This is a genomic window from Bradyrhizobium sp. (assembly GCF_030646015.1).
Taxonomy (GTDB): Bacteria; Pseudomonadota; Alphaproteobacteria; order Rhizobiales; family Xanthobacteraceae; genus Bradyrhizobium.
Window position 1 is genome coordinate 1 of record NZ_JAUSLT010000065.1, and the last position, 55,832, is coordinate 55,832.

Sequence of the window (55,832 nt, forward strand, 5' to 3'; positions counted from 1 at the left end):
CGATCGGCCACGATCTCGTAGCTGATCTTCTGGCCTTCACGCAGCGTGCCAAGGCCGGCGCGCTCTACGGCGCTGATGTGCACGAACACGTCGTTGCCACCGTCATCCGGTTGAATGAAGCCGAAGCCCTTGGTCGCGTTAAACCACTTCACGGTTCCCATGCTCACGGGGGTAGTCCCTTCTCAAGATAGATATAGTAGAAGCCCACTTGCGGCGGGCTGGTGAGATCGAATTTTTGGAAGGGTCGTCAGCGTCTAAACCGGCTGTACCGGTGGATAGCTAATGTCGTCCGGCCGAAAATCGATAAGGTTATATTATTGCAAAATAGCCCCCAAAACAATCCTGACGTGCACGATTTTTTGATCGCGTCCGGGATCGCTGTTGGAGGCCATTGCCCACTTAACCGCCATGGTTTTGCCACGCGGTCTGGGTGATTTTAGCGGCGGCGGAATTGACCGCGCGGTGGTGCACCGCGAGGCGCTCCGCCACCCGGACGCTCGTCCTTGTGGCGGAAGATCAGCCGGCCTTTTTCCAGATCGTAAGGCGACATCTCGATTGTCACCCGATCGCCCGCCAGCGTCTTGATCCGGTTCTTCTTCATCTTGCCGGCGGTGTAGGCGACGATCTCGTGTCCTGCGTCGAGCTGCACGCGATAGCGTGCATCGGGGAGGATTTCGGTGACCAGTCCTTCGAACTGGATCAGCTCTTCTTTAGCCATGGTTGTCTCCAGATCGATCGACGATCAGCGCGGTCGTTGGGTGCGGTTGGGTCTTGTATTCGGACGGCTTTCGCGATGCAAAAACGCAACCCCTTGCATCCCTTCGGCCTTGCCGCTGGCCTGCGCCGACGGACGGGACGGCTCCTGCCGGCTGGTCTCGTGGCGGTTGGTTTGTGGCGCGCCACCATTACCACCGGGACGGCGGTTACGGCGAGGGCCTTTCGAGCCGGGGGCGGCGGCTTCGTTGCCCCTGCCGGTATGCCCGCGCGGTCCGGACCGTGCCCCGCGATGCTGCGCCGGCGGCGGTGCGGCTTCGCGATGGCCGGGGGTGCGGTGATCTTCTCGCGGAAGAGCGATGCGGATCAGCTTTTCGATGTCGCGCAGATAGCCCATTTCCTCGGCGCCCGCGATCAGCGAGATCGCAACGCCCTCGGCGCCGGCGCGCGCGGTGCGGCCGATGCGGTGGACGTAGGTCTCGGGAATGTTGGGCAGATCGAAGTTCACCACATGGCTGATGCCGTCGACGTCGATGCCGCGGGCGGCAATGTCGGTGGCGACCAGGGTGCGGATCTCGCCGGTGCGGAACGCCGCCAGCACCCGCTCGCGGTGGTTCTGCGACTTGTTGCCGTGAATGGCGTCGGCGGTGATGCCGGCGCGGGCCAGGCTCTTCACCACCTTGTCGGCGCCATGCTTGGTGCGGGTAAAGACCAGCGCGCGGTTGACCGTCTCGCTCTTCAGGAGGTTGGCCAGGAAGGTCGGCTTGTTGGAGTGGTCGACCTGGATGATGCGCTGGGTGATGCGTTCGACGGTCGAGGCCACCGGCGTCACGGCGACCCGTGCCGGATCGCGCAGCATCGCTTCGGCGAGCTCGGCGATGTCTTTCGGCATGGTGGCCGAGAAGAACAGCGTCTGCCGCTTGATCGGCAGTTTGGCGACGACCTTCCGGATGTCGTTGATGAACCCCATGTCCAGCATGCGGTCGGCTTCGTCGAGCACGAGGAACTCGACCTGATTGAGCTTCAGGCCGTTGCTCTGCACGAGGTCGAGCAGGCGGCCGGGCGTCGCCACCAGGACTTCGACGCCCGGCATGATCGAACGGACCTGACGGCCCATCGGGACGCCGCCGATCGCCAGCGCCGAGGTGAGGCGGATGTGGCGGCCATAGGCATTGAAGCTGTCGAGGATCTGTCCGGACAGTTCACGGGTGGGCGAGAGCACCAGTACGCGGCAGGTCTTGGGCTGCGGCTTGATGCGGTTCTCCAGAATGCGGTGCAGGATCGGCAGCGCGAAGGCCGCGGTCTTGCCGGTGCCGGTCTGGGCGATGCCGACGACGTCACGGCCGGTAATTGCGATGGGGATGGTTTGAACCTGGATGGGCGTGGGCGTCAGATAGTTCTCTTCCACGAGCGCACGCGAGATGGGATCGGCGAGGCCGAAATCCTGAAAGGAGGTCAAAAGGTGGGTACTTTCCATTATAAAAGGCAGGCGCCCGGCGGTTTCAGCCAGGAGCGCGCGAGGGTGTCAGAGACACCCGCGTGTTTGGGGCGTCGGTTTTGGTTAGCTGAAGGGGCAAGCCAGAAACCGTTGGACGGGCTCAGAACACGCGGCTCGCAGTGACCCGGTGATTCCCTGGGTCGTGATAGTCATATGGAACACGAACGCGGCGCTTTCAAGGTGAATCGCGTGAAGATCCCTGCACGCGGTTAAGGGGCGGGCGAAAGCCCCCCGTTTGCGGACGGATTGAGGGCATTTCGCGCGCTGCAGCGCAGAAATAATCCTGCCGGAAATTTAGCCAAAAGAGCAAGATTGCTCACAAATTAAACAGTATGCCACTCAAGCATACAGTTTTTCAGCCTAAAAATAAGGCAGAAGTTTCGGCTATTTCGCGGCAGGTGCTGAAATTCATCAACGATGCCATTTGGTTAGCCAGATTGACGCAGGTGGCACAGTTCTTGCGATTCCGTTAATGCAGGCGGCCGTGGGGCCGTTTCGCAGCGTTTTAACGTCTGCGTCAGGGAGATGACACCTCATGCTTACTCAATTGACTCACGATATAGCGACGCCACTGAGCCGCCGCCGCTGGCTGGCGGCGACCGCCGGCCTGGTTCTGGGCCTGGCCGCGTTCACCAACGCAAGGGCGGCGGACGACACCATCAAGGTTGGCGTCCTGCATTCGCTGTCCGGCACCATGGCCATCAGCGAAACCACGCTGAAGGATACGGTCCTCTTCCTGATCGACGAGCAGAACAAGAAGGGCGGCGTTCTCGGCAAGAAGCTCGAGGCCGTGGTCGTGGACCCCGCGTCGAACTGGCCGCTGTTCGCCGAAAAGGCCCGCGAGCTCATCACCAAGAACAAGGTTTCGGTGGTGTTCGGCTGCTGGACCTCGGTGTCGCGCAAGTCCGTGCTGCCGGTGTTCAAGGAACTGAATTCGATCCTGTTCTATCCGGTGCAATACGAGGGCGAGGAGAGCGAGCGCAACGTGTTCTACACGGGTGCCGCGCCGAACCAGCAGGCGATCCCCGCGGTCGACTATTTGATGAAGGACGAGAAGGTGAAGCGCTGGGTGCTGGCCGGCACCGACTACGTCTATCCGCGCACCACCAACAAGATCCTCGAAGCCTACTTGAAGTCGAAGGGCGTCAAGCAGGAAGACATCATGATCAACTACACGCCGTTCGGTCATTCCGACTGGCAGACCATCGTGGCCGACATCAAGAAGTTCGGCTCCACCGGCAAGAAGACCGCGGTGGTCTCGACCATCAACGGCGACGCCAACGTTCCGTTCTACAAGGAACTGGGCAACCAGGGCATCAAGGCCACCGACATTCCGGTCGTCGCCTTCTCGGTCGGCGAGGAAGAACTCGCCGGCATCGACACCAAGCCGCTGCTCGGCCATCTCGCCGCCTGGAACTACTTCCAGTCGATCAAGGACCCGGCCAACGAGAAGTTCATCAAGGCCTGGCAGGCCTACACCAAGAACCCGAAGCGCGTGACCAACGATCCGATGGAAGCTCACGTCATCGGCTTCGACATGTGGGTCAAGGCAGTCGAGAAGGTGAAGTCGGTCGACGCCGACAAGGTGATCGACGCGCTGCCCGGCATCGAAGCCAAGAACCTGACCGGCGGCACCTCCAAGATGCTGCCGAACCATCACATCACCAAGCCGGTGTTCATTGGCGAAATCAAAGCCAATGGCCAGTTCGACGTGGTGTGGAAGACCCCGGGCCTGGTGGCCGGCGATGCATGGTCGAAGGAGCTCGACGGCTCCAAGGACCTGATCGGCGACTGGGTTGGCAAGAAGTGCGGCAACTACAACACCAAGACCAACAAGTGCGGCGGTCAGGGTTCCTGATCTGCTGTTGATACCAAGAGACCAAGCGACTGGAGAAGGCGGCGCCAATGCCGCCTTCTCCTTAACTCCTGCCGGGGTCGTCCAGTGTTTACCAACGTGCTTGACCGTTTTCGTGCGCTTGTCCTCTCGCTTCTGTTGATCGCCGCCGTCGCATCGCCAGCGCTCGCGGGTCCGTTCGAGGATGCGGTCGGCAAGTTCGCCAACGATGAATTTTCCGACACCGACGAAGCGATCGGCGCGGTTGCCACGTCAGGCAATCCGCTGGCCTTTGCCATTATCAGCGCGCTGCAGGACGGCCGGCTGATGGCCGATCCCGACAGCAAGAAGGTTTATGTCACCCAGCCCGACGGCAAGATCATCGATGCCGCGACCGGTGCTGCGGTGGAAAAGCTGCCTGACAGCGCCGCCGCCGTGCGCCTCAACAACCGCCTGCGCCGTACCGTGGAGGCCGCGCTGGGCGGACTGACGCTGCTGTCGCCCGATCCCGCCAAGCGGATCCAGGCCGCGCAGTCGGTATTCAAGACGCACGACGAAGCCATGCTGCCGCTGGTCGACGAGGCCCTGAAGAAGGAGACCGTCAACGCGGCCAGACTGGCATTCACCGAGGCGCGGGCGGCCATCCTGCTGTTCAAGCCCGACGCCACGGATGGCGAGAAGCTCGAGGCCATCGCCACCATCAAGGCGCGAGGGGATCAGGAGGCGATGGCGCTGCTGACCGGACTGACCGGCGACCAGCCGGCCGCGATTGCGAGCGCCGCGGCGAACGCCAAGGCGGCCATCCAGCGCAGCCTCGCGCTGTGGTCGATGGTGCAGAACGCCTGGTACGGGCTGTCGCTCGGCTCGGTGCTGCTGCTCGCGGCCATCGGTCTCGCCATCACCTTCGGCGTGATGGGCGTCATCAACATGGCGCATGGCGAGATGGTCATGATCGGGGCCTATGTCACCTTCGTGGTGCAGGAAACCATCCGCACCAGCTTCCCGCATTTGTTCGACTATTCGCTATTGATGGCGGTGCCGCTGGCCTTCATCGTCGCAGGCGCGATCGGCATCCTGATCGAGCGCAGCATCATTCGCTTTCTCTACGGCCGTCCGCTGGAGACCCTGCTGGCGACCTGGGGCCTGTCGCTGGTACTGCAGCAGGCAGTGCGCACCATGTTCGGTCCCACCAACCGCGAGGTCGGCAATCCCTCCTGGATGAGCGGCGCGTTCGAGCTCGGCCAGGTCACCATCACCTACAACCGGCTCTGGATCCTCTGCTTCACCCTGGCGGTGTTCGCCATCCTGCTTGCCATGCTGCGCTATACCGCGCTCGGGCTGGAGATGCGCGCGGTCACGCAAAACCGCCGGATGGCGGCATCGATGGGGATCGCGACCTCGCGCGTCGATGCGCTGACCTTCGGCCTCGGCTCCGGCATCGCCGGGATTGCCGGCGTGGCGCTGTCGCAGATCGACAATGTCAGCCCCAACCTCGGCCAGAGCTATATCATCGACTCCTTCATGGTGGTGGTGTTCGGCGGCGTCGGCAATCTCTGGGGAACGCTGGTCGGCGCCTTCACGCTCGGCATCGCCAACAAGTTCCTGGAGCCGATGGCCGGCGCCGTGCTCGGCAAGATCGCCATCCTGGTGCTGATCATCCTGTTCATCCAGAAACGGCCACGCGGCCTGTTCGCGCTCAAGGGCCGGGCGGTGGAAGCATGATGCCGCACGTGCTCACGCGTTCGCTGGATCGCAGCGCGACCATCTTCCTCGCGGTGGTGGCGGCGGCCGGCATCCTGATCCCGCTGTCCAACCTGCTGCTGCCGGCAGGCTCGATGTTCCAGGTGCCGACCTATCTGGTGGCGCTGTTCGGCAAATATGTCTGCTACGCCATCCTGGCGCTGTCGATCGACCTGATCTGGGGCTATTGCGGCATCCTCTCGCTCGGCCACGGCGCGTTCTTCGCGCTCGGCGGCTATGCGATGGGCATGTACCTGATGCGCCAGATCGGCAGCCGCGGCGTCTACGGCAATCCGATCCTGCCGGATTTCATGGTGTTCCTGAACTACCCGGAGCTGCCCTGGTACTGGTACGGGTTCGATATGTTCTGGTTTGCGGCGGTGATGGTGCTGCTGGTGCCGGGCCTATTGGCCTTCTGCTTCGGCTGGCTGGCGTTTCGCTCCCGCGTCACCGGCGTCTATCTCTCGATCATTACGCAAGCGATGACCTACGCGCTGTTGCTGGCGTTCTTCCGCAACGATTTTGGTTTTGGCGGCAACAACGGCCTGACCGATTTCAAGGACATTCTGGGGTTTAACGTCCAGGCGGACGGCACGCGCGCGGCCTTGTTCCTGCTGAGCTGTCTGGCGCTGATCATTGCCTTCCTGATCTGCCGCGCGGTGGTGACGTCAAAACTCGGCAAGGTGCTGATCGCGGTGCGCGACGCCGAATCCCGCACCCGGTTTCTCGGTTACCGCGTCGAATCCTACAAGCTGTTCGTGTTCACGCTGTCGGCCTGCATGGCCGGCGTGGCCGGCGCGCTCTATGTGCCGCAGGTCGGCATCATCAATCCCGGCGAGTTCGCGCCGGGCAATTCGATCGAGGCGGTGATCTGGGTCGCGGTCGGCGGTCGCGGCACGCTGATCGGGGCAGCCCTCGGCGCCGTCGTGGTCAACTACGCCAAGACCGTATTCACCTCGGGTCCGCTGGCGCCGTACTGGCTGTTCATGCTGGGCGCGCTGTTCATCCTGGTGACGCTGCTGCTGCCGAAGGGCATCATCGGCACCTTCAACGCCTGGTGGGAGCCGTGGAAGGCGCAGCGCATCTCGACCAATGCCGAGAGTGCCGCGCTCGAAGACGGCGTCAGCGTCAGCAAACCGAACCCGGCGGAGTGAGCGCATGAACGCCAAGGAGACCCGTACCACCTCGGCGCTGCTCTATCTTGACGGCGTGCACGTCTCGTTCGACGGCTTTCACGCCATCAACAATCTGTCGCTGACGCTCGAGCCCGGCGAGATGCGCGCCATCATCGGCCCCAACGGCGCCGGCAAGACCACGATGATGGACATCATCACCGGCAAGACCAAGCCGGACGAGGGCGAGGTGCTGTTCGACGGCATCACCGATCTGACCCGGCTCGACGAGACCCGGATCGCCGAACTCGGCATCGGCCGCAAATTCCAGAAGCCGACGGTATTCGAGAGCCAGACCATCCAGGACAATCTCCTGCTCGCGCTCAATGTCGATCACAGCGTCAGGGGCACGCTGTTCTGGCGCGAGACCAGGGACGAATCCGAGCGTATCGAGCGCGTGCTGGAGACCATTCGCCTGAAGGATGCGCGCCACAAGCTGGCCGGCAGCCTGTCGCACGGCCAGAAGCAGTGGCTGGAGATCGGCATGCTGCTGGCGCAGGATCCGAAGCTGCTGCTGGTCGACGAGCCCGTCGCCGGGATGACCGACGTCGAAACCCACCAGACCGCCGAGCTGTTGAAGGAAATCAACAAGGACAAGACCATCATGGTAGTCGAGCACGACATGACCTTTGTGCGCGAACTCGGCGTCAAGGTGACCTGTCTGCACGAAGGCACCGTGCTGGCCGAGGGGACCATCGATCAGGTCTCGTCGAACGAACGCGTGATCGAAGTGTATTTGGGAAGATAGGCGAATGGCGAGTAGCGAGTAGAGGCAAGGTGCACAAACGATGACGATCCCAACCATTCGCTATTCGCCATTCGCCATTCGCGCGACCGGAGGTCGCACATGCTAAACGTCGACAACATCAGCCTCTATTACGGTGCTGCTCAGGCGTTGCGCGGCGTCTCGATCACGGCCGAGCCCGGCAAGGTGACCTGCGTGCTGGGCCGCAACGGCGTCGGCAAGACCTCGCTGCTGCGCGCCATGGTCGGCCAGTATCCGATCGCCTCCGGCTCCATCACCTTCGACGGCGCCGATATTTCCGCACTCAAGCCCTATGAACGGGCGCGCAAGGGCATCGGCTTCGTGCCGCAGGGCCGCGAGATCTTTCCGCTGCTGACGGTGGAGGAAAACCTCAAGACCGGCTTCGGGCCGCTGAAGCGCGATGACCGCAGCATTCCCGACGACGTGTTCTCGCTGTTTCCGGTGTTGAATTCGATGCTCGGCCGCCGTGGCGGCGATCTGTCCGGTGGCCAGCAGCAGCAGCTGGCGATCGGCCGGGCGCTGGTGATGCGGCCGAAACTGCTGCTGCTCGACGAGCCGACCGAAGGCATCCAGCCCTCGATCATCAAGGACATCGGCCGCGCCATCTCCTATCTGCGCAGCCTCGGCACCATGGCGATCGTGCTGGTCGAACAATATCTCGACTTTGCCTGCGAGCTCGGCGACAATTTCGCTGTGATGGACCGTGGCGCCGTGAAATATGCCTGCGACCGCAGCGCGATGGATCCCGCCGAGATCAGCCGCCAGATGGCGCTGTAAGCCGGCCGCGCGACAATTTTGAGGGGCCGATGCGGACCGAACCCACCAGTGCTGCCTCGGCAATCTTCGCGGCCAACCGGGCGCAGGGCTCGGTGACGTTCGACGTGCACCAGGTCGAAGGCGTCACCCGCCGCCGCCAGCTGCATGAATCAGGCTCCTTGCGCGTCCGCTTTCCGTCCCCCGAGGCGGAGGGCCTCTCGGCCATGTTCGTCAATACCGCCGGCGGCATTGCCGGCGGCGATCGCTTCGATATCGACATCGCGGTCGGCGAGGGCTCCAGCCTGGCGGTGGCCACGGCGGCGGCGGAAAAAGTCTACCGGGCGCAGGGGCCGGCCGCGGAAGTCAACATCACCCTGAAGGCCGCCACCGGCGCGCATTTGAGCTGGCTGCCGCAGGAAACCATCCTGTTCGACCGCGCACGGGTTTTTCGGCGGATCGATATCGACCTCGCCGAAGGCGCCTCGCTGCTGCTCTGCGAAATTGTCGTGTTCGGCCGCGCCGCGATGGGCGAGCGTATGCTGCATGGCGAATTCGTCGACCGCTGGCGGCTGCGCCGGGCGGGTAAGCTGGTGTTCGCCGAAACCGTGCGGCTCGACGGTGACATCGGCGCCATCATGACAAAACCCGCGGTCGCCAATGGCGGCGTCGCCATCGGCACCGCGCTGATCGTGCCGGGCGACGAAGCGCTGGTGGAGCGGATACGTGAGCTGACGAATTCGCTCAGTGGCGAGGTCGGCATCTCCAGCTGGAATGGATTTGCAATGGCCCGCTTCTGTGCCCAAGATGCGGCAAGGCTGCGCGCCGACATGATGGCGGTGCTTGGCCGCGCCTCGGCTGTGGCATTGCCGCGCATGTGGCTCAACTAGATCGTTCAATTGAATAGAGTGTTCGCATGAATCTCTCCCCCCGCGAAAAGGACAAGCTGCTGATCTCGATGGCGGCGATGGTGGCGCGGCGCCGGCTGGAGCGCGGCGTCAAGCTCAACCATCCCGAGGCCATCGCCATCATCTCCGATTTCATCGTCGAGGGCGCCCGCGACGGCCGCACCGTCGCCGAACTGATGAAGGCGGGCGCTGAGGTCATCACCCGCGCCCAGTGCATGGACGGCATCGCCGAGATGATCCACGACATCCAGGTCGAAGCAACCTTTCCCGACGGGACCAAACTCGTCACCGTGCATGAGCCGATACGATAGGAATGCCCACATGATCCCCGGCGAACTCTTCATCCAGGACGGCGAGATCGAGCTCAATGCCGGCCGCAAGACGGTAACGCTGACGGTGGCCAATAGCGGCGACCGTCCGATCCAGGTCGGCTCGCACTATCATTTCTTCGAAACCAACCCGGCGCTGAAGTTCGAGCGCAAGAAAGCTCGCGGCATGCGCCTCGACATCGCCGCCGGCACCGCCGTCCGCTTCGAGCCCGGCCAGACCCGCGACGTGCAGCTGGTGGCGCTGGCCGGCAAGCGCGTGGTCTACGGCTTTCGTGGCGAGATACAGGGCAAGCTGTGAATAAACGACACACCTTTCGTCGTCATCCCCGGATAAGCGCAATTACGCTTACTCGGGAGGTGCGCGCCCTCGGCGGCGCATTTGCGCCGCTGACTTGCGCGCCTCGAAGGATGAGCAGCGCACACCATCGGTCATCCTTCGAGGCTCGCCCAAGTGGGCTCGCACCTCAGGATGACGGCCCCGAAATTGGAGCACGAACATGTCCGTCAAGATAAAGCGTTCCGTCTATGCCGACATGTTCGGGCCCACCACCGGCGACCGGGTGCGGCTGGCCGATACCGATCTCATCATCGAGGTGGAGAAAGATTTCACCGTCTACGGCGAGGAGGTGAAATTCGGCGGCGGCAAGGTGATCCGCGACGGTATGGGGCAGTCCCAGGTCACCAATCGACAGGGCGCGGCCGATACCGTCATCACCAATGCGCTGATCGTCGACCACTGGGGCATCGTCAAAGCCGACGTCGCCATCAAGGAAGGGTATATCAGCGCCATCGGCAAGGCGGGCAATCCCGATATCCAGCCCGGCGTCACCATCGTGATCGGTCCCGGCACCGACGTGATCGCGGGCGAGGGCAAGATCCTCACCGCCGGCGGGTTCGACAGCCACATCCATTTCATCTGCCCGCAGCAGATCGAACATGCGCTGATGTCCGGCGTCACCTCGATGCTCGGCGGCGGCACCGGCCCGTCGCACGGCACCTTTGCCACCACCTGCACGCCCGGGCCCTGGCACATGGCGCGCATGATCCAGTCGTTCGATGCCTTCCCGGTCAATCTCGGCATATCGGGCAAGGGCAACGCCTCGCGGCCCGCCGCCCTGGTCGAAATGATCAAGGCAGGCGCCTGTGCGCTGAAGCTGCACGAGGACTGGGGCACTACGCCTGCGGCGATCGATAATTGTCTTTCCGTCGCCGACGATTACGACATCCAGGTCATGATCCATTCCGACACACTGAATGAATCGGGCTTTGTGGAGGACACGGTAAAGGCGTTCACGGGCCGCACCATCCACGCCTTCCACACCGAAGGCGCCGGCGGCGGCCACGCGCCCGACATCATCAAGATTGCCGGCCTGAAGAACGTGCTGCCATCCTCGACCACTCCGACCCGGCCGTTCACCCGCAACACCATCGACGAGCATCTGGACATGCTGATGGTGTGCCACCATCTCGATCCCTCGATCGCCGAGGATCTCGCCTTCGCCGAAAGCCGCATCCGCAAGGAAACCATCGCTGCGGAAGACATCTTGCACGATCTCGGCGCGCTCTCGATGATGTCGTCGGATTCGCAGGCCATGGGCCGGCTCGGTGAAGTCATCATCCGGACCTGGCAGACCGCCGACAAGATGAAGAAGCAGCGCGGCTCGCTGCCGCAGGACAAGGGCAACAACGACAACTTCAGGGTCAAGCGCTACATCGCCAAATACACCATCAATCCCGCGATCGCGCATGGCGTGTCAAAGCTGATCGGCTCGGTGGAAAAGGGCAAACTCGCCGACCTCGTGCTGTGGTCGCCGGCCTTCTTCGGCGTCAAGCCGGACTGCATCATCAAGGGCGGCTCGATCGTGGCGGCGCCAATGGGCGATCCCAACGCGTCGATTCCGACGCCGCAGCCGGTGCATTACCAGCCGATGTTTGCCGCCTACGGCAAGTCGCTGACGGCGTCCTCGGTGGTGTTCACCTCGAAGGCCGCGATCACGGGCGGTTTGGCGAAAAAGCTCGGCATCGAGAAGAAACTCTATGCGGTCCAGAATACCCGCGGCGGCATCTCCAAGAAGAGCATGATCCATAATTCCGCCACGCCGAAAATCGAGGTCGATCCGGAAACCTATGAGGTGCGCGCCGACGGCGAATTGCTGACCTGCGCGCCGGCCGAGGTGCTGCCCATGGCGCAGCGCTACTTCATGTTCTAAAGCGCGCGCAGCAAAAGTGGGCACCGGTTTTGCGTTCGAGCGCGCTTCTGGGCTAAGGTCCCGCCCGGCTCAAAAAGCCCCAAACAAGAAGCCCGGGAGGATCTCGTGATCTACGTCGTCGCCACGCTGACCATCAAGCCTGAAACGCGCGCCGAATTCATCGCCGCCGCCACCGCCTGCATCGCGGGTACCCGCAAGGAGCCCGGCAATATCGCCTATGATTTGCATGAGAGCGTCACCGATCCCGCCAAGATGGTGTTCGTCGAGCAGTGGGAAAACGCCGAAGCGCTGGTGCCGCATCGAGGCATGGAGCACATGAAGACCTTCGGCCGTGTCGCTGTGAAATGCATGGCGGCCCCGCCGAAGATCGAAATCATCACGCCCGCCGACGTCACCGTGCGCTGAAAACAACAATAAGGACAAGGCACATGATTTACGTGATTGCCACCACGCAGGTGAAGCCGGAGGGCCGCGAAGCCTTCATCAAGGGTCACAAGGAATGCATTGCCGAGACGCGGAAGGAAAAAGGCTGCGTCTCCTATGAAGGCCACACCAGCATTCACGATCCCAATCTCTACGTCGTGGTCGAGCGCTGGGAGACCCGCGACGATCTCAACGCGCATGGCAAGGCGCCGCACATGAAGGTCTGGCGCGAATATGCAGCACCCTATCGGGCTTCGCCGACGGTGATCGAGATCATCAGCGACGGCAAGGTCGAGAAGTTCTGATCATGATCCGCGCCACCCGAGTCCAGGGCCAGCATCACTGGAAGGAAGCACCGGCCGATACCGTCGTGCTGGATTTCGACGACCGGCACCGGCGACGGATGGTAATGACCGGCACGCGCGGGCTCGAATTCCTGCTCGATCTCGAAAACGCGGTGGCGTTGCGCGGCGGCGACGCGCTGGTGCTGGAGGATGGCCGGCTGGTCGAGGTGGTGGCCGCACCGGAGCCGCTGATCGAGATTCGCTGCAACGATCCGCTCCATCTGGTGCGGGTCGGCTGGCATCTCGGCAACCGCCATCTGCCGACGCAGATCATGGCGAAGGGCCTGCGGATCCGGCGCGACCACGTCATCGAGGCGATGGTGAAGGGGCTCGGTGCGCGCGTGATCGAGATCGAGGCGCCGTTCGACCCCGAGGGCGGCGCCTATGCCGCCGGCCACGCCCAAGCGGCGGAGCCCGATCCGCACGCCCATGCGGCGCACGATCATGCATCGCATGATCATGGCCATCACGGTGATCACGTTCACGACGAGCATTGCGATCACGACCATCACCACGGTCATTCCCATGCTCATGACCACAAATAGGTCGCCGCCCCCGGACCATCCCGGCGGCATGACGCAGGCCGAGGGCGCGGCGCTGTACCGGCTGATGACCTGGCTGTCGCCGGCGTTCCCGGTCGGCGCGTTCTCCTATTCCAGCGGCATCGAATGGGCGGTGGAAGCCGGCGATATTACCGATGCGGCTTCCCTGAGCGACTGGCTCGCTTCGATGTTGCTCGACGGCTCCGGCTTTTGCGACGGCGTATTTGTGGCGCAGGCACACCGCGCCGCCGCCTCGCATGACGAGGCGCTGCTGCGCGAGGTCGCCGAGCTCGCGGCCGCCTTCGTGCCGTCGCGCGAGCGCCAGCTGGAAACCTCGTCGCAGGGTCGCGCCTTCATCGAGATCGCGCGCTCGGCCTGGAATTGCGACGGGCTCGACCAACTGGTTGCGCAATGCGACGGCGTCATCGTCTATCCCGTCGCGGTCGGCCTGGTCAGCGCCGCGCATGAGATTCCGCTCGCCTCCACCATGCATGCCTTCTTCCACGCCGTGACCTCGAACTGGATTTCCGCCGGCGCGCGGCTGATCCCGCTCGGGCAAACCGACAGCCAGCGCGTGCTGGCGCAGCTCGAACCCGTCGTGGTCGCCACCGCCGGGCGGGCGCTGCAGGCCACACTCGACGATCTCGGCAGCGCCACTTTTCGCGCCGATCTCGCCGGCATGCGGCACGAAACGCAATACACCAGGTTGTTCAGGTCATGAGGGGTGCAGCCATGCGCGCAATCAGAACGACGGTCCTGATCCTCGCAGCATGGATCGCGCTGGCGGCGCCGGGATTTGCCGCCGGCAGCCTCGGCCTCGATGAGGTACTGGCGGCGGTGGCGAAGGCTCCGGAGCTGGTGGCCGAAATCCGGGCCGAGCTGGACAGGAACAAGCTCAAGCCGGGCGATGTGACCTGTATTGGCGCCCGCCACGGCAATCACTGGAAATATCTCGGCGGCGGCCGGGCGGCGCCTTACGAATGCGAGATCGGCAGACGCACGCTGGAGATCGAGGCCGACCGGATCTATTTCGACGCGCGCGGCAAATCGCTCGGCGATCTCGAAAAGGCCGACCCGAAGCGCGCCAGGACCTTCCGGGAAAGCAATTTCAAATGGACGTGGACCGACGCGGGCGGAAAAAAGGAAGAGAAATAGCATGAGCAGTCATTCGCACGGCCCGCTTCGCATCGGCATCGGCGGCCCCGTCGGCTCCGGCAAGACCGCGCTGATGGATCTGCTCTGCAAGGCGATGCGCGAGCGCTACGACATCGCCGCGATCACCAACGACATCTACACCAAATGGGACGCCGAATTCCTGGTGCGCTCGGGGTCGCTGAGTCAGGACCGTATCGCAGGCGTCGAGACCGGCGGTTGCCCGCATACCGCGATCCGCGAGGATGCCTCGATGAACCTGGCCGCCGTCGCCGACATGCGGGCGAAATTTCCCGGCCTCGACCTGGTGCTGATCGAATCCGGCGGAGACAATCTCGCCGCCACCTTCTCGCCGGAACTCGCCGACCTCACGATCTATGTCATCGATGTCGCCGCCGGCGACAAGATCCCCTCCAAGGGCGGCCCCGGCATCACGCGGTCGGACCTGCTGGTGATCAACAAGATCGATCTCGCGCCCTATGTCGGCGCGTCGCTGGAGAAGATGGACACCGATGCGCGGCGGATGCGCGGCGAGCGTCCCTTCGTCATGACCAACCTGAAGAAGAGCGAAGGCCTCGATCGCATCATCGGCTTCATCGAGGCCAAAGGCGGGCTGCGGCCGTCGGCGCCGGCCAAGGCAAGCTGAAGGCATTCGTACTCACCTCTCCCCGCTTGCGGGTAGAGGTGCTCCAGGACAAGGGGAAAAAAAACCTCCAACCTCGCCGGAACAAACCCGCGCCACCGCGATTAGCACTCTCTGGCCCCGACGGAAAACACTGTCGGCGAGCCATGTTTGGTCCCGCGTCACCAACCGCAGTTGCGTACCGATGATCGCTCCTTCATTATATGAGTCGGCTGGCTTTCATCCTGCTTCGGTTTCTCGCCGCACCGGCGGACGTCAAATGCTTGATCTATTTTTTTCGCCAACGCCTCATCGTTGAGTAAGCGAGTGGTCCGGCTTGGTTTCATCATCGGTTTTATCGCACTGATCGGGGTCCTGTTCTCCGGGCTTGCGGCTTATCGCGTCCACGATCAGGAGCTGATGCTGGAGGGGATCGCGATGGCGCGCGCGATCGACGTTCATGCCAGCCTGGTGCAGGACCGGCTGACCGAGCGTGAGCTGCTCGCCCGCGTCGCATCCGGCCTGTTCCGCGCGCCCGGCGTGATCAAGGCCAACATGCTGCAGCCGCTGCGCTCCTCGATCTATGCCTTCAAGACCGATTTCGTGGTCGCCAGCTGGATCGCGCGGCTGCAGCCAAATGAGTTGCCGGCGGCGCGCGCCGAGCTCGCCGGCGCCGGATTCTCCAATCCGGCGATTCGCGGGTTCGATGACAAGCCTCTGGATCCGGGGGCGCTCGACAAGCCGATCGACCTGGTGATGGACGTCGAGCCGCGCAGCGCGGAGACCAGGATTTTCCCCGGCCGCACCCTCGACCAGCATCCGGTGCTGGGGCCGACGCTGGCGCGGGCGATGGCCGAGGGCAAGCCGGTGGCATCCGATCCGATGCCGCTGCTGCGCCCGAACGGGCCGGTCGGTCTCGTGCTGGCGGCGCCCGTGCTGCAGGAGGGCGACGCCGCGCCCGCGGGCTTCGTGACGTTTTCCTATGAGCTGGCGCCGCTGATGCTGGCGAACGACGATCTGTCGCTGTTCTCGGTGGTGCTGAAGGATCCGCGCAACGCCGACCAGGAATTGATCGCGCTCAACCGGGACAACATCGCCTCGCGGCTGGTCGGACCGGAATCGGCAGCACCCTCGATGGTCAGGAAGATCGGCTTCGGCGGCCGCGACTGGTCGCTGGCCTATTACGCCAAGTCCAATGCGGTGATGCGCGCGCAGCAGACTGCCGCCATCGTCGCCGCGATCGGTCTGGCGCTGACCGGCATCATCTGCGGGCTGTTCGGCTATGTCGCCTACAACAATCTGCGGCTCAGCCGCGAGATCCAGGTGCGGACCGGCTTCGAGCGCCGGCTGACCGCCGTGATCGACGAACTGAATCACCGCGTGAAGAACATTCTGGCGGTGATCCAGTCGATCGTGACGCGGACGCTGCGCCATGGCGCCGACATCGACGTCGCCCGCGAACTGCTGATCGGCCGCATCCACGCCATGTCGAACGTGGTCTCGCTGCTGTCCGAAAGCCAGTGGCAGGGCGTCAAACTGAAGGGGCTGTTCGAGGCGCGCGCGATCCCCCATGCCGAGCGCATCGCGGTCTCGGGTCCCGATATCGCGGTGAGCGCGCGCGCAGCCCAGAGCCTGTCGCTGTTGTTCTTCGAACTGGCGTCGCATTCCGACGAGGGGCTGTCGCTGGTCGGCAAGCATCCCCACATCGTCGCGCATTGGGAAGTGACCGGCGAAGAGCCCGAGGCCATCTTCCATTTTCGCTGGGAGGAGTTCAACACCAGCGAGGCGACCCGCCGCGCCGACAGCGATTTCGGTCTGATCCTGCTCGACCGCGTTGCGCCGGAGGCGCTGGGCGGCGCCTCCAAGCGGTTCTTCACCGATGTCAGCTACGTCTACGAACTCACCGCGCCGATGGAGACCGTCGTCGACATGACCGAGCGCGACCGCACCGAACAATTGCGCACTAGGCCGGGACGACGAATCGTGGGTTGATTCCGGCCACGACAAACAAAAAAGGCGGCCCACCGGGCCGCCTTTCCGCTTCGTATTTGACCGCACTAACCTCCGCTGCCGCCGATCACGGCGCGGACGGTGTTGTCGGGGCCGAAATCGTCGGCGCCGTCGACATAGAGCAATGCGCTCAGTTTCGAGCGCGCGCGGTTGACGCGGCTCTTGATGGTGCCGACCGCGCAGCCGCAGATGGCGGCGGCGTCTTCATAGGAGAAGCCGGAGGCGCCGACCAGGATCAGCGCTTCGCGCTGGTCCTGCGGCAACTTGTCGAGTGCCACGCGGAATTCCTCGAATTCCAGATGCGCGCTTTGCGCCGGCTGGGTTTTCAGGGTCTTGGCATAGTTGCCGTCGGCGTCCTCCACCTCCCGCCGCCGCTTGCGATAGTCGGAGCGGAACAGGTTGCGCAGGATCGTGAACAGCCAGGCCGGCAGGTTCGAGCCGGGCTGGAACGAGTCGATATTGGCGAGCGCGCGCAGCAGCGTCTCCTGCACGAGATCGTCGGCACGATCACCATTGCCGCTGAGCGAGATCGCAAACGCGCGCAAGGATGGGACCGACGCAAGAATGTCGTCGCGAAGTGAGTCTGTGAGAGGCATTAGTCCCTCCCGTCATTGTTTTTGGCAGGATCACCGGTGGGTCCAGGCGCATCGAGCTTCTTGATCAGCTCGGCAAAGCGGTCCGGCACGCCCTGCCGCACCACGTCGTCATACATGGCCCTGAGCTGGTGCCCGATTCTCGATTGAATCTCGGTGTTGAGCCGGCCCGGCTTTCCGGGAGCGGCCACCTTGCTGGCTTGAGACTTTACATCTTTCATGACCTGTTCCACGCTTCCCCGAGAGTTAAGTCCCTGTAGTTTCAAGAATTATCCTTGATTCCGAGGCCTTTTCTGTCGTTCTAACGGGGCTAATTCCAACTGCGCCGGAAAGTTCCCGGCAATAGGGGAACTTTTTGCAGGCTGGGACGTAGTCCTTCACATTCTGGGGGAACCGGGTCACCCCCTGTCGGGATGCTTTGGCCCAGAGCAGGATATATGGAGTGGGGATGTCGCGATCACAGCTTGTTGCTGAACATTTACCGTTATTGCGGCGCTATGCCCGTGCGCTGACGGGAAATCAGGCCTCCGGCGACGCCTATGTCGGGGCCATGCTGGAAGCCCTGCTGCAGGACCCGGCCTTGCTCGACGAGCAGCACGGCCCGCGCGCCGGCCTGTTCCGGCTGTTCACGAAAATCTGGAATTCGGTTTCGCTCAACGACGATTCCGATGTCGCGACCTTGCCGATGCCGTCGGAGCGGCGGCTGTCGAACATCACGCCGCTGCCGCGGCAGGCGTTCCTGCTGCTGTCGCTGGAAGGTTTTTCCGAGGAGGAAGTGGCCTGGATTCTCGGCATCGATGTCGCCGAAACCCGCAAGCTGGCCGATACCGCCGGCCGCGAAATGGCCGCCGAAATCGCCACCGACGTGCTGATCATCGAGGACGAGACCTTCATCGCGATGGATCTCGAGAGCCTCGTCAAGAATCTCGGTCACAACGTGATCGGCGTCGCCCGCACCCATGCCGACGCCATCGCGCTGGCCAAGAACCGCAAGCCGGGCCTGATCCTCGCCGACATCCAGCTCGCCGACGGCTCCTCCGGCCTCGACGCCGTCAACGAACTGCTGAAAGTGTTCGAGGTGCCGGTGGTGTTCATCACCGCTTATCCCGAACGCTTCCTGACCGGCGAACGCCCCGAGCCGGCGTTCCTGATCTCAAAGCCGTTCCAGCCCGCGATGGTCTCCGCGGTCGCGAGCCAGGCGCTGTTCTTCCAGCGCAACTCGCGCAACCGGGCGCCGCGGGTGGCGTGAGCTGAGCGGGAAGCTATCGGTTGAAATGAATTCGGCGCGCTGCAAGGCGCGCCGATTTTTTTGTGGGGCAGGCGGCCGAGGCGTCCACAGCCGTCATTGCGAGGAGCACTTGCGACGAAGCGATCCAGTTTTGTTTGCGGTGCGCGATGGATTGCTTCGCTTTGCTCGCAATGACGGCTTGAACTACGACTTCCGCTCGCCACTACTCCTCCGAATTCAACCGCCCCAGCGGCGACGTCAGTTCGCACACCACGCCGCCCGGCCGGTAGAACGTCCGCACCTCGCCGCCGAAATCATTCGGCAGCATTTTTTCGATCAGGCGTGAACCAAAGCCTTTTTTCGCGGGCTCGGTCACCGCGGGGCCGCCGCTCTCGGTCCAGCTGAAGCTGAAGGTTTCGGCGCCGTCGGCCGGTTGATCGGACCACGCCACCGCGACGCTGCCGCGGCCTGACAGCGCGCCGTATTTGGTGGCGTTGGTGGCGAGTTCGTGGATCGCCACCGCAAGCGCCAGCGCCTGCCTGGCGGTCAGATGCAGATCGGGGCCGCCGGTGCTGATCTGGCGTTGGCTGGTTCGATGCGCCGCCAGCGCGCCTTCGACGACGTCGCGGATCGGTGCGCTGGCCCAGCTCGATTGCGTCAGCAGGTCATGGGCGCGGCTGAGGGTCATCAGACGCGCCGCGAACGCTTCGCGGGCGTTGGCGACGCTGTCGCCCTGCATGGTCTGGTTGGCGATGGCGCCAACCATCGCCAGCGTGTTCTTGATGCGATGCTGCAGTTCGAGCGCCAGCACCGCCTGGCGTTCGATCGCCTCCTTCAATTCAGCGACCGCGCGCCATTCCTCGGTGATGTCGCGGGAGATCGACAGCAGATGCGACGGCTTGCCGTCGGCGCCCATGATGGGGGAGACCTGCACATCCCAATGCCGCGGGTTACCCTTGGCGGTATTGGCCGGGCCCTTGAAGCGTCCGATGCCGCCGGCCTTGGCCGTTTCTACCGCGCGCCTGGCTTCCGCGTTGCCGTCTCCGGCCCAGAACTCCGGCCATGGACAACCCTTCAGCGGCCCGAAGTCGTCGACTTCCATCACCCGCTTGCCGCCTTCGCTCATGAATTGCAGGCGGCCGTCGAGATCCAGGATCTTGATGCAGTCGCCACACCCGGCCAGCACGCTGCGCAACACGTCTTCATTGTCGGCCAGGCCCTCAGCGGCGGCTGTCAATTCGCGGCGCAGGGGAGAAATTGTCGGCGGTATGGGGGCCGAAGGCATTGAACCGTTCCGTACTCGATAGGGACCACAGCTGGCCGACGAAACCGGGTTCCGGCATCACAACAGCGCTTTGCGATCCGGCCAACGGGATTGCCGCGACGTCAGGGATCGATGTCATCAAGGCAAAAAGCAGGGCGCGACTGGCATCACCACAGTCGCGCCCTACGTCGCCGGTCAATGGGGCAGGGGGGAAGACCGGCTGTCTGGATGACGCGCAGCCCCCCGAACTCGTTCCCGCCGTCTGAATTTTTTTCGCACACGGTTAAGTGATGGCCGGTTCCCAGAACTCCGCGGGTTCCCTCGCGTTGTGGCTGTGATCGCCAATGGGGCGAGGGATCGAGCAACATGGCACAGCTCTCAAAAGCAATTTTCGGTGCAATCGGCGTTTCGCTGATGCTCGGCGCCGTTCAGTTCGCGTCCGGCCACGATCTTGCTCGCAGTGAGCAGGCTTTCAACGACACCCCGGCGACCATCATCAATCGTTCGGCCAAGACCGATCGCGCCGCCGGCCCCGCCGGATCGGCCGCGCAGACGCAGACCATCTCGCTGCGGCCGGAGAGCCTTGCCGATACTTCGGTTCTGGTCCGGGTGCCGGTCGCCAGGAAGCCCGAGACCGACGCCCGCAGTGGTCCCGTTGCGCCCTCGCTGTTCAAGTCCGGCGACCGCCGCAAGGCCACGGTGGCCTGCGAGCCCATGGTCAGCGTGCTGACCGAAGTGGCGAAGCAGCTGCAACCTGGCCGCTGCGTGACCTGAGTAGTTCGCAGCTTGAGTAAACCGTAGCCCGGATGGAGCTCTTGCGAAATCCGGGACCAGGCTCGCGTTCTTTCCCGGATTGCGCCATCGGGCGACGCTCCGCGCCGACCCGTTGGCTCCATCCGGGCTACGGGAGCCGAACTCCGCCCCCTCAGTCCTCGTCGTCGTGCTTCTTGCCGCCGCCGATGCCCTTCAGCTTGGCGAACACCGCATCGACGTTGAGGTCGTCGCGCTGCTTCTCGCTCGGCTCGAATTCCGGCTCCTTGCGGGTGGTCTCCGAGGCCGGCAGCAGGGTGGCGCCGCCATAGGCGGTATCGATCGGCTTTTCCTTGGCCGCGCGCTGCACCTCGAAATCGAGTTCGATCTGCGAGCACAGGCCGAGCGTCACCGGGTCCATCGGGGTCAAGGTCGAGGCATTCCAGTGGGTGCGGTCGCGCACGCTGGCGATCGTGGTCTTGGTGGTGCCGACCAGACGCATGATCTGGGCGTCCTTCAATTCGGGGTGGTTGCGCACCAGCCACAGGATCGCGCTCGGCCGTTCGTGGCGGCGCGACACCGGGGTATAGCGCGGGCCCTTCTTCTTGGCCTGCGGCGGCAGCGTCACCTTGCTCTCGCCGAGCTTGAGCCGGTAATTCGGGTCTTTCTCGCCCTTTTCGATCTCGTCGCGGCTCAATTGGCCGGTCGAAATCGGGTCCATGCCCTTGATGCCCTGGGCGGCGTCGCCATCGGCGATGGCGCGGACCTCAAGCGGGTGCATCTTGGTGAAATCGGCCACCTGGTCGAAGGTCAGCGCGGTATTGTCAACCAGCCATACGGCAGTCGCTTTTGGCATCAGCGGTGCATTGCTCATGGCAAATCTCCTTAGCGCTTCGCCCACCTTTTTTGGAGGCGAAGCCAGTGGTCATCAGCGATGACGGGAATTACGCCCTATATAAGCCGTCTGGGGCTAACCGCGCAATGGTTTGCTGACCGGCCTTGACAGCGCCCAAAAGCCGTCCCAAGTCCTTTAATGAATTGTCCTTATACGAATTGACCGTTCCCTGCCCGGCGGCGAGGGGTTAGCCGGTCCGAGATTTGCCCCCATGCAGGCCAAACCACCCCTTAAAATCGTGCTTTGTTCGCCCCGCGGCTTCTGCGCCGGCGTGGTGCGGGCAATCGACACCGTGGAACGGGCGCTGACCATCTATGGCGCCCCGGTCTATGTCCGCCACGAGATCGTCCATAACCGCTATGTGGTCGACAGCCTCAGGACCAAGGGCGCGATTTTCGTCGAGGAACTGGCCGAAATCCCCGACAATACCAACGCGCCGGTGGTGTTTTCGGCCCACGGGGTGCCCAAATCGGTGCCCGCGGACGCCCGCGCCCGCAATTTCTTCTCGCTGGACGCCACCTGCCCCCTGGTCACCAAGGTGCACCGGGAGGCCGCCATCCATTTCAAGCGCGGTCGCGAAATCCTGCTGATCGGACATTCCCACCACCCCGAGGTGGTCGGCACGCTCGGCCAGCTGCCGGTCGGCGCGGTGACGCTGATCGAGACCGCGGAAGACGCCAAGACCTTCACGCCGAAGGATCCCAACAATCTCGCCTTCGTGACGCAGACGACGCTGTCGATCGACGACACCGCCGAGATCGTCGCACTGCTGAAGGAACGGTTTCCGAACATCTCCGGCCCGCACAAGGAAGACATCTGCTACGCCACTACCAACCGCCAGCTCGCGGTCAAGAAGGTGGCGCCGGTGGTCGATGCCTTGATCGTGGTCGGCGCGCCGAATTCGTCGAATTCGCAGCGGCTGCGTGAAGTCGCCGAGCGCGAGGGCTGCCCGGTCTCGGTGCTGGCGCAGCGCGCCAGCGACATCGACTGGAAAATGTTCGAGGGCATCAAGAGCCTCGGCATCACCGCGGGCGCTTCCGCGCCGGAAGTGATCGTCGAGGAGATCATGGGCGCCTTCGCCGAGCGCTACGAACTGCATGTGGAGACGGTCTCGGCCGCGGAGGAGAACGAGTTCTTCCCGCTGCCGCGTTCGCTGCGGCCCGACGCGGCGTAGGCCACCATGGCGGTTTACACCGACGTCGCCGCCGACGAGCTTGCGGAATTCCTCGGGGCTTACGACATCGGCGAACTGCTGTCCTACAAGGGCATCGCCGAGGGCGTCGAGAATTCCAATTTCCTGCTGCACACCAGCGCCGGCTCTTTCATCCTGACGCTGTACGAGAAGCGGGTCGCCAGGAGCGAGCTGCCGTTCTTTCTCGGTCTGATGACGCATCTGGCCTCGCGCGGCATTATCTGCCCGCAGCCGCTGAAGAACCGGCGCGGCGAAGCGCTCAGCGAGCTCGCCGGCCGGCCCGCCGTCATCATCAACTTTCTCGAAGGTATCTGGCCGCGCAAGCCCAACGCCGCGCACTGCGCCGGCGTCGGCCAGGCGCTGGCGAAAATGCATCTGGCGGGCCGTGATTTTCCGATGACGCGCCCCAACGCGCTGTCGGTTTCGGGCTGGCGTCCGCTGTTCGAACAGGCCGCCGCGCGCGCCGACGAGTTGCAGCACGGCTTGCGTGACTTCATCGGCGCCGAGCTCGCTTATCTCGAAAGCGGCGTCTGGCCCACGAATCTGCCGCAAGGCGTGATCCACGCCGACCTGTTTCCGGACAACGTGTTCTTTCTCGGTGAGCGGGTATCCGGCCTGATCGATTTCACCTTCGCCTGCAACGACATGCTGGCCTACGACGTCGCGATCTGCCTCAATGCCTGGTGTTTCGAGAGCGATTGTTCGTTCAACGTCACCAAGGCGCGCGCCTTCCTCAACGCCTATGGCCGCGAGCGCGAATTGAGCGAAGCCGAACGGAACGCGCTGCCGCTGCTGGCGCGGGGCGCCACGTTGCGCTTCCTGCTGACCCGGTTGGTCGATTTTCTCAACGTGCCGCCGGGCGCCATGGTGAAGCCGAAGGATCCGCTGGAATATGTCCGCAAGCTGCGCTTCCAGCAGAGCGTCGCCGGCATCCGCGACTACGGCGTCGAAACCCCGGGACTGCCGGCGTGAGCTCACGGCCCGCGGTCACCATCCACACCGACGGCGCCTGCTCGGGCAATCCGGGCCCGGGCGGCTGGGGCGCGATCCTGAAATTCGGCGAGATCGAGAAGGAATTGAAGGGCGGCGAGGCGCACACCACCAACAACCGCATGGAATTGATGGCGGCGATCTCGGCGCTGGAAACCCTGAAGAAGCCCTGCACCGTCGATCTCTATACCGACAGCCAGTATGTCCGTCAGGGCATCACCGGCTGGATTCATGGCTGGAAGCGGAACGGCTGGCGCACCTCGGACAAGAAGCCGGTCAAGAATGTCGACCTCTGGCAGCGACTCGACGCCTCGCTGCACCAGCACCAGGTGCGCTGGCACTGGGTCAAGGGCCACGCCGGCCACGACGCCAACGAGCGTGCCGACCAGCTCGCCCGCGAGGGCGTGGCGATGGGGCGGTTGAAGACGTAGGCATGAGACTGGCGCCGCTCTTCCCTCTCCCCTTGTGGGAGAGGGTGTCTCGAATGCGCTTGCGAATTCGAGACGGGTGAGGGGTCTGTCTCCGCGGATAGAGAAGACCCCTCATCCGCCTTCGCTTCGCGAAGGCACCTTCTCCCACAAGGGGAGAAGGAAAGAAAAATCAGAGTCTACAGCTGCCCGAGCAGCGTGTCGCCGCCGGAGACCTCGACCTTGCCCGGGGCCGGCTCGAGATTGATCTTCTTCACCACGCCGTCTTCCACCAGCATCGAGTAGCGCTTGGAGCGGATGCCGAGGCCGTTGCCGGAAGCGTCGAGCTCCATGCCGATCGCCTTGGTGAAATCGGCGTTGCCGTCGGCGAGGAAGGTCGCCTCGTCGCGCTGGTCGGTGTCGCGCTTCCAGGCGCCCATGACGAAGGCATCGTTGACCGAGACGATCGCGATGGTGTTCACGCCCTTGTCCTTGATGGCGTAGGCGTTGAGGAAAATGCTGGGCAGGTGCATCTTGTGGCAGGTGCCGGTATAGGCGCCGGGCACCGCGAACAGCGCGACCTTCTTGCCCTTGAAGATGTCATCGGTGGTCTTGACCTGCGGCCCTTCCGCCGTCATCACGCGAAACTTTGCTTCCGGCAGCTTGTCGCCAACATTGATGGTCATCGTCAATTCTCCTTGAATGTGCGGATGTTTCTTAGACCGGGCGGGTGAGGCGCACAATATTCAGCGCCACGGAAACAGCAATGGTCCGGTGTCTTCACTGTTCTGTCATCAGCCGGAAAACCCGCCGGCGTCAAGAAAGGCCTGCTCCTCCGGTGTCGTCGCGCGCCCCAGGATGCGATTGCGATGCGGGAAGCGCCCGAACCGGGCGACGATGCCGGCGTGGTCTTCGGCGAATTTCAGATTTTCGGTGTTGCCGGCGTTGCGGAACAGTTCGACGCAACGCAACTGGTCGGGCAAATGCTCCGAATGCATGAACGGCATGTAGAGAAACTCCAGCAATGCCGCGTCGACGCGCCTGTCGGCGCCGCGCGCGATGGCACGGCTCGCCACCGCGAGGGCCAGCGCATCGCTCGAATAGGTTCTGATATCGTCGCGGAACATGTTGCGCGGGAATTGGTCGAGCACGATGGTCAGCGCCAGCGCGCCGTCATCGGTGGCTTCCCAGCATGACAGCTGGCCGGTCGTTGCCTGCTGCCACAGCGCCAGATAGCGGTGGCGCACCTCGGCATCGAACGCATCGTCGCGCCGGTACCACCGCTCGCCGCCGGCCTCGCGCCAGAACGCGAGGATGTCCGCAGGCCCGACGTCGCGAGCGCCGGACATCCCGGGCGCTCGCGCCGTCGTTCGCTCAGGCCGCCGCGGCCTTCTTCTTCTCGTCGCGCAGTTCGCGGCGCAGGATTTTCCCGACGTTGGTCTTGGGCAGGTCGGCCCGGAATTCGACGTGCTTGGGAATCTTGTAGTTGGTCAGTTGCTCGTGACAGAACTTGATGAGGTCCTCCGCGGTGAGGTTCGGATCCTTCTTCACCACGAACGCCTTGACCGCCTCGCTCGATTTGGCGTCCTCGACGCCGATCACGGCGCATTCCAGCACGCCGGGATGCATCGCGATCACCTCTTCGACCTCGTTGGGATAGACGTTGAAGCCGGAGACCAGGATCATGTCCTTCTTGCGGTCGACGATCTTGGTGTAGCCGCGCTCGTCCATCACGCCGATGTCGCCGGTGCGGAAGAAGCCGTCGGCGGTCATCACATTGGCGGTTTCCTCCGGCCGCTTCCAGTAGCCGGCCATCACCTGCGGGCCCTTGGCGCAGATTTCACCTGGCGTGCCGAGCGGCACCTCGTTGCCGTCGTCGTCGCGGATCGAGATATAGGTCGACGGCACGGGAATGCCGATCGAACCGGAGAACTTGTCGGTGTCTGCGGGGTTGCAGGTCAGCGTCGGCGAGGTTTCCGACAGGCCATAGCCTTCCGACAGCGCGCAGCCGGTGACCTTCAGCCATTTCTCGGCGACCGCCTTCTGCGTCGCCATGCCGCCGCCGAACGAGGTTTTCAGCTTGGAGAAGTCGACCTTGTCGAAACCGGGCGAGTTCAGCAGCCCGTTGTAAAGCGTGTTGACCGCCGGGAAGCTGTTGACCTTGTATTTCATCAACTCCTTGATGAAGCCCGGCATGTCGCGCGGGTTCGGGATCAACAGGTTGACGCCGCCGGCGCGCACGCCGAGCAGGAAGCACGCCGTCAGCGCGAAGATGTGGTAGAGCGGCAGCGCGCAGACGATGAACAGTTCGTCGACATGCGGCGGCTTCTTCAGGGCGGGCTGCAGCCAGGCGTCGTTCTGCAATACGTTGGCCAGGATGTTGCGGTGAAGCAGCGTCGCGCCCTTGGAAACGCCTGTGGTGCCGCCGGTATATTGCAGGAAGGCGACATCATCGAGCGTCAGCGTCGGCTTGTTCAGCTTCATGCCGCGGCCGGCCGCGACCGCATCGTTGAAGGCGATGGCGCCCGGGATCGACCAGGCCGGCACCATCTTCTTGACGCGCCGCACCACCAGATTGACGATCACGCCCTTGAAGCCAAGCAGGTCGCCCATGCTGCCGACGATGACATGCTTGACCGCGGTCTTCGCGATCACCTGCTGCACCGTGGTGGCGAAGTTCTCCAGCACGATGATCGCCTCGGCGCCGGAATCCTTGAGCTGGTGCTCGAGTTCGCGCGGGGTATAGAGCGGATTGACGTTCACCACCGCGTAGCCGGCGCGCAGCACGGCTGCGGTTGCAACAGGATATTGCAGCACGTTCGGCATCATCAGCGCGACGCGGGCGCCCTTCGCCAGGCCCTTGCTCTGCAGATAGGCGCCGAGCGCCTGCGACATCTCGTCGAGTTCGCGATAGCTGATCGACTTGTCCATGCAGATGAAGGCTCTGCGGTCGGCGAACTTCTTGAAGCTCTCCTCCAGCAACTCGACCAGCGAGGTGTACTGGGTAACGTCGATATCGGCGGGCACGCCAGCCGGATATTGCTTGAGCCAGATCCGCTCCATGGTACTTCCCCTCTGATTGTTACCCGTTTTCTGGCCGGGACGCCTTGTTTGGGGCAGTATTGAGCAATGCGGCCGTCAATGGCAAGCGGCTGCGCGCTATCGACGCATTGTCGGTTAAGAATGGCCGGTCCGGCGGGCCGAGGGCACCCCTAACCGCGCGGCGCGGCCGTGGTCTTGGGGTCCGCGGGCTTGGCGGCAGAAGGCTTGCCGTCAGAAGGCTTGGCTTCGCTGCTCTTGGGCTTCGCGGCGGGCTTTGCAGCGGGCTTCTCTGCAGGCTTCTCGGTGGTCCTCTCGGCGGTCTTGGGCTTGGCCGGCCTGGCGGCTGCGGCCACGGGTTTTTCCGCAGTCTTGTTTTCCGCAGCCTTGGGGGCGGCTTCCGGCTTGGCGTGGGCCTGCCTGACGGTGGCCGGTTTGGCGCCGGGTTTTGCTTCGGATTTTGCTTCGGATTGGGCTTCCTTGCCCGCCCGTTTGGCATCGGCCTTCGGCTCCGCCGCGGCGTCAGGCTTCCTGGCCGCGACCCGCGACTTCTTTCCGCGCGGCTTCGTCGCCTGCTTTTGCTCGTCCACGGCCACCGCGGCAATCAGGGCGGCGCCGGTCTTCTTGGGGCCGGTGTAGACGACCACCGGTTCCGATGGCGCAGGCGCCGCCGCCATCAGTTCAGACGGCTTCGCCATCGGAGCCTGCAGCCCGGCGGTGAAGAAGGCGATCGGGGATTCGCCGCTGCTCGCACTGCCGTTGCTGGCGACGGTGTCGGCGTCCTCGTCAGTGGCCGGACGCTTGCGCTTGCCGTTGCAGATTTCGTCGCGCAGGTTCGGCGGCGAGGCGTCGATGGGCGCCAGATTGTCGACGGTGCCGAGTGAAGGTCGCAGCCAGGTCAACGTATTGTCGGCAAAGCCGCGGTCGAGCAGTTGCGCGGCCTTTACCGCGCGCGCCTGGCCCGACGATGAGCCGAGCACCACGGCGATCAGACGCCTGCCATTGCGCGTCGCCGAGGCCACCAGGTTGTAACCGGAAGCGCAGATGAAACCGGTCTTGAAGCCGTCCGCGCCCGGGTAGCGCCCGATCAGCTTGTTGAAATTCTGCGTGACCCGCCGGCCGTACCGGATCGAGGGGGTATGCATGAAATATTCGTATTCCGGCAGATCGCGAATGATCGCGCGCGCCAACATGGCGAGGTCGCGCGCCGAGGTGATCTGGCCCTCGGCGGGCAGGCCGTTCGGATTGACGTAGCTCGTCTGTGTCATGCCGAGCCGGAGCGCGGTCTGGTTCATCTGGGCCGAGAAACCATCGACCGAACCGGCGACGCCCTCGGCGAGCACCACGGCCATGTCGTTGGCCGATTTCACCATCATCATGTGCAGGGCGTTTTCGACGGTGACCTGGGTACCCGGCTTGAAGCCCATTTTGGAGGGCGACTGCGAGGCGGCGACCGGCGACACCGTCAGTGTGCCGTCGAGCGCCAACCGGCCTTCCTTGACCGCCTTCAGCGTGACATAGGCCGTCATCATCTTGGTGACGGATGCGGGATACCAGGGATAGGTGGCGTTCTCCGCCTGCAGCACCTTGCCGGTATCGGCTTCAACCACCAGCAGCGCTTCCGCATGCACGATGCGCGGCGCTGCGACGGCCAGCACCGCGCCGGCGACAATGAAGCTCAACGATATCTTGCGAAGCGAAGGGAAAGGAAAATGCACTATCCGATTCCGGTCCTTTGAGATCCGCCTGAGAACAGGAGGTCCTGGGGTGTGACGTGCGGGTTTCAAGCGTGTCCGGCAGGTGCAAATCTATACCGGTCTGCCGGTCCGGAACAGAGCTTGTGGGATTAAATCGTGGACGAAATAGGTCAAATACTGGCGATACTTAAATCTTGACAGCCGTGCTGTCGGGCTCTGGCGTCTGGATGCTGGCCCGGGCATTTTCCTGGACCATGAACTGGGCCCTTGCCAGTTCCGCAAAGCGGCCGCCTTGCGCCACCAGTTCATCGAAAGTTCCGCTTTCGATCACGCGGCCATTGTCGAACATCAGGATCCGCGTGGCGTGGCGGATGGTGGAGAGCCGGTGCGCGATCACGAAGGTGGTGCGGCCCTTCATCACCTCGTCGAGCGCGGCGTTGAGCTTGGCTTCGGTGACGGCATCGAGCGCGCTGGTGGCTTCGTCGAGGATCAGGATCGGCGGATCCTTCAAGAGGGCACGGGCAATCGACAGCCGCTGCCGCTCGCCGCCGGACAGCATGCGCCCGCGCTCGCCTGCATTGGTCTGAAATCCCTGTTCGCCGCGCTCGATGAATTCCAACGCCTGGGCGCGGTCTGCCGCGATCCGCAGTTCCTCGTCCGTCGCGTCCGGCTTGCCGACCCGCAGATTGTCGGCGATCGAACGGTTGAACAGCAGCGCTTCCTGGAACACCACGCCGATATTCCGCCGCAGCGCCGTCAACGTCAGGCCGCGGACGTCCATGCCGTCGACCCTGATGAAGCCCGACTGCGGATCGAACGCGCGATGCAGCAGTGCGATCGCGGTGGATTTGCCGGCGCCGGTGGGGCCGACCAGCGCGATGGTCTGGCCGGGCAGTGCAGTGAAGGAAAGGTCCTCGACCGCGGGCCGCTTGCCGTCATAGGAAAACGACACGTCCTTGAATTCGACCATGCCCGACAGCCGGCCGGGATCGATCGCGTCGGGCCGGTCGCGCACCGCCGGCACCGCATCCAGCACGTTGAAGAATTCCTGCAGGCGCGGCGCCTCCATGAACACGTTGTTGACGAAGGAAACCACCTGTTCGAGCTTCTGGATCAGCATGGTGGCGAAACTCACGAACATCACGATCTCGCCGACCGTGGTCAGGCCCTGTTCGTGCAGCGCGATGCCGACCGTGAAGATCGCCAGCACCGTGATGGTGGTCGACGCCCGCGTGATGACGGTGACCAGCGCCCACCACGACAGCACCGGCATCTGCACCGCCAGCAGCTTGTCGGCGACGAAACGCAGGCCCTGCACCTCGGCCTGGATCCGCACGAAGCTCTGCACCAGCGCGACATTGCCGAGCGCGTCGGAGGCGCGCGCGGACAGGTCGCTGTAATGCGCCTCGACCTCGCTTTGCATGCCGTAGGTCTTGCGCACCACCAGCGTGGTCAGCACCGTGAATACCACGCAAAGGATGAACAGCAGGACCGCCAGCCGCCAGTTGATGTAGAGCGCCAGCGGCAGCAGCACCACCAGCGACAGGATCGCGGCGAAATGCTCGCGGAAAAATCCGAGCCACAGCCGCCACAGCGAGTCGGTGCCGTTCAGCATCACCTTCATGAGCCGGCCGGAATGGGTGCCGGTGTGGAAGGTCAGCGGCAGCTGCATGATGTGCTCGAAATAGTTCGTCAGCACCGCCTGGCGCTGGCGATGCGCCAGCTTGTCGGCGTGCAGCGCGACCGCGGCACTGCAGAGAATCGTGAACAGGCCGAACGCCGCCCACGCCGCCAGCAGCGGCCAGGCCGAGGACGACGCCAGCGGTCCGCCGATTGGCTTGCCCGAGAGCACGTCGATGATGCGGCCGAACAGCACCGGTTCGGCGAATTGCGCGCCGGCCAGCAGCAGATTGGCGCCGGCCAGGATCCAGCCCAGCCGTGCCTCCTTGCCGAGCAACTCGAGAACGCGGGTATAGAGGCGAACCATGGACATGCGGGCGGGACTCGAAGGGATCGGCGGGGCGGACGGTGGTCAGAGCCGTATTCTAATCAGGGGATCGCCACGGAGATACAGCTTTCGCTGCTTTCTTCCTCAATTGATTGATCAATTGATCATGCGGCCGCCGAGCTCAGGCAGGAAGGAATCGTCGAAGATATCGGCTGCGGCCGGCCGTTTCTGGAATTTGAAGTCCTCGGCGATCTGGTCGACCGAGCGCTCGAACCTGACGAGGTCGATGCCGCCGATGCCGTTGCGCCTGACTTCACCGGTGAGGACGTTTTCGCGAATGACGGCGTGCAGGCGTTCCAGCTCGAGATCGCGCGATCCGCCGTCCATCCGGCTCACCACCTCCTCGGCGGCGCGCGTCGGGTCCTTGATGGCGAGATGGGTGCCGGCCATCACCGCGCGCAGAAAACCCTTCACCGCCTCGGGCCTGGCAGCGGCGAATGCCGGGTTGACGATCAGCGCGAAGCCGTAGGCCTCGCAGCCATAATCGGCGTAGCGCAGCACGGCAAGGTCGTCCGCCGGGACACCGCGGTCCCTCAGATTGACGCCCGAAAGGTAGGAAAACCCGGTCACGGCATCGACCTGACCCGCCGACAGCATCGGTTCGCGCACGGCGGCGCTGATCCTGCTCAGCTTGACGCTGGCGGCCTTGATGCCGTTCTGCCGCGCCAGCGCCGGCCATAGCCGGATCGCCAGGTCGCCCTCGGCGACGCCGATCGTCTTGCCGTCGATGTCGGAGAGCGCCTGAATGCCGCGGCTCTTGCGGGCGATGATGGCGTAGGGCGCCTTGTTGAACAGCACGAACACCGCCTTGATCGGCCGCGCGCCAGGCTTGTCGCGAAACCGGATCAGTTCGTTGATGTCGACCAGCGCCAGGTCGCTGGTCCCCGCGGCGACGCGGGCGATGCCATCCTGCGATCCGCTGGCGATATTGGTGTTGACCGCCAGCCCCTCCGAGCTGAACAACCCCTTGTTCGCCGCCAGCACGAACGGGGCGGCGCTGGCATCGATCGGACGATCGAGCGAAAACTGGATCGCGACCGGCGACCGGGTTTCCCCCGCTGCGCCGCATTGCCCCAAGCCGGCACCCAAGCCCAACCCAAGACCCAGCAGGCCCAGCAGCGAAGTCAGGAAGCCGCGAACGACAGTGGACGAATTTGAATGCATTGCGATTACTTCAGGCGGGCCGGACGTCAGCTGCGGCGCCGGCTATGTTTGTTTCATGGCGCAGGGAGCGCCGGAGGGGGTCAAACTGTCGCATCGAACCTGAACGGCCGATGAGTGCCACGATTTCGACACGGATCGTTCAGCCTGCGTTCGGATTGGGGAACCTAACCTGCGTCCAGGGGTTAGCCATACGAGGCGAGGCCTGCCAGGCCAGGGCGCCCATGGAGGACATTGAGATGTTCGCGCGCAAGATTTTGCTTTCACCGTTCGCCCGCGCCGCCGCAGTGGCGACAGTCGCTGCGTTGGCGTTGACAGTTTTCGAGCCGTCAACGGCCCGCGCCGGAACCGCTGCGGCAGGCCCGGGCCTGTCGACGGCTGCGGTCAGCGACGCCACCGATTTCAGCGCCCGTCGCCGACACTATCGTCGTGGCGGTGGCGCCGCGGCAGCGGCTGCTTTCGCCGGGATCGTGGGCACCGGTATCGCCATCGCGGCGACACAGAACCGCCGGCACTATTACTATGACCGAGGGCCGGGCTATTACGGTGGCGGCCCGGTTTATTACGGCGGTGGACAGCCTTACTATCGCAGCCAGCCCTACTACGGCGGCGGCCAATACCGAGGCGGCTACCCCAGCAACCATTACGGCCGCGGCGGCGCCTTCGACACCCTGACGCCCCATCACCGCGAGTACTAACGCCCCATAGCGATACGGCCTGCCCAGACGACCACGGAGGACATTGAGATGTTCGCGCGCAAGACTTTACTCTCATCGATCGGCCGCGCCGCCGTCATGGCGACAGTCGCCGCGGTGGCGCTGACCACGTTGGAGCCGACGACGGCCCGCGCCGGATCTGCGCCTGCAGGCCAAGGCCCGTCCCAAGGCCTTTCCCAAGGCCTGTCGACGGCCGCCGCGACCAGCGACGCCACTGACTTCAGCGCCCGTCGCCGGCATTATCGCGGCGGCGGTGGTGCCGCCGCGGCGGCCGCTTTCGCCGGTATTGTCGGCACCGGTATCGCCATCGCCGCGGCCCAGAACCGCCGGGACTACTACTATGGCGGTGGCCCGGTCTATTACGGCGGCGGCGAGCCGTATTATGGCGGCCAGCCCTACTACGGCGGCGGCGGTTACTATGGCGGCGGCTACTACGGCTCCAAGGCGAGCGTGCCCCACTTCAACGGTCACCCGCTGGCCGGCTGGTAACCAGCGCTATCCGAGAGAATTGATCCGCCGGCACCTTAACGATGCCGGCGGATTTTTCGTGCGCGGATGCGGCCGGGAACCGGCCGTTAACACGCTTTGCATCGGTTTCGACTAGGTTCGGGGGATGGGTGATTCGCTCGAACGGCTTTATCTGGCTGTCCTCGCGGCCAAGGATCTCGATCCGGCCACGTCGCGAACCGCGCGGCTGTTTCAGCGTGGCCCGGCCAAGATGGCCAAGAAGCTGGCGGAAGAAGCCATCGAGGTCGTGATCGATGCCGTCAACGGCAATTCCGATGCGGTGGTCCGCGAGAGCGCCGATCTGCTCTATAATCTCACCGTTTTGTGGGCATCGGCCGGCGTGCGCCCCGAGGACGTCTGGCGTGAGATGGAACGGCGCGAGCATCTGCAGGGCATCGCCGAGAAACTGCCGAAATCATCGTCCAAAATGCCCAAGACAACTGCAACGACAACTGCAACGAGCGCCGCGCCTGCGGCCAGTCGGCGACGAATTGTCGCGCTTGAAGGCCGCAGCCTGCGAAAGCGGCACTAAACCTCCCGAATTTCTCCCATTTCCCGGCATGGACAAATTGGCTCTGGGATGGTTCATCGCGCCATGCTGAGACGAATTTACGATTGGTGCATCGACTCCGCCCACAAGCCATATTCGGTCTGGATCATGGGCGCGGTGTCGTTCGCGGAAAGCTCGTTCTTTCCGGTGCCGCCGGATGTGATGCTGATCCCGATGTCGCTGGCGCGGCCGGAGCGCGCCTGGTTCTATGCCATGGTCTGCACCGTGACCTCGGTGCTGGGCGGCATCGTCGGCTATGGCATCGGCGCGCTGCTCTATGATTCGCTCGGGCAATGGCTGATCCAGATTTACGGTCTCAGTGGCAAGGTCGAGGCCTTCCGTGCCTCCTATGCCGAATGGGGTGCCCTGATCATCATCGGCAAGGGCCTGACGCCGATCCCCTACAAGCTGGTGACGATCACCTCGGGCTTTGCCGGTTACAACATCTGGCTGTTCGTGCTGTGCTCGATCATCGCCCGCGGCGGCCGCTTCTTCGTGGTCGCCATCCTGCTCAACCGCTACGGCGAATGGATCCGGGCCCAGATCGAGAAGCGCCTGGGGATGTGGGTGGCGATCGGCGCCATCGTGCTGGTGCTCGGCTTTGTCGTCGCACTCAAGTTGATCTGATACCTCGTCGCGAAATGCTTTGCCGGTCCGCCGCTTCGGGCTACGCTTCAGGCATGCTTGATTCAACCGGCAACTTCCCAGCGCGGTTCAGGACGCGGGTAGCGACCGCCGGCGCGGTGTTCTCGATATGCGTGCTGGCCACATCAGCGGCGTGGCCGCAGGCGGCGCCGTCGCTCGGCATCCAGTCGCCGGCCCAGCAGTCGATTCCGGACCGGCCGCAGCCGGCGCCGCAGCAGAACGAGCCCGCACCGCCATCGCCGCCGGAGAATCCGGGCCTGATCAACGAACTCGGCAAGCTCTGGGACAAATCCAAATCGATGCTGCCCACCATCAAGAGCCCGCAGGAGGCCATCGAAGACCTGAATGCGCGCACCAAGGATGCCGGCGAGGGCCTGTCGCGCCTGACCAAACCTTCCCTGATGGTGACCGGGCGCATGGCCTGTCCGGTTTCAAGCAATGGCGCGCCGGACTGCAAGGCCGCCGCCGATAAGCTCTGCCAGAGCAAGGGCCACACCGAAGGCAAGAGCCTCGATACCGATGCTGCGGAAAAATGCTCGGCCAAGGTGTATCTGCCGGGCCGAAAGCGCGAGCCGGGCGACTGCCGGACCGAAAATTACGTCACCCGCGCGCTGTGCCAGTAACGTCAAACGCAGCGTCAAAACGCAATACTTGACACTGGAAAGATTGCCTTGTTGGTAGAGCGTCTGGCAGCCCCGGGCTGCCGCCTGGCCCGTTACGAATAACCAGAAGGATTTTTCGAATGTCCATGCCTGCTCTGTTCAAGGGCCGTCTGTCGATTCCGGTGATCGGTGCGCCGCTGTTCATCATTTCGGTGCCCGATCTCGTGATCGCGCAGTGCAAGGCGGGGATCGTCGGATCGTTCCCTGCGTTGAACGCCCGCCCGCCGGCTTTGCTCGACGAGTGGCTGGTCCGGATCAAGGAAGAACTGGCCGCGCATGACAAGGCGCATCCCGAGCGGCTGTCGGCGCCGTTCGCGGTGAACCAGATCGTGCATAAATCCAACAACCGGCTCGATCAGGATCTGGCGCTCTGCGAGAAGCACAAGGTGCCGATGATCATCACCTCGCTCGGCGCCCGCGAAGAGCTCAATCAGGCCGCGCATCGCTGGGGCGGCATCGTGTTTCACGACGTGATCAACCAGAAGTTCGCGCACAAGGCGGTCGAGAAGGGCGCCGATGGCCTGATCCTGGTAGCCGCCGGCGCCGGTGGCCATGCCGGCGAGATCTCGCCATTGGCCTTCGTGGCGGAGACGCGGCAGTGGTTCGATGGACCGATCGCGCTGTCGGGGGCGATCGCCAATGGCCGCGCCATCCGCGCGGCACGGATTCTCGGCGCCGATTTTGCCTATATCGGCTCGGCGTTCATTGCCACCACCGAGGCCAATGCGGTGGAGGCCTACAAGCGGATGGTGACGACGTCTTCGGCCGAAGATATCGTCTATTCCAACCTGTTCACCGGCGTGCACGGCAATTACCTGAAGCCGTCGATCGTCGCGGCCGGCATGGATCCGGACAATCTTCCGGAATCCGATGCCTCGAAAATGAGTTTCGGCACCGACGCCGCGGGCGAGCGCGCCAAGCCGAAAGCCTGGAAGGAAATCTGGGGCTCGGGCCAGGGCGTCGGCAGCGTGGCCAAGATCCTGCCCGCCGCCGAACTGATCGCGCGGTTCAAGAAGGAATACGACGAGGCAATCGATCCGCCGCTGTGATGAATAGCACCGGCGCCGGTCGTGTCGCCCTCTCCCCTTGTGGGAGAGGGCATCGCCGGCGCCCGCAACGAACGCGCTCGGGTGAGGGGTTGCCTCAACGAGCAGACTGTTCGTGGATAGAGACCCCTCATCCGGCGCTTCGCGCCACCTTCTCCCACAAGGGGAGAAGGAAGTAAGAAAGCGCTCGACAGGATCACCAGAGATGGACGCCATTTTTCGCGTGGACGGCAATCGTGTCCTCACCCATCCGAACGCCGCCGGCCCCTGGGATCCCGGCATGCAGCACGGTTCCGCGCCGTCTGGGCTGGTGGTGTGGGCGGCCGAGGCGATTGCGACGCCGGTGCCGATGCAAATCGCGCGCGTCACCATCGACCTGATGCGCCCGGTGCTGGTGGCGCCGCTGACGCTGGAGACCGAAGTCCTGCGCGCGGGCCGCAAGATCCAGCTCTGCGCGGTCCGGCTGCTCGCCGACGGCGTCGTCGTGGTCGGCGCCACCGTGCTGAAGATCAAGACGCAAGGCTTGACCTTGCCGGCAGATGTCGTGGATCTGCCGGTCGAGCTTCCGGGGCCGGATCAATCGCGCGTGGAGCCGGCGGACTTCTCCTCGAGTCCCTTTGTGTCGGGCATGTCGCTGCGCGCCGCCCGCGGCCGCTTCGGCGCGCCCGGTCCCGGCGCGATCTGGTATCGCGCCGACCGGCCGCTGGTCGAAGGCTCGCCAATATCGCAGGCGATGCGCGCGGTGGTGGCGGCGGATTTCTGCAACGGCACTTCCGCCGCGCTGGATTTCCGCGAATGGACTTTTATCAATGCCGACCTCACCGTCAGTTTTGCGCGGCAGCCGGTCGGTGAGTGGATCCTGCTCGACGCGGAGACCTCGATCGGTCCCGATGGCGCTGGCCTTGCGATGGCGCGGCTTGCAGATAGCAGAGGTTATTTCGGCCGCGCCGTGCAGAGTCTCGTGATCGAGAAGCGCGGATAGACGAAAGAAGGCACGCTGCGCCGCGTCCGGGAAACGAGAGTTTTTACCCCACCATCCGGTCCCGTCCGACCCAGAACCCCGCCTTCAGCACCTTCTTGTCGACCTTGCCGACGCCGGTCATCGGCAATTCCGTGACGAACTTGATGTGCTTGGGCGCATGTGCCGCGCCCTTGCGGGCCTTCACCAGCGCGATCAGCTCCTCCGCGTTCGGCTTGGCTCCTTCGCGCGCGACCACGACCGCGGTGACGGCCTCGCCCCATTTGTCGTCGGGCACGCCGACCACGGCGACCATCGCGACGTCGGCATGCTGCGACAGCACGTCCTCGACCTCGCGCGGGAAAATATTGAAGCCGCCGGAGACGATCATGTCCTTCTTGCGGTCGAGGATGAACAGATAGCCGCGCTCGTCGGCGCGGGCGATGTCGCCGGTATGCAGCCAGCCGTTCTTCAGGGTTTCGGCGGTTTGTTCCGGCCGCTTCCAGTATTCGGCCATCACATGCGGGGCGCGCACGCAAATCTCGCCGGCTTCGCCGGTGGCGACTTCCCTGTCATTGTCGTCGAGCACCTTGACGTCACAGGCGGCGATCGGGAAGCCGCAGGATGTGAACAGTTCAGGCGTCTTCGGGTCGTGATCCCGCTTGCGCAGCACCGACACCGGATAGCATTCGGTCTGGCCATAGAGCTGCGAGAACACCGGGCCGATCCGCTCGATGCCCTCGACCAGCCGGCTCGGCGACATCGCCGAGGCGCCGTAGAGCAATAGCTCCAGCGAGGAAAGATCGGTCTTGTCGAGCGCGGGGTGATCCAGCAGCACGTAGATCATGGTCGGCACCAGCAGGGTAAAATTGATCCGCTCGCGTGCGATGGTTTTGAAAACCGCCTCGGGATCAAAGCCCTTGAGCAAATGCACGGTGCCGCCGCGCATCAGCGTCGGCAGCACCTTGGTGCCGGCGACGTGGCTGATCGGCGCCACCGTGAGATAGCTCGGCGTATCGGGGATTTCGAAATCGGCCAGGATGGCATTGGCAAAACCGCTATATTCGCGATGGGTGCGCAGCGCGCCTTTCGACTTGCCGGTGGTGCCGCCGGTGTAATTGAGCGTCGCGATGTCGTCGGGCCCGGCAAGATTACGCGGGCTGGCAGTGCCGGCCGCCTCGACCGCCGCCAGCAAGTCGACGCCGTAACCCGCGGGGCCGAGCGTGAACACGGTCTTCAGGTTCGATGCCCTGGCAGCGAGTTGGCCGCCGCGATCCCGGAACGTATCGGCGTCGACCACCAGCACCTGGGTTTCGGAATCCTCGATCTGGAACAGCTGATCGTCGAGCGACCCCAGCGGATGCAGCGAGGTGACCGACAGCCGCGCCAGTTGCGCGGCGACGCCGCTGCACCAGCTGTCGGCGCGGTTGGCCGATAACAAGGCGACCCGCGCGCCGGGTTGCAGCCCGAGCTGCATGAACACCTTCTGGAGGCGGCCGATCAGGTCGCTGGCGCCGGCATAGCTGAGCGATCCGCCGGGCCAGGAGAACGCCGTGCGCCGGGGATAGCGCGCCAGCGCCCGCAGCGTCTGCGCGCAGGCGGTCGGAAAGGCATGGAGCGGATCGGACATGTTTCCTCCGGCAATTGTCACTGGCTTTGTCTTGGGCGTTCCGTCGTGCCAGTGTTGGGAAAACGCTAGCATCAGTGCGGAAGCGGGGACAATGACTTTGGAGAAAACCGATCTTCTCGCGCGCTTTCAGGGCCGTCTCAGTCTGCCGCTGATCGCGGCGCCGATGTTTCTGGTCTCCGGTGTCGAGCTGGTGGCGGCGGCCTGCCGCAATGGCGTGATCGGATCGTTTCCCACGGTGAACTGCCGCAGCCCCGAACAGCTCGATGGTTGGCTCGGCGACATCGAGGACCGGCTGCGCCGTCATTCCGATGAAACCGGAAAACCCGCAGCACCGATCTGTCCGAACCTGATCGTGCATCGTTCCAACGCGCGGCTTGAAGCTGATCTGCAAGTGCTGCTGCGACACCGGCCCGAACTCGTCATCACCTCGGTCGGTTCACCTGAGCCGGTGCTGGCGCCGCTGCATGATGCGGGCGCGCTTGTGTTCGCCGATGTCGCCAGCATCCGCCATGCCGAGCGCGCGGTGGCATCAGGCGCCGACGGGCTGGTGTTGTTGACGGCCGGGGCGGGCGGCCAGACCGGCTGGCTCAATCCCTTCGTGTTCGTCCGTGCCGTGCGCGCCTTTTTCGACGGGCCGATCGTGCTGGCCGGCGGCATCGGCGACGGCCATGCGCTGCGCGCCGCGCGGGCGCTCGGCTGCGACCTCGCTTATATGGGCACCAGGTTCATCGCCACCGCCGAGAGCATGGCCGACCCCAGGTACAAGGCGATGCTGGTCGCCAGCAGCGCCGACGACATCTTGCTGACCACGGCCTTCACCGGCCTGCAGACCAACATGCTGCGGCCGTCGATTGTCGCCGCCGGCCTCGATCCTGAAGACCTGCCGCAGCGCGGCGCGATCGACATCGGCAAGGATATCGACATCGGCGCCCGCGACCCTTCTACGCCAGAGGCTTCGACGGGCCCTGAGAGCCAGCCCGCCGAAGCTTTAGCGAAGGCGGGAAGCCGCCCGGCGCGCTGGCGCGATATCTGGAGCGCGGGGCATTCGACCTCGGGGGTCACTGCGGTGCTGTCGGTTGACGACCTCGTGGCCCAGACGCTGGCCGAGTACCGCGCCGCTGCAGCGCGATAGAACGGGTCACCGCATAGCGCCCCTGCGACAAAGCGCTTTCAAGCCGCCGGCCACACCGTATAGAACACCGGCCACAGGTTTCTCGCCCCGAAGGACAGCCCATGCCAGCCTACCGCTCCAGGACCACCACCCACGGCCGCAACATGGCGGGCGCCCGCGGCCTGTGGCGCGCCACCGGCATGAAGAACGAGGACTTCGGCAAGCCGATCATCGCCGTGGTCAATTCGTTCACCCAGTTCGTGCCGGGCCATGTCCATCTCAAGGACCTCGGCCAGCTGGTGGCGCGCGAGATCGAAAAGGCCGGCGGCGTCGCCAAGGAATTCAACACCATCGCGGTCGATGACGGCATCGCGATGGGCCATGACGGCATGCTCTACAGCCTGCCGTCGCGCGAAATCATTGCCGACAGCGTCGAATACATGGTCAACGCGCATTGCGCCGACGCCATGGTCTGCATCTCCAACTGCGACAAGATCACGCCGGGCATGCTGATGGCGGCGCTGCGCATCAACATCCCGACCGTGTTCGTGTCGGGCGGGCCGATGGAATCCGGCAAGGTCAGCATCAAGGGCAAGATCCGGTCGGTCGACCTGATCGACGCCATGGTCGCGGCTGCCGACGAGTCGGTCAGCGACGCCGATGTCGAGACCATCGAGCGCTCCGCCTGTCCGACCTGCGGCTCGTGCTCGGGCATGTTCACCGCCAACTCGATGAACTGCCTGACCGAGGCGCTGGGCCTGGCGCTGCCCGGCAACGGCTCGGTGCTGGCGACCCATGCCGATCGCAAGGGGCTGTTCGTCGAAGCCGGCCACCTGATCGTCGATCTGGCGCGCCGCTATTACGAGCAGGACGACGAGAGCGCGCTGCCGCGCAAGATCGCCAGCTTCAAGGCGTTCGAGAACGCCATGACGCTGGATATCGCGATGGGCGGCTCGACCAACACCGTGCTGCATCTGCTGGCCGCCGCCTATGAAGGCGAGATCCCCTTCACCATGCAGGATATCGACCGGCTGTCGCGCCGGGTGCCGGTGCTGTGCAAGGTGGCGCCCTCGGTGCCCGACGTGCATCTCGAGGACGTGCATCGCGCCGGCGGCGTGATGGCGATCCTCGGCGAACTCGACCGCGCCAACCTGATCCATCGCGAACTGCCGATGGTGCACGCCAGGTCGCTGGAGGACGCCCTGAACCGCTGGGACATCAAGCGGACCAAGAGCGAGAGCGTGCGAAAATTCTTCATGGCGGCGCCGGGCAACGTGCCGACCCAGGTGGCCTTCAGCCAGGAACGCCGCTTCGAGGAACTCGATACCGACCGCGCGACGGGCTGCGTCCGCGACCTCGCGCATGCCTATTCGAAGGACGGCGGCCTCGCCGTGCTCTCGGGCAATCTGGCGCTCGACGGCTGCATCGTGAAGACCGCCGGGGTCGACGAGAGCATCCTGAAATTCGAGGGGCCGGCGCGGATTTTCGAAAGCCAGGACGCCGCGGTCGAGGGTATTCTCGGCGGCAAGATCAAGCCCGGCGACGTCGTCGTGGTGCGTTACGAAGGCCCGCGCGGCGGTCCGGGCATGCAGGAGATGCTGTACCCGACCAGCTACCTCAAATCGAAGGGGCTCGGCAAAGTCTGCGCGCTGGTCACCGACGGCCGCTTCTCCGGCGGCTCCTCGGGACTTTCGATCGGGCATCTTTCGCCGGAAGCCGCTGAAGGCGGCCTGATCGGCCTCGTGGAGGACGGCGACCGCATCCGCATCGACATTCCCGCCCGCTCGATCAGCCTCGTGGTGGACGACGCGGTGCTGGCGCAGCGCCGCGCGGCGATGCTGGGCCGCGGGGCCGAGGCATGGAAGCCGGCGAAGAAGCGCCCCCGCAAGATCACGATGGCGCTGAAGGCCTATGCCGCGCTGACCACCAGCGCCGCCCGCGGCGCGGTGCGCGTGGTGCCGGATTAGCGTCTTCCTCACCTCGCCCCGCTTGCGGGGAGAGGTCGACGCGCGAAGCGCGGCGGGTGAGGGGGACTCTCGACAGACTGAACTTGTGGAGAGTCCCCCTCACCCCGACCCTCTCCCCGCAAGCGGGCGAGGGAGAAGTGGTCCGTCGCTTCCATCTCAACCCATCACGCTCGCGCACCGTGACACTACGGATTCACCCCGCCTTAACGCGCCGTTAACCGTCTCGCTCCAAGAATCGGTTCCAGGCCCTTTCCGTCGCCAAGCGCGCCGGGACGGCCAGAGCCGCCGTTCAAGGGGATGCGATATGGATCTCGAGACGCTGTTTGCCAAAACCCCGGCCACCATCGACGAGATCAGGGCCCGGGTGGCCTATGCGCTCGAACGGCACCCTTTGTGCCGCAGCGTGCAATTCGACATCGTCTCGATGCCCCGCACCCCCAAGGGCAACTGGACCATCAGCCTGAAATCGGTGGCGCCGGACGCGCTGTGGGAGGCCTCCGATATCGTTGCCGATATCCAGGAAGCCTACGAACTGGCGGTTGCGGCCTGAAATTAACCATTTTGGCAGCGATTCTGCCCGAATTGGGCCCTGCCGCAGGGGCGGCATGGTTAGGCCTTAATTAATTCCCAGTTATCGTGAAAGTGATCAGGGTCGCCTTAAGGAAACGGAGAGCTGCTTGACGCGGGTAACGACGATCATCGCGCTGACCTGTTTCCTCGTGTTCGGTGCCACCGCTGCCAGCATTCTCGGCCGCGACAGCGTCCCGGGCGCCCGGCTGGAAATGGCCGCCGCGTCGCTTTCCCAAAGCCCTGTCTCCAACAAGGCGGCCAAGCAGGACAAGCTGACGGTTGCCGCCACCTTCGCGCTGGCCTCGTTCGGACCGCCGCAGGACGCCACCCTGAGCGAACCGCTGCGCCAGGCCTTTGCCGCCGCAGGCCCCGCCGATCTGGTGCCGCCGCCGGTCGCCGCCCCGCAGGCGCCGCAGAAGCCGAAGGTCGTCGCCAAGCCGCAGCCGCCGGTTCAAAAGCCCTACGCGCTGCTCAGCGACGCGCAGATCGCCGGCATCAAGGAGCGCCTCCAGCTTTCTTCCTCACAGCAATCCTACTGGCCGGCGGTGGAAACCGCGTTGCGCGGCATCGCCCGCAAGATCCACGCGAGCCGCAAGTCCGATCCCGGCGCCCTGATCGATCCCGATGCCGAGGAAGTCCAGCAGCTGAAGTCGGCGGCGATGCCGCTGTTGTTCCAGCTGCGCGAAGACCAGAAGCGCGAAGTGCGCACGCTCGCCCGCATCATCGGCCTGGAAAAAGTCGCCTCGATGATTTGAGGGTGGCGCTACGGTCGCTGCTCGAGGTCGACGCCCCGCTCCCTCATGGTGAGGAGCGCGTCGGGTAGCGCCCTTGCGCTGCCTGACGCGCGTCTCGAACCATCTGGCAGGTCGCCTGCTGCCATCCTTCGAGACGCCGCGCGACGCGCGCGCGGCTCCTCAGGATGAGGTCGTCATTTGCAGCACCTCGGTCCGTTCCCCGCCTCACCCGCCGCGCGATTCCACCACCTTGCGGCAGGAATCCGAAAGCTTGGTCTTGTTCTCCTTCAGGCAGGCGTTCATCTGCGGCGGCTTGCCGATATGCTCGGCGCAGAATTTTCCGGCATCGGAACGGCAGGCCATCTGCTCCTGCGGGCTCGGTTGCGCGCCCGCCGATGCGCTGCCGGCTAGCAGCAGGACGAGTGAGACAAATACCGACTTGTTCATGGATCACCTTTCGACAATTTGATGGGTTGGATTTGCAAGTGGCCGGAACATCCTCGCCGCGTGGGCCACGGTCCATGCCATGTTCATGGCATCAGGCGATCCGCCCGATGTCGGCTTTGGCGAAGGGGCTGGCGCGATGAATAGGGGCTGAATGGCAGCGCCGGCCATCACCCCATCTTCATGGGATGTTTTCGCGCGCGGCGATGGTTCACCAACATCCCGCGTCAGCGGCGATGACCGTCCGGTCGTTCGCCTGGGCTGCACGACCAATCAGGAGAGATGAGATGTTGAAGAAGGCAGGATGGCTGGGCGCCGGTTTGACCTTGACGGCGCTTGCGACACTGGCGTCGATTTCACTGGGTGCCGCCACCGCTGAAGCCGCGGTGGTCTATTGCAAGACCGTCGGCGTGCCGAAGGGCTGCGTGGTTCGGCCGACCGCGGCGGTGGTTGCAGCGCCGGTGGTCGCGGCGCCAGTGGCTGCCGCCGCGGTGGCGACGCCGGGGGTTGGCGCGCCGGGTGTCGGCGTCCGCGCCGGCACGCCGATGAATCGCGGCGGCCCGGTCAACCGCGTCGGTCGCCGCTGAACAACCAACGCTCAACCGGCAGCGGCATCGCTGTCGGGAAAGCGGCGGGGCAATGTCAGCCTGACGCGGGTGCCGCCGGCGTCCGAGGTCAGCTCCAGCTCCGCGCCGCAGCGTGCGGCGCGGCTTCGCATGTTGCGCAGGCCGCGCGCCGCATGTTGCCCGGCCGCGGCTTCGCCATTTGTAGCCAGTTCAAAACCCTTGCCGTCGTCCTCGATGGTGATGCGGCCACGCGCGATGCCCTGGGTGTCAACCGATGTTTCGATGCTCACGGTGATGCGCCGCGCCCCGGCGTGCTTGACGGCGTTGGTCACGGCCTCGTCGAGCAGCCGTATGATCTGGATGACGTGCCAGGGCCTGAGTTCGGGATGGACCGGCAGGCCCTGCGGGCCGACCGCCCGCCACACCAGCGCAATGTCATGCGGCCGCAGCTGCGCGGTGACCCGCTCGCGCCACGAGCCCAGCGCCAGCATCAGGTCGCCGCCGATATCGTCCATGGAATCGATGACGAGACGAAGATCCTTCAGCGCCGCCCGGGCCGCGTCGCCGATTCCGGCACCGGCATTGCCGCGCTCGCTGAGGGCTACGATGCTGACGAGCTGACCGCCGAGGCCGTCATGCAGGTCGCGCATCAGGCGGGTTCGCTCGCGCGCCAGCGCCGCCGCGCGGGCGCGTTCTTCCTCTCTGACAAAACTGGCCTTCAGCTTGTCCTCGGCCTCGCGCACCAGGGTGACCATGCTGGCGGCAAAACCGTCGACCTGGTTGAGCGCGCGGGCGAAGCGCCAGGTCAACGCGGCGCCGATCGCCACCAGCATGGCCGAATAAGACAGCCGTGCGAGCAGGATGCGCCGGCTGGGCACGAGCTGCAGCACCGAGAGCAGGTCGAGCGCCCAGCAGGTCAGCACGATCGTCAGCGCGCAGCCGAGCATGACGCTGGCCGCATCCTGCCGCCGCCACACCGAGTGGCCGGCCACGACCGTCAGCGCGATGAGACACAGGCCGACGGTCGGCGCGCCGACCAGCAGAAAGGCATCGCGGCTGAGCGTCGCATCGCCGACCAACCCGGCAGCCGCGACCACAAGGCCGGGCGCGAAGATCAGCCAGCCGTAACGCGGCCATTTCCAGCCGAAGAACAATAGCGCGAAGGTCAGCACCAGCGCGCTTTCTAGCGGCGCCGCGGAGATCAACATCGCGTTGAGCCTCGAGAACGCCGAATCCTCCAGCGGCGTCTGCAAAAAAGCCTGGGCGACGCCGAGCGCCATCGCCGCGGCCAGCACGCCATAGGCCGGCTCGTGGCGCCGCATCACCCACATGATGCCGAGGATCACGGCGAGGATCGCCTGCCAGGCCGAAAACACCACCGGCAAGGTGACGAACAGCAGCGTCCGCATGTCGTAGCTCGGCCGCAGCTCGGCGTCCGGGCCGACATAGAGGCGATCGAGAAAGCCCCTGATCGGACCCCATACGAACAGGCGGATGGTGAGATCGTTGGCGCCCTCGCGCAGCAGCGAGGCCGGGATGACCGCGATTTCAGGCGCATTGCGATCGGGACGGTTGGCGGCGGGATTGCGCCGGCTGTCCAGGATCACGACGCCGTTGATGGCGACCTCGACGCCGTTGGTGAAGCGCGGCAGCAAGACCGACCACGCGCCTTGCGGCTCGCCGCCGGCCCAAGTGGCTGGCCATGTGAACCGGCCGCTGTAGAGCGGCGGATCGTTCATCGTATAGCGCGAAGCGGTGAAGTGCGGCAGCGTCACCGGCTGCTCGACGCCGTGCTCGCGCAGGCTGAAATCGGTGACGAGATAACGCGGGGAGGGCTCCGGCGGCGGGATGCGCAGCACCACCAGGCACAGCACGATGATGAACGGCTGGAGCAGGAGATACTGCACCAGCAGTGTGGCCCGCTTCGGCCAGCGGCGGCGGCCTGTAGAGGCGGTCGTCGGCGCCGCGTCGCTCACAACCGGATCAGGCCCTGCTGCAGCGCCTCGAACACCGCCTCGCCGCGGGTATGGACTTCCAGCTTGCGGTAGATGTTCTTGATATGGCCGGGAACGGTCTGGCGCGACAGCCCGAGATGGCCGGCGATCTCGGCATAACTAAAGCCCTTGGCGATGCCCCAGAGGATATCGATCTCGCGCGGCGTCAGCTTGGCCGTGTTGAGCGGCGGGCCGGGCGGCGGCTCCGCGGTGCTCTGGGTCCGGCGCACGATGAAGCGGGCGATCGACGCCGAGATCGGCGAATGTCCGGCCACCAGCTCGCGCACGGTGGCGGCGATGTCGGTCGGAAACGCGTCTTTCAACAGATAGCCGGTGGCGCCGACGGTGATGGCGGAGATCACGCTCTCCTCGTCGCCGAGAATCGAGATCACCATGATTTCGGTGTCGGGATAGCGCAGCCGGGTCTCGCGGATCAGCTCATTGCCGTGGCCGTCCGGCAGCTGCAGATCAGTCAACAGCACCTTTGGTCCGGCTTGCGCCAGGCTGGCGCGGGCCTCGGCCAGGGTCGCTGCCGAGGTGACGTGGAATCCGGCCTTGGCCAGCGCGTCCTGCAGCCGCCACAAGGTCGGCGCGTCGTCCTCGACCAGCAAAATCGAGATCGGCTGCGCCGCGCCCTGATCGCTCAACACACTCATCCATCCTGTCCCGGCTGCCTTCCCGTGGCAGAGACAGTTTAGCCTCGGGAACCGGTTTGGCGACAGCCATGTTCATGGGGCATCGGCCAAGGAGGCTTCTTTGAATGCTCGCCGTTCAGGCGGGGTTCAGCACCGGGCCGCCGGAACATCGGTACGACAGGCGCGTTTTCAGCCGAAGGAGTTTCGACATGCGCGCTTCGACGGCCTATTTTGCAGGAGCCGGAACCGTGATCGTCGCGATCGTCGGCGGTATCGGCGGCGGCCTCCTGTTTGCGGACATTGTCAGTCCGAAAGCTCCCAAACAGGAGATGACCCGGCTGGAACAGCGCATGTCGTCGCAACCGATCGACGTGAAAGCCGGAGCGGAACCGACGGTAAATCCGGGAGCGCCACCGTCATCCACGACAGCGGCGGCGCCCATTGTTCCCGAAGCGCCTCCGACGCAGCCCGAAGCCAAAATCGCGCCGGCTGCCACGCCACGGGCTGATACCGTGGCGGCGACCCAGCCCGCCGTTCCCGTTACCGAAGCTCCGGCATCGCCGCCGGCCGCACAGAAGCAGGCCGCCACGGCGCCCGAAGATTCCCTTGCCAAGGCCAAGGACATCGACATCAAGCGCGCCGCGACCGAGAAACGCCGCGGCGAGCGCCGCCGGCAGTGGTCCGAGAAGCGGCGCTACCAGCGGCGGGAGGACCCGGATCAAGAGTTGCGCGAGGTCGAGGCCAAGGTGCGGGAAGAAACGGAAACCACGGGGTTTTTTGGCACCGAGCCGGTGCGCTCCGAGGGACGCCGGATCCGTATCATCGATCTGGATTAAGCCGTTTAGTCCAGATTCCGGCTACTGCGTGAGTTGTGAGCTTGCGCTACTACTGGGCAATTGCACAAATATACGGCAGCGCACTCGCCGCAGGCAGCGAAATATCAAGCCAAATACTGCCACGGTTTCAACCCCTTCTGCCAATCCCAGTGTTGGCATGTCGATTGCTCTGTCTTTCTCAGGTCAATGACGACTGCCGTCCACCGGATTGCTGAAGCCGACGCAGGCTGAAGTGCAGGGGCAGCTCGAAGCGACCTTTCAAGAGGCAGCTTGGCGCAGTCGTCGCGATGTCCATCCCGCAAGGGGGTGGCGCATGCCTCCCTGTTTCCGATCGGAGCCGGTCCCGCGCGCTCATCCGATTCAACAACAGGGGAAAAACTTAATGGCCTATCTCGCGCCTTCGGAATTCGTCACCAAGATGGTGGACGCCGGCGAAGCCAAGATCTTCATGTCCACCAGGGACACCGTCATCCGGGCCTATATGGCCGGTGCGATCCTGGCATTGGCCGCGGCCTTCGCGGTGAGCGTCACCGTCTCGACCGGCGTTCCGTTCGTGGGTGCCGCGATGTTTCCGGTCGGCTTCTGCATGCTCTATCTGTTCGGCTTCGATCTTCTGACCGGCGTGTTTGTGCTGTGTCCGCTGGCGCTCATCGACAAGCGCCCCGGTGTCACCATCGGCGGCGTGCTGCGCAACTGGAGCCTGGTGTTCATCGGTAATTTCGCCGGCGCCTTTACGGTCGCCGTGATGATGGCGGTCGTCTTCACCTTCGGCTTCACCTCGCCGCCGGACAAGGTCGGCCAGGTCATCGGCACCATCGGCGAAGGCCGTACCGTCGGCTACGCCGCGCATGGCGCGGGCGGCATGCTGACGCTGTTCATCCGCGGCATGCTCTGCAACTGGATGGTCTCGGCCGGCGTCGTCGGCGCCATGATCTCGACCACGGTCAGCGGCAAGGTGATCGCGATGTGGATGCCGATCATGCTGTTCTTCTTCATGACCTTCGAGCATTCCATCGTGAACATGTTCCTGTTCCCGTCGGGCCTGCTGCTCGGCGCCAAATTCTCGATCATGGATTATTTGATCTGGAACGAGATCCCGACCGTGGTCGGCAATCTGGTCGGCGGCCTCGCCTTCACCGGACTGACGCTGTACGCCACCCACGTCAAGACCGCGCCGAAGCGCGGGATCGCCTGATCGCGATTGACTTTACGGGGCCTCATCCTACTCAGGGTGAGGCCATCAGGCCCTGGCGTCAAAAGATGTCGCGTGAACTGAAAATATCGGTCGGGCAGCATTCTGATAAGGGTCGTAAGGAGACCAATCAGGACTTCCATGGCGTCCTCGTTCCGGAAGAGCCGCTGCTCGGCCTGAAGGGCATCGCCATCGTGCTGGCCGACGGCATCAGTTCGAGCCCGGTCAGCCGGATCGCAGCCGAGTCGGCGGTCAAGGGGTTCCTCACCGACTACTACTGCACCTCGGAAGCCTGGTCGGTGAAGACCTCGGCCCAGCGCGTGCTGGCGGCCACCAACTCCTGGCTGCATGCGCAGACAAGGCGCAGCCAGTACTCCCATGACATGGACAAGGGCTACGTCTGTACCCTCAGCGCCATGGTCATCAAGTCGACCACCGCGCATATCTTTCACGTCGGCGACTCCAGGATCTATCGCGTTTCCGGCAACGCGCTGGAGCAACTGACCACCGACCACCGGGTCATCATATCATCGCAGCAAAGCTACCTCGGCCGCGCGCTCGGGGTGAATCCCCAGATCGAAATCGACTACCAGTCGCACCAGGTCGAGAAGGGCGATGTGTTCGTGCTCGCCACCGACGGCGTCTACGAACATGTCCCGGCCCGCTTCATCGCCAGGGCGATCAGGGACAGCGCCGATGATCTCGATCGGGCCGCGAAGAGCATCGTCGAGCAGGCCTGGGAACAGGGCAGTCCGGACAATCTCACCGTCCAGATCGTCCGGATCGATGCTTCGCCCGCCGGCGAGGCCAGCGAGGTGTTCGGCCAACCCTCCGAACTGCCGCTGCCGCCGCTATTGGAAGCGCGGATGGTGTTCGACGGCTACCGCATCGTCAGGGAATTGCATGCCTCGAGCCGCAGCCACATCTACCTTGCGGTCGATGCCGACAACGACGAACTGGTCGCGCTGAAAATTCCGTCGATCGATTTGCGCGGCGACCCCGCCTACCTGAAGCGCTTCATGATGGAGGAGTGGGTCGCCCGGCGCATCAACAGCGCCCATGTGCTGAAACCCTGCCTGCAGTCGCGCAAGCGCAATTACCTCTATGTCGTCACCGAATTCATCGACGGCCAGACGCTGGCGCAATGGATGATCGACAATCCGAAGCCGGATCTGGAAACCATCCGCGGCATCGTCGAGCAGATCGCAAAAGGATTGCGCGCCTTCCACCGCAAGGAAATGCTGCATCAGGACCTGCGGCCGGACAATGTCATGATCGACAGGACCGGCACGGTGAAGATCATCGATTTCGGCTCCACCCGGGTCACCGGCGTGGTCGAGGCGGCGCCGCCGGCCGGCCGCGACGATATTCTCGGCACCTTCCAGTACACCGCGCCGGAATACTTCATCGGCGAGAACGGCTCGTCGCGCTCCGATATCTTTTCGCTCGGAATCATCACCTACCAGATGCTGACGGGGCGATTGCCCTATGGCGCCAAGATGGCGCGGACGCGGACCAAATCGCAGCAACGCAAACTGAAATGCCGTTCGGCGCTCGACGACAACAGCGAGATTCCGGCGTGGATCGACGGCGTCCTGAAGAAAGCGGTGCATCCCGATCCTTACAAGCGCTACGAGGCGCTGTCCGAATTCCTCCACGACCTGCGTTATCCCAATGCGGAATTCGTCAACGCCGCGTCGGCGCCGCTGATCGAGCGCAATCCGCTGTTGTTCTGGAAGGGGCTGTCGGCGGCGCTGGTACTGGTCGTGGTGGTGCTGCTGGCGATGCTGCAGGGCCATCGCTAAACCAGGTTTGAGGTGGGCGGCGAGCCGAAGCGACACATCTGGCCATTGCAATCCATTTCCATCATAGCCTGTGAACCACATCCGGCAACAATCCCGTTGGCTTTAACCCGCTTGCACTCTGCCCGAGAGCATACGAAGCAGATCATGGCTGGCAGGTGCAATCCGTGGCGACGACAGGGTGGCGATCCTGCTTCCATCCGGCGTTCGACCGGACTATGCTCGCGGCTGCGCCGCTGAACCCCCCGGCCATTTTAAATGCCTGACTTCAAAGAGCTGGACTTGCATGTGCAGGCGCGCGCGAGCGACGCCGGTTTCCTCCATCTCTTCGAGCATGCCGAGGTTGGCGTCCTGCTGGCCGGTTCCGGGGTGCATTTCATCGATGCCAATCCGGCGGCCTGCCGGATGCTCGGCTATTCCCGCGATGAGCTGAGCGGGCTGGACCTCTCGGATATCGTGGTGCAGGCCGCGGCGCGGGACATTGCGCCAGCATTGACCGCGACCGGCAGCGCCACTCATTGCCAGGAGCAGCGGTTTCGCCGCAAGGACGGTTCGGTGTTCGCCGTGGATGTCACGTCGATCGGGTTGGCGGACGGCGCCAGGTTGAGCATCTTCGGCGAAATCGGCCGGGTCCAGACTTCCCGCGAGCTTCTCGCTGCCATCGTCGACTCATCTTCCGACGCGATTGTCGGCAACGATCTGGACGGGATCGTCGGCAGCTGGAATGCCGCGGCAGAGAATATCTTCGGCTACCGCGCCGACGAGATTGTCGGAACTTCCATTGATCGACTGATCCCGGACGACAGGAGGGGCGAGGAGGATATCATCCTGGACAAGCTGCGGCGCGGCGAACGCGTCGATCATTTTGAAACGGTTCGCCGGACCAAGGAAGGCAGGCTCGTCGATGTTTCGATCGCCGTCTCGCCGATCAGGGACGATCGCGGGCGAATCGCCGGGGCGTCGAAAATTGTTCGCGACATTACCGCGCTGACGAAGCGGACGCGGGATGTCGAACGAATCTCCCGGCTCTATGCTTCTCTCAGCGAGATCAACCAGGCCATCGTATTGACGCCGAGCCGCGAAGTACTGTTCACCCGGGTCTGCGAAGCGCTGGTCGACAAGGGCGCTTTTTCCGTGGCGTGGGTCTCCTGGTTCGATCCGCAGACCGCCAGGCTGGTTCCGGTGGCCGTGGCTGGCGATCACAGCGGCTATGTTCAATCGATCGAAGTGTATGGTGAGGATCGCGCGCAGGGCCGCGGTCCGTCGGGCAAGGCCTTTCGCGATGGCGAGCCTCGCATCAGTCAGGATTTTTCCACCGACCCGGACATGCAGCCGTGGCTGGCAGAGGCCACGCGGCGCGGGTTTCGATCGTCGGCAGCACTTCCGATCCGGGTGGCGGGTAAGGTCTGCGGCGTGCTGGCGGTCAATGCGGATGAAACGGATTTCTTTCAGGAAGCGGAAATGGCCCTGCTCAAGGAAGCCGCCAGCGACATCTCGATCGGACTCGACGCATCCGCCCGCGAAGACGAGCGCCGGAGGGTTGAAGCCATTGCCAGGAGCGAGAGGGCGTTCTCCGACACCATTATCGAGAGCATGGCCGGCGTCCTCTATCTGTACGATGAGCACGGCCAGTTCTTGCGGTGGAATCGCGACTTCGAGATTGTCACCGGCTATGCCGCCCACGAGATCGAGCGGATGCACCCCGCCGAATTCTTCTCCGATCAAGACAGGCCGCTGCTGACGACAAAGATAAAGGAGGTTTTCGAGAAGGGGGAATCCTCCATCGAGGCGCCGTTATTGGCCAAGAACGGCAAGAGCACGCCCTATTATCTCACCGGCCGCCGCATTGTCTTTGAAGGCAGGACCTGCCTGATCGGTGTCGGCATCGACATTTCGGAGCGCAAGCGGGCGGAAGAGGCCTTGCGTGAACTGAACGAAGGCCTCGAACGAAAAGTCACCGAGCGGACGGTTGATCTGCAAACCGCGCTGGCGAGGGCCAGGGCGGCGGATCAAACCAAGTCGGCCTTTCTGGCGACGATGTCGCATGAATTGCGCACTCCGCTCAATTCCATCATCGGCTTTTCGGGGATCGTGCTGCAGGGGCTGGCCGGCGAGTTGAACCCCGAACAGAAAAAGCAGCTTGGCATGGTGCGCGGCAGCGCCCGTCATCTGCTCGCCCTGATCAACGATGTTCTGGATATTTCGAAGATCGAGGCGGGGGAGCTGGAGGTCAGTTTCAAGGCGTTCGATATCGCGGCTTCGATCGAACGCATCGTTGCATCGATCATGCCGATGGCGGAGAAGAAGGGGCTGGCGCTGTCGGCCGACCTCGGGGATCTGCCCCGGGAATTCATCAGCGATCAGCGGCGCGTCGAGCAGATGCTGCTGAATCTTCTGAGCAATGCGGTCAAATTTACCGAGCAGGGAAGCGTGAAACTGTCCGCAACGATCGCACCCGGAATCGCCGGCCAGGATGGGCCGGCCCTGCTTGTCCGGGTCGCGGACACCGGCATCGGAATTCAGGCCGAACATCTTCCGAAGATATTTCAGGCCTTCCGGCAGATCGATACCGGGATTTCCCGGCAGCATGACGGCACTGGCCTCGGGCTGGCGATCTCTCGCCGGCTGGCCGAGCGCCTCGGCGGAGGCATTCAGGTGGAGAGCGAATTCGGGCGCGGTAGCGTCTTTACGCTCGTTCTGCCTTTCAAAGGGGGCGTTTGACCGCAATGACCAACAAGATCCTCCTGATAGAGGACAACGAACAGAACCGCTACCTCGCCACGTTCCTGCTGGAGAAGTCGGGCTATTCGGTCGTGCCCGCCTCCAACGGCCCGACCGGCGTTGAACTCGGATCGAGCTTTCGGCCGAAGGGCATTCTTCTGGACATCCAGCTGCCCGGGATGGACGGCTATCAGGTGGCGCGAGCGCTTCGGCTAAATCCTTCATTGAACGACGTGCCGATCATCGCGGTGACGTCCTACGCGATGGCGGGAGATCGTGAAAAGGCGATGGAAGCAGGCTGCGACGGTTACATTGAAAAGCCGATCGATCCCGAGACGTTCGTCAGCGAGATCGAGAAGTTCTTCCGGCGGGGGCCGTCATGACGGGCATGCCGCGGGTGCTGATTGTCGATGACAGCGAGGACAATCTGTATTATTTGCGGACGCTGCTTGGCGCGTACGGCTACGAAGTCGAGTCCGCGTTGCATGGCGCCGAAGCCCTGGAAAAAGCCCGTCATTCGCCGCCGGGCCTGGTCATCTCCGACCTGTTGATGCCGGTGATGGATGGCTACACCCTGCTGCGGCACTGGAGACAGGACGACCATCTCAGGAATATCCCGTTCGTCGTCTACACCGCGACATATACCTCGGTCGAGGATGAAAGGCTGGCGATCAATCTCGGCGCGGATGCCTTCATCGTCAAGCCGAAGGAGCCCGACGAATTCATGGCGGCGATTGGCCATGTGCTTTCCAGGGTAACCGGCGCAGGCTCCAAGCCCGTGCATATGCCTGAGGCCAGCGACCAGGACATCGTCAAGCAATACAGCGCGGCGCTGGTGCGGAAACTGGAGGACAAGACCATCCAGCTCGAAGCCGCGAACCGCGCGCTGCAGCAGGAGATAGCGGAACGCAAGCTGGCCGATATGCGGCTCGAGACCCTGATCGAACAGGCGAATATCGGCATCCTGGTCCATCGCAACTTCAAGCCGATCCTGGCCAATGGCGAGATGGCACGGATTTTCGGCTACGCCAGCAAGGACGAAATCCAGAATATGCCCGACTGCAAGGTGCTGGTCGCCGACGGCGAATGGGAGCGGATCGAGGCCTGCTACAGGGAACGCCTCGACGGCCGCGACGCCCCCGTCTTTTATGACCTGAAGGGCAAGAAGAAGGACGGCACGTTCATCGACCTCGAGAACCGGGCGTTCGCCATTCAGTGGGACGATCAGCTGGCGGTCTGCTCGATGCTGACGGATGTGACCCAGCAGCGAAAGGTCGAGGCCCAGTTGCGGCAGTCGTTGCGGCTGGAAGCCGTCGGCCAGATGACGGGCGGCATCGCGCACGACTTCAACAATCTTCTCACGATCATCATCGGCAACGCCGAACTGATCGAGGAGAGCAGCGACCCGGCGCTGCGGGCGCTGGCCGAAGTGGCGCGCAAGGCGGCCGAGCGCGGCGCCGAATTGACCGGCAGGCTGCTCGCCTTTTCCCGCCAGCAGCCGCTGGATCCGAAGGCGATCGATATCAACCTGCTGATCTCGAAGATGGACGGGCTGATCCGGCGCGCCATCGGCGGACAGCTCGAGATCAAGACCGTGCTGCCGGCCAATCTGTGGCACGTCTTCGTCGACCCGGCGCAGCTCGAAAACGCGTTGCTCAACCTTGCCATCAACGCCCGCGACGCGATGCCGGATGGCGGCCGCCTCACGATCGAGACCAGCAACATCCGCATGGATGAAGCCGCCGTCGCGGACCGTGGCCTTGCACCCGGAGATTACTTGCTGGTCACGGTATCCGATACCGGCACCGGAATGGACAGGGATACGCTGGCTCGCGCCTTCGAGCCGTTCTTCACCACCAAGGAGGTCGGCAAAGGCAGCGGTCTCGGCCTCAGCATGGTCTATGGCTTCGTCGCGCAGTCGCGCGGCCACGTCCGGATCCATTCCGCGCCCGGTCAGGGAACCAGCGTCCGGATCTATCTTCCAAGGGCAGCCGACGAAATCGCGCTGGCCAGGCCGGAAATCCGCGACGGGTCGCTGCCGCGCGGCAGCGAGAAGATACTGCTGGTCGATGACGATGCGATGGTGCGGGAAATGGTGGTGATGCAGCTGCAGAATCTGGGGTACCGCGTCGTCAGCGCGGTCAACGGCTCGCAGGCGCTTGACCTGCTCAAGCGCGAGGGCGGGTTCGATCTGCTGTTCACCGACGTCGTCATGCCCGGCGGGCTGAACGGCCGCCAGCTCGCCGGTGAGGCCCGCAAGCTCAGCCCCGGCCTGCGTGTGATCCTTTCATCGGGATACGCGGAC

The 55,832-nt window shown here is 64.2% G+C and carries 56 protein-coding genes (1 of these 56 running past the window's edge); 39 read left to right on the forward strand and 17 right to left on the reverse strand.

Translation table 11 applies throughout. The features are described 5' to 3' along the window. The 3 genes from Q7T45_RS08700 to Q7T45_RS08710 form a co-directional block, all read right to left on the reverse strand. The coding region (locus tag Q7T45_RS08700) for a cold-shock protein (protein ID WP_304869939.1) at positions 1-167 on the reverse strand (167 nt) is incomplete at its 3' end. A 269-nt stretch (positions 168-436) separates the two neighbouring features. Next, positions 437-718 carry a translation initiation factor IF-1 gene (gene infA / locus Q7T45_RS08705; RefSeq protein WP_143575210.1) on the reverse strand — a complete coding sequence of 94 codons (282 nt, stop codon included), beginning with the start codon at positions 716-718 and terminating at the stop codon, positions 437-439. 24 nt (positions 719-742) lie between these two features. Beyond that, a complete protein-coding gene (locus Q7T45_RS08710; protein ID WP_304869770.1) occupies positions 743-2,191 on the reverse strand; it encodes a DEAD/DEAH box helicase in 1,449 nt (482 codons plus the stop codon). A 556-nt stretch (positions 2,192-2,747) separates the two neighbouring features. Between Q7T45_RS08710 and urtA the strand changes: the two genes are divergently transcribed. The 16 genes from urtA (at position 2,748) to Q7T45_RS08790 (ending at position 16,999) form a co-directional block, all read left to right on the forward strand. Beyond that, positions 2,748-4,070, forward strand: a complete 1,323-nt coding sequence (gene urtA, locus Q7T45_RS08715) for an urea ABC transporter substrate-binding protein (RefSeq protein ID WP_304869772.1) — start codon at positions 2,748-2,750, stop codon at positions 4,068-4,070. 84 nt (positions 4,071-4,154) lie between these two features. Next, a complete protein-coding gene (gene urtB, locus Q7T45_RS08720) occupies positions 4,155-5,768 on the forward strand; it encodes an urea ABC transporter permease subunit UrtB (RefSeq protein ID WP_304869774.1) in 1,614 nt (537 codons plus the stop codon). After that, entirely contained in the window at positions 5,765-6,940 is a 1,176-nt protein-coding gene (gene urtC, locus Q7T45_RS08725) for an urea ABC transporter permease subunit UrtC (RefSeq protein ID WP_304869777.1), read from the forward strand. The genes urtB and urtC overlap by 4 nt, the downstream gene beginning before the upstream one ends. Before the next feature lie 4 nt (positions 6,941-6,944). Then, positions 6,945-7,706, forward strand: coding sequence for an urea ABC transporter ATP-binding protein UrtD (gene urtD, locus Q7T45_RS08730; protein WP_304869779.1), 762 nt, complete (start codon positions 6,945-6,947; stop codon positions 7,704-7,706). 99 nt (positions 7,707-7,805) lie between these two features. Further along, positions 7,806-8,501, forward strand: a complete 696-nt coding sequence (urtE, locus tag Q7T45_RS08735) for an urea ABC transporter ATP-binding subunit UrtE (protein WP_304869781.1) — start codon at positions 7,806-7,808, stop codon at positions 8,499-8,501. A 29-nt stretch (positions 8,502-8,530) separates the two neighbouring features. Beyond that, positions 8,531-9,367, forward strand: a complete 837-nt coding sequence (locus Q7T45_RS08740) for an urease accessory protein UreD (RefSeq protein WP_304869783.1) — start codon at positions 8,531-8,533, stop codon at positions 9,365-9,367. A gap of 26 nt (positions 9,368-9,393) precedes the next feature. Continuing rightward, positions 9,394-9,696: an urease subunit gamma gene (locus Q7T45_RS08745; RefSeq protein ID WP_211910079.1), complete on the forward strand. Its 303-nt coding sequence runs from the start codon at positions 9,394-9,396 to the stop codon at positions 9,694-9,696. A 10-nt stretch (positions 9,697-9,706) separates the two neighbouring features. After that, positions 9,707-10,012 carry an urease subunit beta gene (locus tag Q7T45_RS08750; protein ID WP_304869789.1) on the forward strand — a complete coding sequence of 102 codons (306 nt, stop codon included), beginning with the start codon at positions 9,707-9,709 and terminating at the stop codon, positions 10,010-10,012. Positions 10,013-10,211: 199 nt separating this feature from the next. After that, a complete protein-coding gene (ureC, locus tag Q7T45_RS08755; protein WP_304869791.1) occupies positions 10,212-11,924 on the forward strand; it encodes an urease subunit alpha in 1,713 nt (570 codons plus the stop codon). Positions 11,925-12,029: 105 nt separating this feature from the next. Next, a complete protein-coding gene (locus tag Q7T45_RS08760; RefSeq protein WP_304742542.1) occupies positions 12,030-12,329 on the forward strand; it encodes a putative quinol monooxygenase in 300 nt (99 codons plus the stop codon). A 23-nt stretch (positions 12,330-12,352) separates the two neighbouring features. Beyond that, the gene (locus tag Q7T45_RS08765) at positions 12,353-12,652 is read left to right on the forward strand and encodes a putative quinol monooxygenase (protein WP_304869793.1); all 300 of its coding nucleotides are present in this window, start codon (positions 12,353-12,355) and stop codon (positions 12,650-12,652) included. Between the two features lie 2 nt (positions 12,653-12,654). Beyond that, positions 12,655-13,236 (forward strand): urease accessory protein UreE, encoded by a 582-nt coding sequence (locus Q7T45_RS08770; protein WP_304869795.1) that lies wholly within the window; start codon positions 12,655-12,657, stop codon positions 13,234-13,236. After that, a complete protein-coding gene (locus Q7T45_RS08775; protein WP_370691248.1) occupies positions 13,223-13,954 on the forward strand; it encodes an urease accessory protein UreF in 732 nt (243 codons plus the stop codon). Before Q7T45_RS08770 ends, Q7T45_RS08775 begins: the two co-directional genes overlap by 14 nt. An 11-nt stretch (positions 13,955-13,965) precedes the next feature. Continuing rightward, complete coding sequence (locus Q7T45_RS08780; RefSeq protein ID WP_304869800.1) at positions 13,966-14,388, forward strand: hypothetical protein; 423 nt, start codon at positions 13,966-13,968, stop codon at positions 14,386-14,388. Between the two features lies 1 nt (position 14,389). Next, entirely contained in the window at positions 14,390-15,031 is a 642-nt protein-coding gene (ureG, locus tag Q7T45_RS08785) for an urease accessory protein UreG (protein WP_304869802.1), read from the forward strand. Between the two features lie 303 nt (positions 15,032-15,334). Beyond that, positions 15,335-16,999 (forward strand): HWE histidine kinase domain-containing protein, encoded by a 1,665-nt coding sequence (locus Q7T45_RS08790; RefSeq protein ID WP_304869804.1) that lies wholly within the window; start codon positions 15,335-15,337, stop codon positions 16,997-16,999. Between the two features lie 65 nt (positions 17,000-17,064). Here the strand turns inward: Q7T45_RS08790 and Q7T45_RS08795 are convergent, their stop codons facing one another. Together Q7T45_RS08795 and Q7T45_RS08800 are read right to left on the reverse strand one after the other, a co-directional pair. After that, positions 17,065-17,613: a sigma-70 family RNA polymerase sigma factor gene (locus Q7T45_RS08795; protein WP_304742554.1), complete on the reverse strand. Its 549-nt coding sequence runs from the start codon at positions 17,611-17,613 to the stop codon at positions 17,065-17,067. After that, complete coding sequence (locus Q7T45_RS08800) at positions 17,613-17,831, reverse strand: NepR family anti-sigma factor (RefSeq protein WP_304869807.1); 219 nt, start codon at positions 17,829-17,831, stop codon at positions 17,613-17,615. The genes Q7T45_RS08795 and Q7T45_RS08800 overlap by 1 nt, the downstream gene beginning before the upstream one ends. Before the next feature lie 227 nt (positions 17,832-18,058). Between Q7T45_RS08800 and Q7T45_RS08805 the strand changes: the two genes are divergently transcribed. Beyond that, positions 18,059-18,859 (forward strand): response regulator, encoded by an 801-nt coding sequence (locus tag Q7T45_RS08805; RefSeq protein ID WP_304869809.1) that lies wholly within the window; start codon positions 18,059-18,061, stop codon positions 18,857-18,859. 202 nt (positions 18,860-19,061) lie between these two features. Here the strand turns inward: Q7T45_RS08805 and Q7T45_RS08810 are convergent, their stop codons facing one another. Then, positions 19,062-20,123: a sensor histidine kinase gene (locus tag Q7T45_RS08810; protein ID WP_304869811.1), complete on the reverse strand. Its 1,062-nt coding sequence runs from the start codon at positions 20,121-20,123 to the stop codon at positions 19,062-19,064. A gap of 345 nt (positions 20,124-20,468) precedes the next feature. Here Q7T45_RS08810 and Q7T45_RS08815 point away from each other — a divergent pair, with 345 nt between their 5' ends. Next, entirely contained in the window at positions 20,469-20,876 is a 408-nt protein-coding gene (locus Q7T45_RS08815; RefSeq protein ID WP_304869813.1) for a hypothetical protein, read from the forward strand. A gap of 151 nt (positions 20,877-21,027) precedes the next feature. On the opposite strand, the gene Q7T45_RS08820 is transcribed toward Q7T45_RS08815, so the two are convergent. Then, positions 21,028-21,726: a DUF1013 domain-containing protein gene (locus tag Q7T45_RS08820; RefSeq protein WP_304869815.1), complete on the reverse strand. Its 699-nt coding sequence runs from the start codon at positions 21,724-21,726 to the stop codon at positions 21,028-21,030. A gap of 232 nt (positions 21,727-21,958) precedes the next feature. Here Q7T45_RS08820 and ispH point away from each other — a divergent pair, with 232 nt between their 5' ends. From ispH to rnhA, 3 genes are read left to right on the forward strand one after another with little or no spacing between them, the layout of a single operon-like run. Next, entirely contained in the window at positions 21,959-22,921 is a 963-nt protein-coding gene (gene ispH / locus Q7T45_RS08825; RefSeq protein WP_304869816.1) for a 4-hydroxy-3-methylbut-2-enyl diphosphate reductase, read from the forward strand. Positions 22,922-22,927: 6 nt separating this feature from the next. Next, positions 22,928-23,911, forward strand: coding sequence for a homoserine kinase (locus Q7T45_RS08830; protein WP_304869818.1), 984 nt, complete (start codon positions 22,928-22,930; stop codon positions 23,909-23,911). Beyond that, complete coding sequence (rnhA, locus tag Q7T45_RS08835) at positions 23,908-24,360, forward strand: ribonuclease HI (RefSeq protein ID WP_304869821.1); 453 nt, start codon at positions 23,908-23,910, stop codon at positions 24,358-24,360. The genes Q7T45_RS08830 and rnhA overlap by 4 nt, the downstream gene beginning before the upstream one ends. A gap of 176 nt (positions 24,361-24,536) precedes the next feature. On the opposite strand, the gene Q7T45_RS08840 is transcribed toward rnhA, so the two are convergent. The 6 genes from Q7T45_RS08840 to Q7T45_RS08865 all read right to left on the reverse strand — a co-directional run bounded on the left by Q7T45_RS08840 (position 24,537) and on the right by Q7T45_RS08865 (position 32,244). Next, positions 24,537-25,022: a peroxiredoxin gene (locus tag Q7T45_RS08840; protein WP_304742568.1), complete on the reverse strand. Its 486-nt coding sequence runs from the start codon at positions 25,020-25,022 to the stop codon at positions 24,537-24,539. Between the two features lie 108 nt (positions 25,023-25,130). Beyond that, the gene (locus Q7T45_RS08845) at positions 25,131-25,685 is read right to left on the reverse strand and encodes a DUF924 family protein (protein ID WP_304869823.1); all 555 of its coding nucleotides are present in this window, start codon (positions 25,683-25,685) and stop codon (positions 25,131-25,133) included. Between the two features lie 25 nt (positions 25,686-25,710). Then, positions 25,711-27,399, reverse strand: a complete 1,689-nt coding sequence (locus Q7T45_RS08850; protein WP_304869825.1) for a long-chain fatty acid--CoA ligase — start codon at positions 27,397-27,399, stop codon at positions 25,711-25,713. Positions 27,400-27,548: 149 nt separating this feature from the next. Further along, the gene (locus tag Q7T45_RS08855) at positions 27,549-29,093 is read right to left on the reverse strand and encodes a D-alanyl-D-alanine carboxypeptidase family protein (protein ID WP_370691244.1); all 1,545 of its coding nucleotides are present in this window, start codon (positions 29,091-29,093) and stop codon (positions 27,549-27,551) included. Between the two features lie 166 nt (positions 29,094-29,259). Further along, positions 29,260-31,065 carry a glucan ABC transporter ATP-binding protein/ permease gene (locus tag Q7T45_RS08860; RefSeq protein ID WP_304869829.1) on the reverse strand — a complete coding sequence of 602 codons (1,806 nt, stop codon included), beginning with the start codon at positions 31,063-31,065 and terminating at the stop codon, positions 29,260-29,262. Positions 31,066-31,176: 111 nt separating this feature from the next. Further along, entirely contained in the window at positions 31,177-32,244 is a 1,068-nt protein-coding gene (locus tag Q7T45_RS08865; protein WP_304869831.1) for an ABC transporter substrate-binding protein, read from the reverse strand. A gap of 236 nt (positions 32,245-32,480) precedes the next feature. On the opposite strand from Q7T45_RS08865, the gene Q7T45_RS08870 reads away from it, so the two are divergent. The 7 genes from Q7T45_RS08870 to Q7T45_RS08900 all read left to right on the forward strand — a co-directional run bounded on the left by Q7T45_RS08870 (position 32,481) and on the right by Q7T45_RS08900 (position 37,349). Beyond that, positions 32,481-32,939 carry a hypothetical protein gene (locus tag Q7T45_RS08870; protein ID WP_304869833.1) on the forward strand — a complete coding sequence of 153 codons (459 nt, stop codon included), beginning with the start codon at positions 32,481-32,483 and terminating at the stop codon, positions 32,937-32,939. A gap of 48 nt (positions 32,940-32,987) precedes the next feature. Beyond that, positions 32,988-33,446 carry a hypothetical protein gene (locus Q7T45_RS08875; RefSeq protein ID WP_304869835.1) on the forward strand — a complete coding sequence of 153 codons (459 nt, stop codon included), beginning with the start codon at positions 32,988-32,990 and terminating at the stop codon, positions 33,444-33,446. 124 nt (positions 33,447-33,570) lie between these two features. Further along, on the forward strand, positions 33,571-33,996 hold the full coding sequence (gene hisE, locus Q7T45_RS08880) for a phosphoribosyl-ATP diphosphatase (RefSeq protein ID WP_304869836.1): 426 nt from the start codon (positions 33,571-33,573) through the stop codon (positions 33,994-33,996). 63 nt (positions 33,997-34,059) lie between these two features. Continuing rightward, the gene (locus tag Q7T45_RS08885) at positions 34,060-34,641 is read left to right on the forward strand and encodes a YqaA family protein (protein ID WP_304869837.1); all 582 of its coding nucleotides are present in this window, start codon (positions 34,060-34,062) and stop codon (positions 34,639-34,641) included. 53 nt (positions 34,642-34,694) lie between these two features. Further along, complete coding sequence (locus Q7T45_RS08890; RefSeq protein ID WP_304869838.1) at positions 34,695-35,282, forward strand: hypothetical protein; 588 nt, start codon at positions 34,695-34,697, stop codon at positions 35,280-35,282. Positions 35,283-35,401: 119 nt separating this feature from the next. Beyond that, positions 35,402-36,370, forward strand: a complete 969-nt coding sequence (locus tag Q7T45_RS08895) for a nitronate monooxygenase family protein (RefSeq protein WP_304869840.1) — start codon at positions 35,402-35,404, stop codon at positions 36,368-36,370. Positions 36,371-36,572: 202 nt separating this feature from the next. Then, the gene (locus tag Q7T45_RS08900) at positions 36,573-37,349 is read left to right on the forward strand and encodes a thioesterase family protein (protein ID WP_304869842.1); all 777 of its coding nucleotides are present in this window, start codon (positions 36,573-36,575) and stop codon (positions 37,347-37,349) included. A 43-nt stretch (positions 37,350-37,392) separates the two neighbouring features. On the opposite strand, the gene Q7T45_RS08905 is transcribed toward Q7T45_RS08900, so the two are convergent. After that, positions 37,393-38,955, reverse strand: a complete 1,563-nt coding sequence (locus Q7T45_RS08905; RefSeq protein WP_304869844.1) for an AMP-binding protein — start codon at positions 38,953-38,955, stop codon at positions 37,393-37,395. Between the two features lie 91 nt (positions 38,956-39,046). Between Q7T45_RS08905 and Q7T45_RS08910 the strand changes: the two genes are divergently transcribed. The 4 genes from Q7T45_RS08910 (at position 39,047) to Q7T45_RS08925 (ending at position 43,358) form a co-directional block, all read left to right on the forward strand. Further along, entirely contained in the window at positions 39,047-40,087 is a 1,041-nt protein-coding gene (locus Q7T45_RS08910; protein ID WP_304869846.1) for a nitronate monooxygenase family protein, read from the forward strand. 101 nt (positions 40,088-40,188) lie between these two features. Then, positions 40,189-42,033, forward strand: coding sequence for a dihydroxy-acid dehydratase (ilvD, locus tag Q7T45_RS08915; protein WP_304869848.1), 1,845 nt, complete (start codon positions 40,189-40,191; stop codon positions 42,031-42,033). A 304-nt stretch (positions 42,034-42,337) separates the two neighbouring features. Continuing rightward, complete coding sequence (locus Q7T45_RS08920) at positions 42,338-42,583, forward strand: hypothetical protein (protein WP_304869850.1); 246 nt, start codon at positions 42,338-42,340, stop codon at positions 42,581-42,583. A 127-nt stretch (positions 42,584-42,710) separates the two neighbouring features. Continuing rightward, positions 42,711-43,358 carry a hypothetical protein gene (locus Q7T45_RS08925; protein ID WP_304869852.1) on the forward strand — a complete coding sequence of 216 codons (648 nt, stop codon included), beginning with the start codon at positions 42,711-42,713 and terminating at the stop codon, positions 43,356-43,358. 204 nt (positions 43,359-43,562) lie between these two features. Here Q7T45_RS08925 and Q7T45_RS08930 read toward each other — a convergent pair whose 3' ends face one another. Beyond that, positions 43,563-43,784, reverse strand: a complete 222-nt coding sequence (locus Q7T45_RS08930; RefSeq protein WP_304869855.1) for a cysteine rich repeat-containing protein — start codon at positions 43,782-43,784, stop codon at positions 43,563-43,565. 284 nt (positions 43,785-44,068) lie between these two features. Here Q7T45_RS08930 and Q7T45_RS08935 point away from each other — a divergent pair, with 284 nt between their 5' ends. Continuing rightward, entirely contained in the window at positions 44,069-44,368 is a 300-nt protein-coding gene (locus Q7T45_RS08935) for a hypothetical protein (protein WP_304869857.1), read from the forward strand. Between the two features lie 11 nt (positions 44,369-44,379). Here the strand turns inward: Q7T45_RS08935 and Q7T45_RS08940 are convergent, their stop codons facing one another. Beyond that, positions 44,380-46,323, reverse strand: coding sequence for an ATP-binding protein (locus Q7T45_RS08940; RefSeq protein WP_304869859.1), 1,944 nt, complete (start codon positions 46,321-46,323; stop codon positions 44,380-44,382). Then, on the reverse strand, positions 46,320-46,997 hold the full coding sequence (locus Q7T45_RS08945) for a response regulator (RefSeq protein ID WP_370691245.1): 678 nt from the start codon (positions 46,995-46,997) through the stop codon (positions 46,320-46,322). Before Q7T45_RS08945 ends, Q7T45_RS08940 begins: the two co-directional genes overlap by 4 nt. A gap of 188 nt (positions 46,998-47,185) precedes the next feature. Between Q7T45_RS08945 and Q7T45_RS08950 the strand changes: the two genes are divergently transcribed. From Q7T45_RS08950 to Q7T45_RS08975, 6 genes are all read left to right on the forward strand, one after another. Continuing rightward, positions 47,186-47,812 carry a hypothetical protein gene (locus Q7T45_RS08950; RefSeq protein ID WP_304869861.1) on the forward strand — a complete coding sequence of 209 codons (627 nt, stop codon included), beginning with the start codon at positions 47,186-47,188 and terminating at the stop codon, positions 47,810-47,812. Positions 47,813-48,194: 382 nt separating this feature from the next. Continuing rightward, positions 48,195-49,007, forward strand: coding sequence for a formate/nitrite transporter family protein (locus tag Q7T45_RS08955; RefSeq protein ID WP_304869862.1), 813 nt, complete (start codon positions 48,195-48,197; stop codon positions 49,005-49,007). Positions 49,008-49,072: 65 nt separating this feature from the next. Next, the gene (locus tag Q7T45_RS08960) at positions 49,073-50,809 is read left to right on the forward strand and encodes a bifunctional protein-serine/threonine kinase/phosphatase (protein ID WP_304869864.1); all 1,737 of its coding nucleotides are present in this window, start codon (positions 49,073-49,075) and stop codon (positions 50,807-50,809) included. Positions 50,810-51,064: 255 nt separating this feature from the next. After that, the gene (locus Q7T45_RS08965; RefSeq protein ID WP_304869866.1) at positions 51,065-53,527 is read left to right on the forward strand and encodes a PAS domain S-box protein; all 2,463 of its coding nucleotides are present in this window, start codon (positions 51,065-51,067) and stop codon (positions 53,525-53,527) included. A gap of 5 nt (positions 53,528-53,532) precedes the next feature. Next, complete coding sequence (locus Q7T45_RS08970) at positions 53,533-53,910, forward strand: response regulator (protein ID WP_304869868.1); 378 nt, start codon at positions 53,533-53,535, stop codon at positions 53,908-53,910. After that, positions 53,907-55,832 carry the 5' portion of a response regulator gene (locus Q7T45_RS08975; RefSeq protein ID WP_304869870.1) on the forward strand. It continues 105 nt past the right edge of the window, so the window shows 1,926 of its 2,031 coding nt (coding positions 1-1,926); its start codon is at positions 53,907-53,909; its stop codon lies off the right edge, out of view. The genes Q7T45_RS08970 and Q7T45_RS08975 overlap by 4 nt, the downstream gene beginning before the upstream one ends.

Bases quoted from the DNA above. Each gene is read 5' to 3' on its own strand.
- infA (WP_143575210.1), bottom strand. From the start codon at position 718: ATGGCTAAAGAAGAGCTGATCCAGTTCGAAGGACTGGTCACCGAAATC.
- Q7T45_RS08710 (WP_304869770.1), bottom strand. From the start codon at position 2,191: ATGGAAAGTACCCACCTTTTGACCTCCTTTCAGGATTTCGGCCTCGCC.
- urtA (WP_304869772.1), top strand. From the start codon at position 2,748: ATGCTTACTCAATTGACTCACGATATAGCGACGCCACTGAGCCGCCGC.
- urtC (WP_304869777.1), top strand. From the start codon at position 5,765: ATGATGCCGCACGTGCTCACGCGTTCGCTGGATCGCAGCGCGACCATC.
- urtD (WP_304869779.1), top strand. From the start codon at position 6,945: ATGAACGCCAAGGAGACCCGTACCACCTCGGCGCTGCTCTATCTTGAC.
- urtE (WP_304869781.1), top strand. From the start codon at position 7,806: ATGCTAAACGTCGACAACATCAGCCTCTATTACGGTGCTGCTCAGGCG.
- Q7T45_RS08740 (WP_304869783.1), top strand. From the start codon at position 8,531: ATGCGGACCGAACCCACCAGTGCTGCCTCGGCAATCTTCGCGGCCAAC.
- Q7T45_RS08745 (WP_211910079.1), top strand. From the start codon at position 9,394: ATGAATCTCTCCCCCCGCGAAAAGGACAAGCTGCTGATCTCGATGGCG.
- Q7T45_RS08750 (WP_304869789.1), top strand. From the start codon at position 9,707: ATGATCCCCGGCGAACTCTTCATCCAGGACGGCGAGATCGAGCTCAAT.
- ureC (WP_304869791.1), top strand. From the start codon at position 10,212: ATGTCCGTCAAGATAAAGCGTTCCGTCTATGCCGACATGTTCGGGCCC.
- Q7T45_RS08765 (WP_304869793.1), top strand. From the start codon at position 12,353: ATGATTTACGTGATTGCCACCACGCAGGTGAAGCCGGAGGGCCGCGAA.
- Q7T45_RS08770 (WP_304869795.1), top strand. From the start codon at position 12,655: ATGATCCGCGCCACCCGAGTCCAGGGCCAGCATCACTGGAAGGAAGCA.
- Q7T45_RS08775 (WP_370691248.1), top strand. From the start codon at position 13,223: ATGACCACAAATAGGTCGCCGCCCCCGGACCATCCCGGCGGCATGACG.
- Q7T45_RS08780 (WP_304869800.1), top strand. From the start codon at position 13,966: ATGCGCGCAATCAGAACGACGGTCCTGATCCTCGCAGCATGGATCGCG.
- ureG (WP_304869802.1), top strand. From the start codon at position 14,390: ATGAGCAGTCATTCGCACGGCCCGCTTCGCATCGGCATCGGCGGCCCC.
- Q7T45_RS08795 (WP_304742554.1), bottom strand. From the start codon at position 17,613: ATGCCTCTCACAGACTCACTTCGCGACGACATTCTTGCGTCGGTCCCA.
- Q7T45_RS08800 (WP_304869807.1), bottom strand. From the start codon at position 17,831: ATGAAAGATGTAAAGTCTCAAGCCAGCAAGGTGGCCGCTCCCGGAAAG.
- Q7T45_RS08805 (WP_304869809.1), top strand. From the start codon at position 18,059: ATGTCGCGATCACAGCTTGTTGCTGAACATTTACCGTTATTGCGGCGC.
- Q7T45_RS08810 (WP_304869811.1), bottom strand. From the start codon at position 20,123: ATGCCTTCGGCCCCCATACCGCCGACAATTTCTCCCCTGCGCCGCGAA.
- Q7T45_RS08815 (WP_304869813.1), top strand. From the start codon at position 20,469: ATGGCACAGCTCTCAAAAGCAATTTTCGGTGCAATCGGCGTTTCGCTG.
- Q7T45_RS08820 (WP_304869815.1), bottom strand. From the start codon at position 21,726: ATGAGCAATGCACCGCTGATGCCAAAAGCGACTGCCGTATGGCTGGTT.
- ispH (WP_304869816.1), top strand. From the start codon at position 21,959: ATGCAGGCCAAACCACCCCTTAAAATCGTGCTTTGTTCGCCCCGCGGC.
- Q7T45_RS08830 (WP_304869818.1), top strand. From the start codon at position 22,928: ATGGCGGTTTACACCGACGTCGCCGCCGACGAGCTTGCGGAATTCCTC.
- Q7T45_RS08840 (WP_304742568.1), bottom strand. From the start codon at position 25,022: ATGACCATCAATGTTGGCGACAAGCTGCCGGAAGCAAAGTTTCGCGTG.
- Q7T45_RS08845 (WP_304869823.1), bottom strand. From the start codon at position 25,685: ATGTCCGGCGCTCGCGACGTCGGGCCTGCGGACATCCTCGCGTTCTGG.
- Q7T45_RS08850 (WP_304869825.1), bottom strand. From the start codon at position 27,399: ATGGAGCGGATCTGGCTCAAGCAATATCCGGCTGGCGTGCCCGCCGAT.
- Q7T45_RS08860 (WP_304869829.1), bottom strand. From the start codon at position 31,065: ATGTCCATGGTTCGCCTCTATACCCGCGTTCTCGAGTTGCTCGGCAAG.
- Q7T45_RS08865 (WP_304869831.1), bottom strand. From the start codon at position 32,244: ATGCATTCAAATTCGTCCACTGTCGTTCGCGGCTTCCTGACTTCGCTG.
- Q7T45_RS08870 (WP_304869833.1), top strand. From the start codon at position 32,481: ATGTTCGCGCGCAAGATTTTGCTTTCACCGTTCGCCCGCGCCGCCGCA.
- Q7T45_RS08875 (WP_304869835.1), top strand. From the start codon at position 32,988: ATGTTCGCGCGCAAGACTTTACTCTCATCGATCGGCCGCGCCGCCGTC.
- hisE (WP_304869836.1), top strand. From the start codon at position 33,571: ATGGGTGATTCGCTCGAACGGCTTTATCTGGCTGTCCTCGCGGCCAAG.
- Q7T45_RS08885 (WP_304869837.1), top strand. From the start codon at position 34,060: ATGCTGAGACGAATTTACGATTGGTGCATCGACTCCGCCCACAAGCCA.
- Q7T45_RS08890 (WP_304869838.1), top strand. From the start codon at position 34,695: ATGCTTGATTCAACCGGCAACTTCCCAGCGCGGTTCAGGACGCGGGTA.
- Q7T45_RS08895 (WP_304869840.1), top strand. From the start codon at position 35,402: ATGTCCATGCCTGCTCTGTTCAAGGGCCGTCTGTCGATTCCGGTGATC.
- Q7T45_RS08900 (WP_304869842.1), top strand. From the start codon at position 36,573: ATGGACGCCATTTTTCGCGTGGACGGCAATCGTGTCCTCACCCATCCG.
- Q7T45_RS08905 (WP_304869844.1), bottom strand. From the start codon at position 38,955: ATGTCCGATCCGCTCCATGCCTTTCCGACCGCCTGCGCGCAGACGCTG.
- Q7T45_RS08910 (WP_304869846.1), top strand. From the start codon at position 39,047: ATGACTTTGGAGAAAACCGATCTTCTCGCGCGCTTTCAGGGCCGTCTC.
- ilvD (WP_304869848.1), top strand. From the start codon at position 40,189: ATGCCAGCCTACCGCTCCAGGACCACCACCCACGGCCGCAACATGGCG.
- Q7T45_RS08920 (WP_304869850.1), top strand. From the start codon at position 42,338: ATGGATCTCGAGACGCTGTTTGCCAAAACCCCGGCCACCATCGACGAG.
- Q7T45_RS08930 (WP_304869855.1), bottom strand. From the start codon at position 43,784: ATGAACAAGTCGGTATTTGTCTCACTCGTCCTGCTGCTAGCCGGCAGC.
- Q7T45_RS08935 (WP_304869857.1), top strand. From the start codon at position 44,069: ATGTTGAAGAAGGCAGGATGGCTGGGCGCCGGTTTGACCTTGACGGCG.
- Q7T45_RS08945 (WP_370691245.1), bottom strand. From the start codon at position 46,997: ATGAGTGTGTTGAGCGATCAGGGCGCGGCGCAGCCGATCTCGATTTTG.
- Q7T45_RS08950 (WP_304869861.1), top strand. From the start codon at position 47,186: ATGCGCGCTTCGACGGCCTATTTTGCAGGAGCCGGAACCGTGATCGTC.
- Q7T45_RS08955 (WP_304869862.1), top strand. From the start codon at position 48,195: ATGGCCTATCTCGCGCCTTCGGAATTCGTCACCAAGATGGTGGACGCC.
- Q7T45_RS08960 (WP_304869864.1), top strand. From the start codon at position 49,073: ATGTCGCGTGAACTGAAAATATCGGTCGGGCAGCATTCTGATAAGGGT.
- Q7T45_RS08965 (WP_304869866.1), top strand. From the start codon at position 51,065: ATGCCTGACTTCAAAGAGCTGGACTTGCATGTGCAGGCGCGCGCGAGC.
- Q7T45_RS08970 (WP_304869868.1), top strand. From the start codon at position 53,533: ATGACCAACAAGATCCTCCTGATAGAGGACAACGAACAGAACCGCTAC.